At 45.1% G+C, this 57,671-nt stretch carries 50 protein-coding genes and 1 pseudogene (2 of these 51 only partly in view); 32 read left to right on the top strand and 19 right to left on the bottom strand.

Annotated features, from left to right (window positions below):
• The 7 genes from CVV30_03045 to CVV30_03015 all read left to right on the top strand — a co-directional run.
• Positions 1-535: the 3' portion of an N-acetyltransferase gene (locus tag CVV30_03045; protein PKL70350.1), read on the top strand. It extends 26 nt beyond the left edge of the window; the window shows 535 of its 561 coding nt (coding positions 27-561); its start codon lies beyond the left edge, outside the window; it ends in the stop codon at positions 533-535.
• 16 nt (positions 536-551) lie between these two features.
• Positions 552-1,733: an N-acetyl sugar amidotransferase gene (locus tag CVV30_03040; protein ID PKL70349.1), complete on the top strand. Its 1,182-nt coding sequence runs from the start codon at positions 552-554 to the stop codon at positions 1,731-1,733.
• A gap of 39 nt (positions 1,734-1,772) precedes the next feature.
• A complete protein-coding gene (locus CVV30_03035) occupies positions 1,773-3,137 on the top strand; it encodes an amidase (GenBank protein ID PKL70348.1) in 1,365 nt (454 codons plus the stop codon).
• A 175-nt stretch (positions 3,138-3,312) separates the two neighbouring features.
• A complete protein-coding gene (locus CVV30_03030; protein PKL70347.1) occupies positions 3,313-4,194 on the top strand; it encodes an NAD(P)-dependent oxidoreductase in 882 nt (293 codons plus the stop codon).
• Complete coding sequence (locus tag CVV30_03025) at positions 4,184-5,266, top strand: N-acetylneuraminate synthase (GenBank protein ID PKL70346.1); 1,083 nt, start codon at positions 4,184-4,186, stop codon at positions 5,264-5,266. Before CVV30_03030 ends, CVV30_03025 begins: the two co-directional genes overlap by 11 nt.
• The gene (locus CVV30_03020) at positions 5,266-5,814 is read left to right on the top strand and encodes an N-acetyltransferase (protein PKL70345.1); all 549 of its coding nucleotides are present in this window, start codon (positions 5,266-5,268) and stop codon (positions 5,812-5,814) included. The genes CVV30_03025 and CVV30_03020 overlap by 1 nt, the downstream gene beginning before the upstream one ends.
• A 40-nt stretch (positions 5,815-5,854) precedes the next feature.
• Positions 5,855-7,762: a hypothetical protein gene (locus tag CVV30_03015; GenBank protein ID PKL70344.1), complete on the top strand. Its 1,908-nt coding sequence runs from the start codon at positions 5,855-5,857 to the stop codon at positions 7,760-7,762.
• An 82-nt stretch (positions 7,763-7,844) separates the two neighbouring features.
• On the opposite strand, the gene CVV30_03010 is transcribed toward CVV30_03015, so the two are convergent.
• Genes CVV30_03010 through CVV30_03000 form a run of 3 tightly spaced genes read right to left on the bottom strand, consistent with a single transcriptional unit; the run spans position 7,845 to position 10,503 of the window.
• A complete protein-coding gene (locus tag CVV30_03010) occupies positions 7,845-9,002 on the bottom strand; it encodes a sulfate adenylyltransferase (GenBank protein PKL70343.1) in 1,158 nt (385 codons plus the stop codon).
• Positions 8,999-9,535 carry a hypothetical protein gene (locus CVV30_03005; protein PKL70342.1) on the bottom strand — a complete coding sequence of 179 codons (537 nt, stop codon included), beginning with the start codon at positions 9,533-9,535 and terminating at the stop codon, positions 8,999-9,001. The genes CVV30_03010 and CVV30_03005 overlap by 4 nt, the downstream gene beginning before the upstream one ends.
• Positions 9,535-10,503 (bottom strand): hypothetical protein, encoded by a 969-nt coding sequence (locus tag CVV30_03000; protein PKL70341.1) that lies wholly within the window; start codon positions 10,501-10,503, stop codon positions 9,535-9,537. Before CVV30_03000 ends, CVV30_03005 begins: the two co-directional genes overlap by 1 nt.
• A 441-nt stretch (positions 10,504-10,944) precedes the next feature.
• Here CVV30_03000 and CVV30_02995 point away from each other — a divergent pair, with 441 nt between their 5' ends.
• Together CVV30_02995 and CVV30_02990 are read left to right on the top strand one after the other, a co-directional pair.
• A complete protein-coding gene (locus tag CVV30_02995; GenBank protein ID PKL70948.1) occupies positions 10,945-11,868 on the top strand; it encodes a phosphatase in 924 nt (307 codons plus the stop codon).
• Between the two features lie 16 nt (positions 11,869-11,884).
• On the top strand, positions 11,885-13,102 hold the full coding sequence (locus CVV30_02990) for a hypothetical protein (GenBank protein ID PKL70340.1): 1,218 nt from the start codon (positions 11,885-11,887) through the stop codon (positions 13,100-13,102).
• A gap of 125 nt (positions 13,103-13,227) precedes the next feature.
• Here CVV30_02990 and CVV30_02985 read toward each other — a convergent pair whose 3' ends face one another.
• Together CVV30_02985 and CVV30_02980 are read right to left on the bottom strand one after the other, a co-directional pair.
• Positions 13,228-14,016 carry a hypothetical protein gene (locus tag CVV30_02985; protein ID PKL70339.1) on the bottom strand — a complete coding sequence of 263 codons (789 nt, stop codon included), beginning with the start codon at positions 14,014-14,016 and terminating at the stop codon, positions 13,228-13,230.
• Positions 14,017-14,542: 526 nt separating this feature from the next.
• Positions 14,543-15,450, bottom strand: a pseudogene (locus tag CVV30_02980) (IS5/IS1182 family transposase).
• A 562-nt stretch (positions 15,451-16,012) separates the two neighbouring features.
• Between CVV30_02980 and CVV30_02975 the strand changes: the two are divergent.
• From CVV30_02975 to CVV30_02905, 15 genes are all read left to right on the top strand, one after another.
• Positions 16,013-17,929, top strand: a complete 1,917-nt coding sequence (locus CVV30_02975) for a hypothetical protein (protein ID PKL70338.1) — start codon at positions 16,013-16,015, stop codon at positions 17,927-17,929.
• Positions 17,930-18,040: 111 nt separating this feature from the next.
• A complete protein-coding gene (locus CVV30_02970) occupies positions 18,041-18,988 on the top strand; it encodes a hypothetical protein (GenBank protein ID PKL70337.1) in 948 nt (315 codons plus the stop codon).
• A 53-nt stretch (positions 18,989-19,041) separates the two neighbouring features.
• Positions 19,042-20,238: a hypothetical protein gene (locus CVV30_02965; GenBank protein PKL70336.1), complete on the top strand. Its 1,197-nt coding sequence runs from the start codon at positions 19,042-19,044 to the stop codon at positions 20,236-20,238.
• A complete protein-coding gene (gene rfbF, locus CVV30_02960; protein ID PKL70335.1) occupies positions 20,235-21,017 on the top strand; it encodes a glucose-1-phosphate cytidylyltransferase in 783 nt (260 codons plus the stop codon). Before CVV30_02965 ends, rfbF begins: the two co-directional genes overlap by 4 nt.
• The gene (rfbG, locus tag CVV30_02955; protein PKL70334.1) at positions 21,014-22,075 is read left to right on the top strand and encodes a CDP-glucose 4,6-dehydratase; all 1,062 of its coding nucleotides are present in this window, start codon (positions 21,014-21,016) and stop codon (positions 22,073-22,075) included. The genes rfbF and rfbG overlap by 4 nt, the downstream gene beginning before the upstream one ends.
• A gap of 2 nt (positions 22,076-22,077) precedes the next feature.
• Positions 22,078-22,527: a dTDP-4-dehydrorhamnose 3,5-epimerase gene (locus CVV30_02950; GenBank protein PKL70333.1), complete on the top strand. Its 450-nt coding sequence runs from the start codon at positions 22,078-22,080 to the stop codon at positions 22,525-22,527.
• Positions 22,451-23,419, top strand: coding sequence for a hypothetical protein (locus tag CVV30_02945; protein ID PKL70332.1), 969 nt, complete (start codon positions 22,451-22,453; stop codon positions 23,417-23,419). Before CVV30_02950 ends, CVV30_02945 begins: the two co-directional genes overlap by 77 nt.
• A gap of 10 nt (positions 23,420-23,429) precedes the next feature.
• Complete coding sequence (locus CVV30_02940; protein ID PKL70331.1) at positions 23,430-24,443, top strand: hypothetical protein; 1,014 nt, start codon at positions 23,430-23,432, stop codon at positions 24,441-24,443.
• A gap of 131 nt (positions 24,444-24,574) precedes the next feature.
• A complete protein-coding gene (locus CVV30_02935) occupies positions 24,575-25,564 on the top strand; it encodes a hypothetical protein (protein PKL70330.1) in 990 nt (329 codons plus the stop codon).
• Between the two features lie 27 nt (positions 25,565-25,591).
• Entirely contained in the window at positions 25,592-27,574 is a 1,983-nt protein-coding gene (asnB, locus tag CVV30_02930; GenBank protein ID PKL70329.1) for an asparagine synthase (glutamine-hydrolyzing), read from the top strand.
• Positions 27,567-28,811 carry a hypothetical protein gene (locus tag CVV30_02925; GenBank protein ID PKL70328.1) on the top strand — a complete coding sequence of 415 codons (1,245 nt, stop codon included), beginning with the start codon at positions 27,567-27,569 and terminating at the stop codon, positions 28,809-28,811. The genes asnB and CVV30_02925 overlap by 8 nt, the downstream gene beginning before the upstream one ends.
• Positions 28,811-29,704: an NAD(P)-dependent oxidoreductase gene (locus tag CVV30_02920; protein PKL70327.1), complete on the top strand. Its 894-nt coding sequence runs from the start codon at positions 28,811-28,813 to the stop codon at positions 29,702-29,704. The genes CVV30_02925 and CVV30_02920 overlap by 1 nt, the downstream gene beginning before the upstream one ends.
• A complete protein-coding gene (locus CVV30_02915) occupies positions 29,691-30,749 on the top strand; it encodes a polysaccharide biosynthesis protein (GenBank protein PKL70326.1) in 1,059 nt (352 codons plus the stop codon). The genes CVV30_02920 and CVV30_02915 overlap by 14 nt, the downstream gene beginning before the upstream one ends.
• On the top strand, positions 30,746-31,837 hold the full coding sequence (locus CVV30_02910; GenBank protein PKL70325.1) for a UDP-N-acetylglucosamine 2-epimerase (non-hydrolyzing): 1,092 nt from the start codon (positions 30,746-30,748) through the stop codon (positions 31,835-31,837). The genes CVV30_02915 and CVV30_02910 overlap by 4 nt, the downstream gene beginning before the upstream one ends.
• A 32-nt stretch (positions 31,838-31,869) precedes the next feature.
• Positions 31,870-33,054 carry a hypothetical protein gene (locus CVV30_02905; protein ID PKL70324.1) on the top strand — a complete coding sequence of 395 codons (1,185 nt, stop codon included), beginning with the start codon at positions 31,870-31,872 and terminating at the stop codon, positions 33,052-33,054.
• Positions 33,055-33,095: 41 nt separating this feature from the next.
• On the opposite strand, the gene CVV30_02900 is transcribed toward CVV30_02905, so the two are convergent.
• The 5 genes from CVV30_02900 to CVV30_02880 form a co-directional block, all read right to left on the bottom strand.
• Positions 33,096-34,136 carry a hypothetical protein gene (locus CVV30_02900; protein PKL70323.1) on the bottom strand — a complete coding sequence of 347 codons (1,041 nt, stop codon included), beginning with the start codon at positions 34,134-34,136 and terminating at the stop codon, positions 33,096-33,098.
• Positions 34,137-34,230: 94 nt separating this feature from the next.
• Positions 34,231-35,319, bottom strand: a complete 1,089-nt coding sequence (locus tag CVV30_02895; GenBank protein ID PKL70322.1) for a DNA topoisomerase VI — start codon at positions 35,317-35,319, stop codon at positions 34,231-34,233.
• Entirely contained in the window at positions 35,312-37,114 is a 1,803-nt protein-coding gene (locus CVV30_02890) for a DNA topoisomerase VI subunit B (protein ID PKL70321.1), read from the bottom strand. Before CVV30_02890 ends, CVV30_02895 begins: the two co-directional genes overlap by 8 nt.
• Positions 37,101-38,333, bottom strand: a complete 1,233-nt coding sequence (locus CVV30_02885) for a histidine--tRNA ligase (protein ID PKL70320.1) — start codon at positions 38,331-38,333, stop codon at positions 37,101-37,103. Before CVV30_02885 ends, CVV30_02890 begins: the two co-directional genes overlap by 14 nt.
• 35 nt (positions 38,334-38,368) lie before the next feature.
• A complete protein-coding gene (locus CVV30_02880; protein PKL70319.1) occupies positions 38,369-38,689 on the bottom strand; it encodes an ABC transporter permease in 321 nt (106 codons plus the stop codon).
• Positions 38,690-38,740: 51 nt separating this feature from the next.
• Here CVV30_02880 and CVV30_02875 point away from each other — a divergent pair, with 51 nt between their 5' ends.
• Genes CVV30_02875 through CVV30_02865 form a run of 3 tightly spaced genes read left to right on the top strand, consistent with a single transcriptional unit; the run spans position 38,741 to position 41,378 of the window.
• Positions 38,741-39,532 carry a phosphoribosylaminoimidazole carboxylase gene (locus CVV30_02875; GenBank protein PKL70318.1) on the top strand — a complete coding sequence of 264 codons (792 nt, stop codon included), beginning with the start codon at positions 38,741-38,743 and terminating at the stop codon, positions 39,530-39,532.
• A complete protein-coding gene (locus tag CVV30_02870) occupies positions 39,529-40,035 on the top strand; it encodes a nicotinamide-nucleotide adenylyltransferase (GenBank protein PKL70317.1) in 507 nt (168 codons plus the stop codon). The genes CVV30_02875 and CVV30_02870 overlap by 4 nt, the downstream gene beginning before the upstream one ends.
• Before the next feature lie 47 nt (positions 40,036-40,082).
• Positions 40,083-41,378 (top strand): hypothetical protein, encoded by a 1,296-nt coding sequence (locus tag CVV30_02865; protein PKL70316.1) that lies wholly within the window; start codon positions 40,083-40,085, stop codon positions 41,376-41,378.
• Positions 41,379-41,568: 190 nt separating this feature from the next.
• Here CVV30_02865 and CVV30_02860 read toward each other — a convergent pair whose 3' ends face one another.
• Positions 41,569-41,763, bottom strand: coding sequence for a hypothetical protein (locus tag CVV30_02860; GenBank protein ID PKL70315.1), 195 nt, complete (start codon positions 41,761-41,763; stop codon positions 41,569-41,571).
• Between the two features lie 155 nt (positions 41,764-41,918).
• On the bottom strand, positions 41,919-42,671 hold the full coding sequence (locus CVV30_02855; protein PKL70314.1) for a metallophosphoesterase: 753 nt from the start codon (positions 42,669-42,671) through the stop codon (positions 41,919-41,921).
• A gap of 176 nt (positions 42,672-42,847) precedes the next feature.
• Between CVV30_02855 and CVV30_02850 the strand changes: the two genes are divergently transcribed.
• Both CVV30_02850 and recQ read left to right on the top strand, forming a co-directional pair.
• Positions 42,848-43,339 carry a hypothetical protein gene (locus CVV30_02850; GenBank protein ID PKL70313.1) on the top strand — a complete coding sequence of 164 codons (492 nt, stop codon included), beginning with the start codon at positions 42,848-42,850 and terminating at the stop codon, positions 43,337-43,339.
• Between the two features lie 93 nt (positions 43,340-43,432).
• Positions 43,433-45,220 (top strand): DNA helicase RecQ, encoded by a 1,788-nt coding sequence (recQ, locus tag CVV30_02845; GenBank protein ID PKL70312.1) that lies wholly within the window; start codon positions 43,433-43,435, stop codon positions 45,218-45,220.
• Between the two features lie 479 nt (positions 45,221-45,699).
• Here recQ and CVV30_02840 read toward each other — a convergent pair whose 3' ends face one another.
• The 6 genes from CVV30_02840 to ychF all read right to left on the bottom strand — a co-directional run bounded on the left by CVV30_02840 (position 45,700) and on the right by ychF (position 51,914).
• Positions 45,700-46,482 carry a hypothetical protein gene (locus CVV30_02840; GenBank protein ID PKL70311.1) on the bottom strand — a complete coding sequence of 261 codons (783 nt, stop codon included), beginning with the start codon at positions 46,480-46,482 and terminating at the stop codon, positions 45,700-45,702.
• 238 nt (positions 46,483-46,720) lie between these two features.
• Positions 46,721-48,022 (bottom strand): hypothetical protein, encoded by a 1,302-nt coding sequence (locus tag CVV30_02835; protein ID PKL70310.1) that lies wholly within the window; start codon positions 48,020-48,022, stop codon positions 46,721-46,723.
• A 985-nt stretch (positions 48,023-49,007) separates the two neighbouring features.
• Positions 49,008-49,403 carry a hypothetical protein gene (locus CVV30_02830; protein PKL70309.1) on the bottom strand — a complete coding sequence of 132 codons (396 nt, stop codon included), beginning with the start codon at positions 49,401-49,403 and terminating at the stop codon, positions 49,008-49,010.
• 187 nt (positions 49,404-49,590) lie between these two features.
• Positions 49,591-49,911, bottom strand: coding sequence for a hypothetical protein (locus tag CVV30_02825; protein ID PKL70947.1), 321 nt, complete (start codon positions 49,909-49,911; stop codon positions 49,591-49,593).
• Positions 49,912-50,197: 286 nt separating this feature from the next.
• Positions 50,198-50,554, bottom strand: coding sequence for a hypothetical protein (locus tag CVV30_02820; GenBank protein ID PKL70308.1), 357 nt, complete (start codon positions 50,552-50,554; stop codon positions 50,198-50,200).
• A gap of 190 nt (positions 50,555-50,744) precedes the next feature.
• The gene (ychF, locus tag CVV30_02815; protein PKL70307.1) at positions 50,745-51,914 is read right to left on the bottom strand and encodes a redox-regulated ATPase YchF; all 1,170 of its coding nucleotides are present in this window, start codon (positions 51,912-51,914) and stop codon (positions 50,745-50,747) included.
• 98 nt (positions 51,915-52,012) lie between these two features.
• On the opposite strand from ychF, the gene CVV30_02810 reads away from it, so the two are divergent.
• Positions 52,013-52,603 (top strand): hypothetical protein, encoded by a 591-nt coding sequence (locus CVV30_02810; GenBank protein ID PKL70306.1) that lies wholly within the window; start codon positions 52,013-52,015, stop codon positions 52,601-52,603.
• Between the two features lie 2 nt (positions 52,604-52,605).
• Positions 52,606-53,451: a hypothetical protein gene (locus CVV30_02805; protein PKL70305.1), complete on the top strand. Its 846-nt coding sequence runs from the start codon at positions 52,606-52,608 to the stop codon at positions 53,449-53,451.
• 396 nt (positions 53,452-53,847) lie between these two features.
• Here the strand turns inward: CVV30_02805 and CVV30_02800 are convergent, their stop codons facing one another.
• Positions 53,848-55,053 (bottom strand): TIGR00297 family protein, encoded by a 1,206-nt coding sequence (locus tag CVV30_02800; protein PKL70304.1) that lies wholly within the window; start codon positions 55,051-55,053, stop codon positions 53,848-53,850.
• A 158-nt stretch (positions 55,054-55,211) separates the two neighbouring features.
• On the opposite strand from CVV30_02800, the gene CVV30_02795 reads away from it, so the two are divergent.
• On the top strand, positions 55,212-57,671 hold the 5' portion of the coding sequence (locus CVV30_02795; protein PKL70303.1) for a valine--tRNA ligase. Its footprint extends 135 nt past the window's final position; 2,460 of the gene's 2,595 nt are visible here — the first part of the coding sequence; it begins with the start codon at positions 55,212-55,214; its stop codon lies off the right edge, out of view.

Genomic DNA, 57,671 nt, shown 5'->3' with positions numbered 1-57,671 from the left:
CACCAGCAAACGCCTCTATCTTCGCTCTCTTATCGATGAAGATGTGGAAGGAGAATACCTCAAATGGTTCAATGATGAAGAAGTGTGCCATGGCAATTCACATCATGTATACCCACATACAAAAAGTAAAATACAGGAATATATCCATCATTCTCATCAGACGGATGACGAATTTATTCTTGCGATTGTGTTAAAAACGAATGATAGACATATTGGCAACATCGCCCTTCAGGATATTAACCGTATTTACCGTTCTGCCGATCTTACGATAATAATCGGTGATAAATCGGCATGGGGAAAAGGGTACGGACGTGAAGCAGCTGAACTTGTACTTCATCATGGATTCAATACAATGAACCTCCATCGGATTTCCTGTGCAACATTTGATACAAACCAGGCAATGAAAAAACTCGCTCTTGTTCTGGGTATGAAAGAGGAGGGGCGGAGAATTGAGGCTGCCTATAAAAACGGGAAATATATCGATTTTGTCGAATTCGGAATTCTGAAATCGGATTACGAACGTAAAACCAGATAAATTATGGAGATCGATCATGCCTGCTGAACCTTCAAACGAACCACCATTCAGGAATATGAAATACTGTGTCCGGTGCTGCATGCCCGAGACACTCGAAGGCGTTGTCTTCGATGAACTCGGGATCTGCCAGGCATGTCAGTCCTCGGAACAGAAGATACACATCAACTGGACCGAACGGGAGAGAGAATTGCAGAAAATTCTCGCCGATGCCAAAGCAAAGGCCGGTGACAATTACGATTGTATCATCCCGATAAGCGGGGGAAAGGACAGCACCTTCCAGCTGCACGTACTCGTCAATGTCTATGGCATGAAACCCCTTGCCGTGACTTTCAACCACAACTGGTACAGTAAGACCGGCTGGTACAATCTGATCAACTCCCTGGAAAAGTTCAATGTCGATCATATCATGTTCACACCGAACCGTAGTCTCGTGAACCGGTGTGCGAAAAAATCCCTCGAAGCGATTGGAGATACCTGCTGGCACTGCCACTCGGGGGTTGGGGCGTTCCCCCAGCAAATCGCGATAAAATTCAAAATCCCCCTTCTTATCTGGGGAGAGTCCATTGCAGAAGATTCCGGGAGAACCTCGTATAAGGATCGCGTTCAGAAATTCGACCGGGAATATTTCGAGAGAGTGTCTGCCAAACGAAAACCCGACGAGATGGTCTGCGACTACCTGACGCCAAAAGACCTGATCCCTTTCAGGATCCCGACTGCAGAAGAATATGAGAAAGCAGGACTCGTGGGAATTCACCTCGGGGACTATATCTTCTGGGACGACGAGCGCCAAACCGAATTCGTCCGGGACACATATAGTTGGAAGGAGACCGAGCTTGAAGGCACGTATAAGGGATACAAGAGTGCCGAGTGCATTATGCCAGGCATGCATGATTTTACCTGTTACCTGAAAAGAGGATTTGGCCGGGCAACCTGGCATGCATGTTTGGATGTAAGAAATGGTTTATTGACGAGAGAGGAAGGATTCAGACTTATCAATCAATATGATCCAGTAAGGCCCGAGGCCCTCGATTATTATCTTAAAATTACCGGGATGACTGAAGACGAATTCTATGAAACAATGAAAAAACATCGGATGCCCCAGTTGGAAGATGTGGATATACCGATTAACAAAAAAGAACGTCCTAACCGGGAAAAAATCAAGCCGGTTGCCGAACAAATTGTGGACGGGGATATTTGAGAAATTCCACGGATTTACAGGTGAAGGAAGTGATACCTGATGGGATATAACGGTTTTTTTGAATTAAGTATTGAGAAAATCTTTGATGAATATCAGAATGGGGCACTCGTACCAACGGATATCGCAAGGATTTGCATTGATCGTGTCAACCGGATGGAGGCCAGTTCCCTTGCTTGGGTCACCTTTAATCCTGAATTACTTATGCTTCAGGCTGAATCCGGAGATAAGAGGATCGAACGTCATGAACCCCTTCGACAGATAGAGGGAATTCCCGTTGGAATAAAGGACATTTATAATACTACAGATTTTCCAACCGAAATGGGTAGTCCAATCTGGAAAGATTTCACTCCGGGAAATGATGCAAGAGTTGTTTTTTATTTAAAGAAAGAAGGGGGATTAATTCCGGGAAAAACGGTCACCGCTGAATTTGCAGTACATACACTTGGAAAAACTTTGAACCCCCATGATCCAACAAAGACACCGGGTACATCCTCAAGTGGTTCTGCAGTTGCAGTTGCAACGGGGATGATTCCGGTTGCTATAGGTACACAGACAGCAGGTTCAATTGTAAGACCCGCGAGTTTCTGTGGAATTTATGGATGCAAGCCCTCGTTTGGTCTGATTCCAAGAACAGGGATGTTAAAAACGACAGATAGTCTCGACACCATCGGTTATTTCTGCCTCCATTTTATAGATCTCGAAAGAGTTTTCAATGTACTCCGCGTTCATGGTCCGAATTATCCAATCAGTAATAATGCTCTTACAAATCCCTTGAGGCAGAGTAAACCCGAAAGCCGTCCATATCGAATTGCATTTGTGAAAACACATGTATGGGATGACGCACCCCCCTACGCACAAAAAGCAATACTGGAGTGGACGGGTAAGCTCATGTCTGAAACAAATTTTGATGTGAAGCATGCAGATCTACCGGAAGAAACAAAATCCGCACATGCAATCCATAAAACGATATATAACAAGACACTTTCGTATTATTTCAAGGAAGAATTCAAAGATAATACTTTAATTTCACCGATAATGATAGATCTCATAAAAGACGGTAATACCATAACCCCCGGGGAATATCTGACTGCATTAAAAAGACAGGAGATTATGGAACAGCGGATGGATGTATTTTTTGATAAATTTGACATCCTCATTTCTTTGAGTACAGCAGGAGAGGCTCCCCTGAGGGAAGAGATAGAAAAACCTGACCCTGCCCTTATGTGGACGATGTGTCACTTACCGGTAATAAGTGCTCCTGTTTTTACATCACCCAGTGGATTGCCCTTCGGGGTCCAGATTGTTGCCCGCAGATATAATGATCTTTTACTATTCAAATTTTGTAATTATCTTAGGAAATGCAATTTCATTCCGGAGAGATCAAACCCAAAAATCAGTCTATAATAGTAAAAAATTCTGATGATCAATAACTCTTGAATAATGCAACAGACAACCTCACTGATTTAATTATGAATTAATTTTCGATTGTTATTTGTTGTACGGTTTCAATTGTACAGAATACTCGTATAAGATCTTTAAATAAATCCAATTTCAACATACTAGTAAGAGGTTTCCACGTATGAATGTCCTTCTTCTTGGTGCAACAGGGATGCTGGGTAAAGCATTGTACCGCACTGCAGAAAACAGGAATCATTCTGTTACGGGTGCGGCTCGATCGGGAACGGATATAGCAGTTGATATCCGTAATGAGGGAGAATTAAGGGAACTGATCGTTAATCAAAATCCAGAGATGATAATCAATACTGTTGCCATCACGAACCTTGAATATTGTGAGCGAAATCCACAAGATGCATATTTAATAAATGCACGCCCGCTATCGTTTCTTGCAAATCTTGCTCGTGAATATAATATATATTTGATTCAAATCTCAACGGATAACTATTATACGGGTGACGGACCGAAATTGCATGATGAAAAATACCCTGTCACTCTTGTTAATGAATATGCAAGAACAAAATTTTTGGCTGAATGTCTCACCAATACATACGAAAACTCGCTTATTGTCAGAACCAATATCGTTGGTTTCAGAGGTCTTGATGAAAATCCAACATTTATTGAATGGTGTATTAATACATTAATAAATAAAAAACCGGCAATTCTCTTTGACGATTTTTATACATCGAGTATTGATGTCAGTAATTTTTCTGAAATTTTATTAGATATTGCAGATAAGAAAATAACAGGTTTACTTAATATATCCAGCAGAGATGTGACCAGCAAGAAATTATTTATTGAGTCACTTGCTGAAGGATTGAATCTGGATACATCCTATACTGCATCCGGTAGCGTCTGCGGGCAGAAAGGTGTCAGGCATGCTGAAAGTCTGGGACTGGATGTAACGAAAGCAGAGACCATACTTGGGTACCGGATGCCTGGTCTTCATGAAGTGATTAACAAACTTTCAGAGGAATATCTACAGGGGGTCCACATTGAAATATAACCAATTTATTAAAATTAATGATAGGAAAATCTCGATCAATGATTCTGTTTATTTCATTGCGGATATTGCATCGAACCATGATGGTAATCTTGATCGTGCTCATGATCTTATTCGGCTTGCCAAACAAAGTGGTGCAGATGCAGTTAAATTCCAGCATTTTCGGGCAACCAAAATTGTAAGTGATTACGGATTTTCTCACTTAAAAACGAAAATTGGACATCAGAATGAATGGAAAAAATCAGTATTTGATACATATAAGGAGTATGAATGTCCAAGAGAATGGACCTTGGATCTCATAGAGACTGCCCGAAAAGAAGGCATTGATCTTCTTACAACACCATATGATTTTGAAGCGGTTGATCTCTTCAAGAACGTTATCCCCGCATTTAAAATTGGATCCGGGGATATCACGTGGACTGAATTTCTGGAATACATAGCACTGCAAGGAAAGCCAGTACTTCTTGCAACAGGGGCATCCTCCATGGGAGACGTTGAAAGGGCCGTAGCAGCAGTCCTGAAACATAACCGCAATCTTGTCCTTCTCCAATGTAATACTAATTACACCGGATGTCGTGATAATTTCCGTTATGTAAATTTAAACGTATTAAAAACATATGCAAAACAATTTCCCAGAATGGTCCTTGGGTTTTCCGACCATACGCCAGGATATACCGCTGTGCTTGGAGCAGTTTCCCTTGGGGCAAGAGTCATCGAAAAACATTTTACCGATGATAATAACCGGGTAGGTCCGGATCATTCGTTCTCAATGAATCCTAGATCATGGAAAGATATGGTAGAAAATACCCGGGATCTAGAAGTTGCACTCGGCTCAGGTATCAAAACTATTGAAAAAAATGAGAATGAGACTGCAATAATCCAGCGGCGGTGTATCAGAGCGGCTCATGAACTTAAACCAGAATCTATAATAAACCGGGATGATCTGGAAATTTTACGGCCATCAATATTGGGTGCAGTCCAACCATACGATATTGATTTGTTGCTGGGAAAAAAGATTAAAACGTATAAGCAACACGGGGAAGATATTTCCCTAACAGACATGGAGTTATCCTGATGATTCACGGAAATATCATAGGATTAAGAGCAATTGAAAAAGAGGATATCCACCAGATGCTGGAATGGCGAAATTTACCTCAATTACGGAGGTATTTCCGGGAATACCGAGAGTTAAGTTATATAAATCAGGAAAACTGGTTCGAAAACATTATTCAAAATGACAGAAACACCATCATGTTTGCTATTGTTGACCTTAATAATGATATATTAATTGGGGCATGTGGACTATGTTACATCAACTGGATACAAAGGAATGCCGATTTTTCGCTCTATATTGGTGCAGGCAATATATATATTGATGAAAAATTTGCTTCTGACGCAGGATCCATTCTTATCAAGTACGGATTTGACGAATTGAATCTCCATCGTATATACGCTGAAGTTTTTGAGTTTGATACTCCCAAACAGAAACTCATGGCTATTCTCGGTTTTAAACTTGAGGGAACCCTTCGTGAAACACACTGGTCTGAGGGAAAATGGAATGATTCTCTGATGTATGGCACATTAAAATCTGATAAAAACCACAACAACATGAATATCATATAAAAATATAAAAACGATGATTTTCCAGGACTGACACACAATAATGGCAGATATATCAGGTTTAGATCATAAAGTCGTAATTTTTCTGGAACATCGTAATGATGTATTTGAGTATCTTGAAATCCGGGAAAACATTCATGGATCACATATTGTTATTGCCACTATTCCGGATGTATGCTGGGAACTTGAAAAAAAAGGTGTTTTATATAGAGGAATTGAAATTTATTATGATTCAGACCTAATTTATTCACAAGGAATAAAAAATTATGAAACCGTTGAGTCTATCTGTTCTAAAATCGATTCTGTTCTTCAGGAATCCAAGCCTGAATTAAAAAAATATTCTTTTAAACCGGCATTTGATAATTTTCGTTTTCTGAAGATACTTTTTGACAACCTGACATTACGAATATCTATAATTCATTCAATTATTGAGCGTGAAAAACCTGATGAAATTATCACTTTTTCTTCCGAAAAAAGGTCTCCCAGCGTTCAAAACATGCCGTTTTACACGCCTTTTGGTCTCAATGAGAGTATATTTAACATTCTTTTAGGTATTAACAGCTGGAATCCTGAAATAAAACTGCTTCAGAGAAAAAATAAAAGTCCTGTCAATAAACCGGCACATAATAGATGTTCATTATCCAGCTCGTTCGCAGGAATTTTTAGACAATATCGTTTTATTTATCGTAGGGTTATCGCGATAAAGGATTTTATATTAAATCCTAATTGGAACATGCTTGAATTCAGATATTTAAAACTCATAAATCCAATCTGCAACAAAAAGACCCTGTTTCTTTTTAGGGATGAACCCAGTTGGATTCCCATGAACGGTGCATTATACCGTCATGGGTACCATGTAGTAAATTTGTCTGAAATAACAGAGTCTTTTTCGCAGGAATCTGATTTTGATATTACAATAAATAAACAACTTGTTGAAATATTCAGAGATGTTTGTGTCTATCGTGGTATTGATTTTTCCCAAATTTTTGAAGAAAGATTTTTTCCTGTTCTTGAGAAGTATTTCAGTTACGCCCCGGAAATAGTGCAAAATCTTAAACTGAAAATTGATAAATATAAACCTGTAGCGTTTCTTAGTTCAGAAAAAGCGTTCTTTTATGAACACATGTATGCTCATATCGCTCAGTCCAGAAATATTCCGGTTATCGCATGGCAGCATGGCGATGGTCCGTTTTACCCCCCAATGCAGATTTTTATTGAAATCAGAGACTCGGATGTTCATATGAGCTATGGACCTGGACATCAGGTAATGTTACGTGAAGCGCCCCATAATCATTTTAACTCCCGCATTGAATCGGTTGGATCATTGATTCTCGAAAAAATCTATCAGAAAAATACAACGATTAAACATGAAAACAAGATTCTGTATGTAACAGCACAATTTTATTATAGCAATCTTAATGTAAACAATTATCCCATTCCTGATAATACACAGTGGCACTATCAAAAAACCATTCTTAATCTGTTAGGCAACTCTCAGGTCCCTACTATTTTCAAACTTATGCCCCAAGAATACGAGACTCCCCTATTTTCAGAATATATAAATGAAAATGGATTCACTAATATTTCCCTGATTCATTTTGAACGGTCATTTGTCGAACTTCTTAATGAAGCAGATATCGTTATTTGCGATTATCCCAGTACCCCGGTTATTGAAGCAATCGCAGCTCATAAAACTATTTTTGTGTTGCTCGCCTCTCCGCACCTGAGAACAGAAGCACTTACTCTCCTCAAAAAAAGGGTTTACTGGAGTGATGATGTGGAAGAATTTGTTAAGTTGATCTCCGATTATATGAAGGGAATTGATGTAAAACAGAGTCCTGATATGGAAAATATCGAATATCTTGAAATGTACGGTGTTCACAAACTAGATGGAAATGTATCAAAACGTGCTCTTGAAATTATAGAAAACGAGGTTAAGGCTCGATCCTGAAAATCCCTTCATCATATTTCTCAATCATTTTAGAAAGGTGCGGAATCGACATTCCGGTTTTGTGGTGAATTCCTTTGCCAGTTCAGATAAAAATCTCATCAAATTGTAGAATTCGGTTTGTTATGTCTTTTCGAATAAGTGTAGCTGGGGGTGAGTGCGAAGATTGCAGGAAATTTCTAATTTTTGTTCCACTGACATCTATATGATACCGTGTGTCATGACCGCAGGAATTTTCAGTGGTGATGCATTTGCATTTTTTACAATAATATGGTCCTTTGAGTTTTAATATTGAAATGTCTAAATATTTTTGAACGGAATCAAATATCAAATGGGCGTCATACTTCCCGTAATAATTATTCACTCCGGCATGATCTCTTCCAACAATAAAGTGACTGCAACCATAGTTCTGTCGTATAATTGCATGAAGTACTGCCTCTTTTGGCCCAGCATACCTCATTTGGGCTTCTAATCCACTTAAAATCACCCGGTTTTTTGGATAGTAGGTATTCACAAGATATTTGTATACTTCCATTACGACTTCTGGTCGATAGTCATTATTTTTTTTCCATCCAATAATTGGGTGAATTAAAAGACCATCAAAAAATTCTAATGCAATTCTCTGCAAATACTCATGAGATCTATGGGGAATGTTTCGAGTCTGGAAACCGACACAGGTTTTCCATTTACGTTTTATTATCTCTTTTCTGGAATTAGTAGGACTCATGCAGTAATGTGATAACGGGGAATCTGATGGGACGATTTGAATTTTTCCTCCAACAAATTTATTTCCCATTGATAATATTTTTTTTACACCGGGATGATGTTGATCATAATTTCCAAAAATATAATCACAAATTTTTTTAGTATCATATTTAAAAAATGATATATCGTCAAGAATGCCAACAATGTTACCACCCTCATCTTTCAATAACATCGTTTCGAGTTTGGCATCATTAGTAATTTTCGGAGTCTGTAATAAAATAGGAATAGGAAAATAATAGCCATTTTCAGTTTTATTTGTTTCTATAAGTGAATCAAGATCGTTTTCTCTGAAAAAACCATCAACGGGAGTCAAGCTGCCATCGGCAATACGATTACATTCAATAATTATATCATCATTGCAAGTAATCGAAGGTGTATTTTCAGCCTGTAACTCTTCAATGATTTTTTCCTGATTATCCTTGATAAAACCATTAACCAGTTTATTAGAGCCATATGGATCGATCATTTTTAACCTCATTGTTCTAATTCATAAAAAAAATTTGAGATTAATACCATACATTGATCAATGGTATTAGATTCAGTATTCAATATCAAATGAGGATTTTCTGGCACTTGAAATGGTATATCGAGACCTATAAAATTTTTAATTCCATTCCTGCATTGGTTTTTATAATGACCTTTTGGATCTCTGCTCATACATGCAGATATTGTGCACTGACAAAAAATTTCCGTATACCTAGGGATTTCCTTCCTGAACTTTTGTCTTATATCATGGAAAGGGGAAATGTTTGCAACAATTACCCCGATATTATTATTTTTTGACAGGTAATATGCAAGAAGACCCATAATAATAACAGATTTCCTACGGTCTTCAAAATTGTAACCAATTTCAGATTCGAGAAATCCTCTCACAATATCTCCATCAATTATTTCCCAGTGTGATACATCAGGGTAAATATTCGGGTGTTTCTCCAGAAATTCCCTGGTTTTTAATGCCAGAGTTGTTTTTCCCGACCCGGACAGACCAATAAACCAAATAACGGGTCCCATTATTTTTCACCGCTTTTTTTCATCTCATTGATCAACTTGAGAATTTCGAATGGATATTTACCAATAGCTATTTCTTCTGATAATTGGATTCCTGAAATGTTAGCGTGGTATAATCTGCTAAATTCCATCAATTCAGAAATATATGGTAAGTTATGATTTACCATTGAAGCAAAGATTTGTGTCGCTACAAATATACGTTTCTTATATGAGAGGCACGCCTCAAGCGTATGGTTAAATACCTCTGGGAATTGAATTATCCCAACTTCACTCATCAGGTCACCCCGATCTATTGAAAATGTATCATATAATGATAATATCTGCTTTAAGGTCTCATTTTTGGTTGCTTCTTTTGTCTCCAGTTTAATAATTGGTTTTACCGGAGAATTATGGAATATAGATAGAACCTCTTTAACCTGTTCAGGACTGCGAACAAAGGATATTCCTGCATAATCAATTTGACTTTCTTTCATATGCTCTATTAATATCTGATCTTTTTGTGTAAAAACCGGGAGATGTGCAAGTGATTTGCTTGTAAGATGTACCCCTTTGTTATTCTGAAGAAAACCTTCACAACGGGAAGATAATGATACTTTCTCCTTTGTGATCTTCTCAACCGTCAGTTCCAACTGCCCATCACTCGAAAGAATGACGTCCCCCTTATCGAGAATCGAAATAAAATCCGTTCGGTTAAAATTAGTTTGTTTTAATTCAATCAATTTCCCTTTTTTAATACATATTGGCTCATAGATATCTTTTGTACGTATCTTTGATCCCTCGAGGTCAACTTGAATTTTCACTTTATTTTTGAGCGATTTTTTTATTTTTTTTGAAATTTCCGTAATGTCACTCGGATCAATATGAGCACCATTAATTCGGAATATTGTAACACCTGATTGATGTAAATCGATTAGAAATTTATCATCAACTGTTTTAGGATTAATTGTAGCGGTAATATCGAATTGTCGCATGTTGAATCACATTTTCTCTACATAATATGTACCTAACTTTAACAATTTAAACAATGAGTTTTGTAAGGTGACTATTAAGCAAGGATCCCAAGAATAGTGTTTGAATAGAAATGGAATGGAGAGAAAATTTTCCAGCCCGATACCTATGAAGGGTTGTGGCAGTCTGATAACACGAAATAGTCAAGTCTGGTTCAGAAAGGACGGTGTTATCACTCCTCCCCATTCGACAATTACTAAATATCACAAAAGACACACTTATGTCAGAAATTTTATCGAAGAGTTATGAAGTGACGATACAAGATACCGGAAAAAGAGAGTTCCCTATATTTTTCTGGTAGGTCTGGACTTGGAAAACGACAAAACCTATCAACGTTCTAAGGATCTAAAGAAACCGAAGGACACCCGAAAAATACACACATGACTGATCACGAGACAATCAAGATGAGAACTGGAAATTTACTTGCCAGCCTCAACAACAATGACGACAATTTTATTGGAGGAGCGGATCTACATCTCCATACCACCGCTTCCGATGGCACACTCACGCCATACCAGATGGTGAAATTTGCAAAAGATGCAGGTTTATCTGCTATTGCAATTACTGACCATGATTCCACGAGCGGACTTGAAGAGGCGATTAGTGCAGGTAATGAACTGGAGATCGAAGTAATTCCAGGAATTGAATTATCTACCTTGGATGGTGAGAAAGAAGTACATATTTTGGGCTATTTTATTGATCCCTCCAATATAATGCTAATCGATTTCCTATCAAAAATGATTCGTGCTCGTGATAACCGAACTGTAGAGATGGTAGAAAAGCTTAATGATCTTGGTGTCGATATTTCTTTAGACCGAGTGCGTGATATTTCGGGAACGCCATTTATCGGCAGGCCGCATATTGCACGGGCAATGCTGGAGATGGGCTATATCAGGGAGCCAGCAGAAGCATTTACTCCCGAATATATTGGCAGCGGAGGAAGGGCGTATGTTGAGAGGTTTAAGATATCGCCAGAGGGTGCTATTGGGCTGATTCATAAGGCTGGTGGGGTGGCAGTCCTTGCTCATCCCGGGTATCTTGGGGACCGGAGTGCCCTCGGTGAAAAGGATATTGCGCGGTATGTTGGATATGGGCTTGATGGGGTAGAGGTGTTTTATAGTAAACATACTTCAAAACAAGTTGAATATTATAAATGTGCCGCGTTAAAGTATGGTGTGATCATGACCGGGGGATCGGACTGCCATGGTTGGGAGGACGTGCGTTTGGGGGAGGTTCGATTGGAAAAACAATATGTTGAAACGTTAAAATATTATAAATTTCATCGAAATAAAGAATTACGAGGACAATATGAATATTTTTTTAATTGATGGGTAAAGTCAATCTATGAAAGAACAAACCATTAATTATCAAGAGCTTTTTAACCATGTTTCCGAGCTCCCCATTCTAGCATTAACCGTAGATGCACGTGGGGGCAGTGACTTTTTTGATAGTCTGCTCGATGGTCATGAAGAGATTCTAACGTTTAGGGGAATTTGGAATTTCCATCAATTCTGGGAAAGATCTAAATTCAAGGATCGGGATCTCAAGTTTTTGATTAATGAATTTACGCTAGAATATTCCCATAAGTTTGAGGGAAAAATATTTGAAATGGAGCGATGGGATAAACTGGGAGAGAACCAGAACGAATCCTTCTCTTTTGATTCATTTGAGTTCCAACAACATCTCTATAATATATTTAAGGTGCATACTTTCAATAAGAAAAATTTTTTTATTGCAATTCACATTGCGTATGCCTTAGTGACCAGACAAAATATTTACAAAACGCGTTTATTATTTTATCATATCCACTGGAAAGATGCTCCTAAGCATTTTAGGGTGGATTTCCCAGATGTGAAAGTTCTGCTAATGACGCGCCATCCTCTGAATGGCTTAAGTAGTCGTATCGATTTTCATCCAAGTGATTTCAATGGTAAGATTGAATGCAAAGGTAATATATACGAATTTCAAAAACTCTTTAACTATGTTTTACGATACGTTTTATGTTGCCATCAGGGCAATTTAATGAAAGATGATCGGGTAATTACTTTAGAATCCCTTCATGCTAATCCAGAACATATATTGCGGTCGTTCTGTACTGAATACAACATTACTTACTCTCCATCACTTCTGAAATCAACTGTACATGGTAAACAATGGTGGGGGGATACACGCACCAAAAGTGGTAATGGCTTTTTGCAAGGTTTCCGTTCCAATGCAGATGAGCCTCGCTGGCATGGAAAATTTTTTTGGTGGGAAGTACTTATTCTCGAAACAATTTTACATGTTAAGATGAATGCGTATGGATATAAAACAACATTTAATATCACTCATAAGAATTCATTTGTGTTCAGAATACTTGCGAATGGCTTGATTCTGTTGCCCATGAAATACGAAATTATTCTCATGATTCGAGCGCTAATTTTCGCGGAAGGATATAATTCTAAGTTTCGGCATTTTTGTTATGGATTAATCCAATATATTAAAAGGGTGCTATTATTATATACCACACTGAAAAAATCTACAGATGAATGTAATACAGGAAAACTTTATCCACAATCCTAAAACACTATGCAGCATATCTTTCCAAAAAATAACCATAATTCGGCGGGCAATAAGAATTGATATCAATTAGAATACGAATGTGGATGTAATTCATGATCCTTACACTACCAAAGTTCACTAATTATTCAATTACTCCGCTTTAAAACTGCAAGATAATCACTATACCCTACCAATTTTGTATTCGTAAATAAAACTCTTTTATAGAGATAATAAAAAATACCAAATGTTTTACAAATTGTATATCTTAATAGAGGGAAAGTGGAGGAATTGTCAATCCATTTATCATTTAAAATATCATATTGATAATTTTCGTTTTCGCAAATCAAATTTTTTAGGCTCCAGGGATTTTTAATGAAATGCAATTCAGTAATTGCAAGGTTATATCGCTGTGACAATTGAGAAAGCGCTTGAGGATCTATCCAGCAAGTGTGTTCAGGATTTATAATATAATTTCTTTTAAAAGAAACATAGTGAAATTCATCTGTGAAAAAAGGATTTGGAGTCGAAATAATTAGAATTCCATCATCCTTTAAGTATTTTAAGCAATTTTCAAAAAAACCATCAAAATTGGACAAATGCTCAATTATATCTCCCGCAACAATAACGTCAAAACGTTCATTAAAAGTAAGGGGTTGTGTTACATCTCCAAATCGTATATCATATCCCATATCTTTCAATTTTTTAACTTCATTTTCAAGATAATCAATACCGATTACATTTTTTGCAACTTCTTTTATCTTCTGGTGCAGCCAATTTGGATCTTTTTTAGCAAATTCTGCATTATGCCTTATACAGCCTAAGTCAAGAATTGATTTACCCCTACAACGATTTTGGATAAAAGCAACCTTTTCAATAACTTCGGATGTTTTGATTAGTTTGGCAAGTTCAAATTTATCCATTGTATATTCACCCATACTTGTGTTGATGTATTCCTTTATCAAATATCATTTACTCACTCGAAAAGTATGGATCAGTCATTCCTGAAGAAATTATTTGTTCAGCAAAAGTGAATAAATGCCTGATAATAGGTAGATTTAGACCTAATTAGTGAAAATATTAAAAATCCGTAATTTAAAGGATTCACCATGTTCACTGCACACATCCGAATTCTCTCATTCTGCATACAATTGGTAATCAGGTCCCATTTCCAAAAATAAAATCAATATAGCCACAGAATACGCCCGAGAAATAAGTTAAGTATTTTTACATCAACTCTTCCAAATATCAATTATCCTCACAAAACAATGAAAAAAATGGTCATCATTCCTTATGGAAACTGGGTCGTCCGAAATGCATAACCCTCAGAGAATAGTTAATGAGGATAGCTAATTTCCCTCATTTTTCACCCAAACATATCGAGTACGATGACGCAGTAATAAGGATTGGATCCTATCTGGCTCTCTGCTTGAATTCCTCTAAATTTTTTCTTTTTTTTGAGAGTTATTGCTGAACCGGATGAATTTTTTGAATAGTTACGAGATTAAAAAGATCGTAAGAAAAACCGGCAAAGAGATTTTTTGCATGGACCCGTAGGTGTGTAGTAACCATTACATGACCGGAATGAAACACCCGTTTAATCACCGCAAATGGTCATTCAACAAGACTTCGAACATTGCTGATAGCCCAATTTCTCCTTTTGTTCTTCTCGGAGAGTGGTTTACCCCAAACAGATCTTCGCATGGTTTTATCTATCGACGCAAAAGGTGTTTTACTAAAATATTCTTTGTCCCGGTAAACTGTTTCACCTTTTTGCGACAGATCGATCTGACTATCATCCATTGCGCAGTTGTTGTGTCAAATCTCCAGATGAACTGATATTCTTTATCAATAATCGTGTGGACTTTGTACCCAAATTCGGATTTTTATTATTTCTTTGCCCAAGTCCCATCACGACTTCGTCGAGTCTTTGCAATACCCCCATGAGGCTTTTCGGAAGACGCATGTCCCGGATCTGAGGTAATGAATGACGCATCCTGAATGCTACCGCGCTTTATCGTATACCCATTCTATCCCAGCTGGCGCTGTAGATCTTCCCAGATGAGAGGTATCTTTCCGTTCTTCGACAGGTCTTCACAAAATTTCCAGATTGTCGATCAATCCGGGATTTTCTCCGGATACCTAAGGAAATGCCGAAATGATTCCTGGACCGTAGCGAGTAGTTCTAATTCATAATCCGACAATACATGCCATCCGGCAGGGATGTGCATTTTGATCATCAGAATTTCATCAGTGTGTGGTCGGCCTCCCGATTCTTTGTTATCATGATACATATCGCTGATTATAGGTCGAAATTGCTCCCAATCAATTGTATCCCGAATATTGCCTAATTTATTCCCCAACACAGCGATCTTTGAATATTCCTCTTTGAAGAAATAATCTCCAAAATCGCCCCTATATTTTTATTTAACTTCGCATATAAAAAGGTGAGATTGGGTTTATAGCTGTTCTCGGTAGATTAAACTGATGCTTGATACGACGGGCGCCCCATGCCGGATATTTCTCTTTGAGTCGGATAATTCGTTGTTCCAACGACCGGGAAATTGCCCGGAGAGACCATTTCGACCCGGTCTTTTTTGGCCGTAATCCATTCTCATTATAATGACTATGGGCTTTTGCCCATCGTCTCACCGTCATTTCGGAGATATTATATGTCTCTCCGATCTCCTTTACACTTCATATCCCTTCTTCATAGAATACGATTGTTTTGGTTCTGATCTCCATTGTCGCTTTCACCCTCAAGCACCTGATGGGTGTTCTTGAAAGCGGACATAAATTTTGTCACTATTTTTAGACAAAAATACTGGCACTCTACAACTATCTCAGAGATCTGGGGGCCTCATTGCGAGAAAATACGGTTTTAAAATGTACTGAAAAATATCTTTAACCAAATAAGTTCAAATTAACAAAGTGATGTCAAAATCAGTGGATATTGCCCTGATACAACCTCCTGGATGGGCAGTCCAGAATCCTTCACTCGGACTTGCTCTCTTAAAGAGCTATTTATCAGATCAAGGAATCTCAGTAAAAATTTTCGATTTAAATATTCAATTATTCAATTTAAAATATGGGATATACGAAAACTCCTGGGAGATTTCAAATGGATATTTCACATGGGAAAGAGAATCATATATTCACCAGTTTTTTTCAGATTATTCAGATGAAGTTTTAAACTTTATTTATTCGGTTCTTTCATCAAAACCACGGGTAATTGGGTTTTCGGTTCATTCTTCATCATTTATCGCAACAAAAGTTCTTGCACAAAAATTCAGGGAATGCGCTCCGGACATTCCTCTCATATGTGGGGGTCCCCAAGTGGCTCATTATACTGATGTCTGGCAACCACTCCTTACCTCAAAACTTATGGATGCGGTCATTTTTGGGGAGGGTGAAGTCTCACTTACGGAGTACCTTAACAGAAGAGGGATACTTGAAGATCAAAAAATTCCTGGGGTTGCATTTCGAAATGATAGCGGGAAGATTGTTGATGGAGGAACCAGAGATTTAATCCCTTCCCTCGATAATCTTCCATTCGCGGACTTTTCAGATTTTGATCTAAATCAATATGCGGGACGCAATGTGCTTCCAACATATTTTTCCAGAGGCTGTATCAACAATTGTATTTTTTGCACAGAAAGAAATTTTTTCCCGAAATTCAGAAATCGCTCAGGCCAGCGAGTGTTCGATGAAATATTATACCAATTGTCGCTGTATCCTCAAACAGAATATTTCCGTCTGCACGATTCAGTATCGAATGGTAATATGAAAGACCTGGAAAAATTTTGCGATCTTTTAATTGCTAATCAGGTAAAGATCGGGTGGAACCTTGAAAATGCAGTAATTAGAAAGGAAATGGATGCCCCTTTTTATAAGAAGTTGAAAAAATCAGGGTGTGCCTTAATTGGATATGGATTAGAAAATCCCTCCAAAAGATTATTAAAATCAATTGGAAAGCATGCATGTCAAACTGCTGATTTCGACAAGGTAATTTCTGAAGGTGTCAAGGCAAAAATAACTATTGGCATAAATATGATGTTCGGTCTTCCCGGAGAAACCGATGACGATTTCAATCATCAACTTGGCTTTATCAAGCGACATAGTAAAGATCGAAAATGGATTGTTGTCAATCCCGCTTTAAATTATTGTTATATTCCAAAAGGATGTGCTATCGATCTGCATCCGGATCAATTTAATATCGATCTGTCAAAAGGGGAATTATACTGGACATCAAAAGACCAAAAAAACACCTATCTGAAACGTATGGAAAAATTTGAAACATTCTGTAAATATGCAAATGAATTAGGATATTCAAATTTATTCAATATTAATCAATTAATTAACAAAAACGAACTGCTTGGAAATTATTATGTTAAAAATGAAGACTTTAAAACAGGAATTGGATATCTTAAAAAATCGTTTGAAGATGAATTAAAAACACCAGATCTAGCTAAGGAAATAATTTGCCTGTATGAAAAATTATCTCTCGTAAAAGATGATTACTATTACAAAATAATTGATTTCAAACAAAAATCAGATAATACAGAATTAGTGTGGTTAAACACTCCCAAGAATCGTGACGAACTTGATAATTATATAATTACTTCACCTGTATCAAAAAAGATTTCAAGACTCACTTCAATATACACAATATTGGAACCGGCATATTGTCAACCATCTTTCTCAATCAGTGGAATCAAAAATTATTTGAGATATCAACTTTTACGGGTGTTGAATAAACCCGATAAACGATATGAGATACTGATACATCTGCTAAAGGATATAGATAATAAGTTCTATGCGCTGGAACATCAATATAAGACTAAAAAATAACAAAATGTTCTTCAAAACAACCTTCAATGAATTATCAAGTGATACAAGTATACAAAATGAAATGCCGAAGAGATTTTCATTACGATTGCAGAATATTACAGGAGATGAAAAATGAACAATTCAAATAATTTTTTTCTAAATAAAAGGATTCTCATCACAGGTGGTTCCGGTTTTATAGGAAGTCACTTAATAAGACAATTGCATGCGGGCGGAGCAATAATTTCAATAATTACCAGAAAGGATAAAAAATGTGCTCTTACTGAAACAAACCAATATACCGGAGATATCAGGGATTTATCATTTGTCACCAATTGCGTAAATGATTTTAAACCGGAGTATATTTTTCACTTGGCGGCGTATAAAGAACGAAATGAAGATATTCAGGCATTCTATTCATCAATTGAAACAAACGTAATCGGATCGCTGAATTTGTTTTCTGCGGCGAAACAGTTGAATTCTTTACAATCAATAGTAATTCCCTGCACCGCGGAAGAATATGGAAATAGTATACCGCCTTTCGATGAAAAATTACGGGAATACCCCGTTACACCATACTCATTTTCAAAATCATGCGTTTCACATATGGGAGAATTATTTTTTCACCTTTACAATTTTCCGGTTATTATCATTCGTCCCACAATTGCATATGGTCCGGGACAGGGAACTGATATGTTTGTACCTGCCCTCATCACTTCACTTCTTGAGGATAAACCTTTTAATATGACCTTGGGGGAACAGACTCGTGATTTTGTATATGTTGATGACATAATCGATTCACTCCTTCTGGCAGCTAAAAATCCCCAAGCGAAAGGACAGATCATTAATATTGGAAGTGGAATTCCGATAAAACTTGCAGACATTGCAGAAAAGATTGAAAATATGATTGGCAAAAAAGGTCTTGTAAACCTCGGCGGGAAACCGTACAGGAAAAACGAAATAATGGATTATTATGTAGATCTGGAGAAATCAAAGGACACTCTGGGATGGAATGCAAAAACTTCACTTGAAAATGGTCTGAATAAAACAATTGCATATTATCAGGAAGTGAAGGGGATTTGAAACAATCTATCCTCTATTATTCAGATTGTCCATTTTTTGCGGGATGTGAAAATATGCTTGCGAATTTCTTTAACAGTCAGGAATTCCGTGATTCCTATGATATTCTGTTTATTTACCGCTGGTCTCCTCAATATGAAAAAGGGTTTAAGAACAGAGTCCCCCTTCAAATCGAGAACATTCCGGTTCGTCTTTACGAGATAAATGATGTGTATGTATCAATCGATTCAATATCTCTGATAATATTACGAAGACCTTTAAATTTTCTTATAAACCTCGGACTTGTCAAATATTTTTTTTTATTTATTAATACGATCATCTTATTTCGAATCATTCGGAAAAAAAAAGTCACAATCCTGCATGTAAATAACGGGGGATACCCCGGCGCACAAAGTACTATTTCAATGGTCATTGCTGCACGATTATGCGGCATCACATGTATCGTTTATGTGGTTAACAATATCGCCGTAGGATACAACTCTCTTGACCGACGTTTTGATTATGTATTTGACCAGATAGTTGTCTGTTGGGTAAAGATGTTCGTGACGGGTTCACTTTATGCAGGAAATGCATTGAAAAAGATACTCAAATTACCTTCTAATAAAATACAGTGCATTCCAAATGGCATTGCCTCCCGAAAAGTCACTGAGACACGTGAACAAGTCATTCAAAGATTACATCTTCCCAACAACCGGCTTATTCTTTCCGTAATCGCGAATCTTGAAGAACGAAAAGGTCACATTTTTCTTTTAAAGAGTTTGAAACAACTTAAAGATATGTACCCTGGTATCTCAATTCCGGTCTGTGTGATTGAAGGAACGGGATCAACTGACAAAATTCTAAAAACATTTGTCGATAAAAACGATTTAAAAACGGATGTTCTTTTTATCCCACATGAAGAACAGATTTTCAACTTAATCAGTGCGTCAGACTGTATCATTCTTCCTTCGATAAAAGATGAAGATTTTCCTAATGTTATACTCGAATCGATGTCTCTTGGGAAAGCAATAATTGCCAGTAATTTTTCTGGAATCCCGGAACAGATCGAACATATGAAATCCGGATACCTTGTTGAACCGGGAGATGTATCAGATCTAGCTATGGCAATAAAATTCATGCTCGATCACCCGGAAATGAAAAACCTGTTTGGAGAGAATGCTAAAGTTCGATTTGAAGAATTATTTAAAGATAAAATCGCAATTAATCATTATAGGAAAATTTATAACAAACTCACAGAGGAAATTTCGTCATGAAAGTCTGTATTTTATGTGGAGGGTATGGGACCCGTATTCGCGACGTTGCAGATAATATTCCAAAACCGATGATCCCAATCGGGGGATATCCGATTCTCTGGCACATTATGAAATATTATGCATCGTGGGATCTTGATCAATTTGTCCTGTGCCTGGGGTATAAGGGGGACAGTATACGGGATTTTTTTATGAATTACCGTTCGCATACAACAGATATGTCAATTGATCTCAGTGGAAGAAAACCGATAAAATACCATAATGCAGAAACCGTTGAGAACTGGAATGTCACCCTGGCCGAAACCGGAATGAATGCAATGACTGGTGCAAGAGTGAAACAGGTGAAAAAATATCTTTATGATGAAGATAATTTTATGTTAACCTATGGGGACGGGGTTGGCAATATTGATATTAAAAAATTGCTGGACTTTCATAACTCTCATGGTAAAATCCTTACAGTTACCGGAGTAAGACCACCGGGGCGATTTGGAGAACTCCAGTGCAGCGACTCAGGACTTGTCACAGAGTTCAATGAAAAGCCACAGACAACCGGAGGAAGAATATCGGGCGGTTTTTTTGTATGTCGTAATGATATTTTCGATTATATCAACGACAAGGAAGACACCATATTTGAGCAGGAAGCACTCCGGAATCTTGTAAAAGACGGCGAAATGATGGTCTTTAAACATGATGGGTTCTGGCAACCGATGGATACCTCAAGAGAATACCATCTTCTCAATCAACTCTATGAACAAAAGAAAGCCCCCTGGGTGATCTGGTGAAAACCGGCTACGGGCACTTCAAAAATAAAAAAGTATTAATAACCGGAGATACCGGTTTCAAGGGTTCATGGCTGGCCTACTGGCTCCATCATCTCGGGGCAAAAGTATATGGCTTCGCTCTACCTCCCGAAAGAGATTATGATCATTATACTGCGCTGGGTCTTGAACAACTAATTCATCACTTGGATGGGGATATCAGGGATTATACTCAGGTTCGGAATTTTTTTGAAAAAACCAATCCTGAATTTGTTTTTCATCTCGCAGCTCAACCCCTGGTAAGAAAATCCTATAAGGATCCAAAACTTACGTTCGATACCAATATTGGTGGATCGGTCAATGTTTTTGAAGCGGTAAAAGAAACCCCTTCAGTAAAAGTCCTCATAGCAATAACTTCCGACAAATGTTATAAAAACAAAGAATGGTGCTGGGGGTACCGTGAGAATGATGAACTGGGGGGTAAAGATCCCTACAGTGCTTCAAAAGCAGCTGCAGAACTGGTATTTTCCGCGTATAATGATTCCTTTTTTGAGCAGATACCTCACCTGGGTGCTGCCAGTGTGCGGGCAGGAAATGTCATCGGAGGAGGAGACTGGTCCCTTGACCGGATAGTACCTGATTGCATCAGAGCTCTTAAAAATAATGAACCCATCCAGTTGAGAAATCCCGATGCTACCAGACCCTGGCAGCATGTATTAGAGCCATTATCAGGATATCTTCTCCTCGCATCACACCTGTATGAAAATCCAAAATCTTTCGGAAGCTCCTATAACTTTGGCCCGGATAATGGAGAAATGCATACGGTAAAAGACCTTGCTGAAGAATTAATTGCCATCTGGGGGGCCGGTAATATTGAATTCACGAAAAAAGATGACGATCCAAAGGAAGCCGGTCTTCTTCACCTGAACTGTGATAGGGCACATCATGATCTGGGATGGTCTGCCAGATGGAACTTCAGAAAAACAGTTGAACAGACTGCAAAATGGTATAAATCAGTTAATGAGGGTGGAAACACGGGTTCCATTACCAAACAACAAATTATTGAATATATGGAGAGTTGACGATGATTGAAGGAGTACAGATTATTCCCTTAAAAACCATACTGGATGATCGCGGTATGGTCAGGCATATGTTGAAATGTACCGATCCCCACTTCAGCCAGTTTGGTGAGATCTATTTCTCAATAATTTTTCCAAATGCGGTAAAAGCCTGGCATGTACACAGGAAAATGGAACTTAATTATGCGGTAATTTCAGGTAATATCAAACTTGTTCTCTACGATGCCCGCACAGATTATTCAACGAACGGGGAGATCCAGGAAATTTGTATGGGTGAAGATAACTATGTCCTTGTAAAGGTCCCTCCCCACGTAGTCAACGGTTTCCAGTCAATTGGCAATGAAAAAGCGATTGTAGCAAACTGTGCATCAATCGCTCATGATCCAGGCGAGATTTCACGACTGGATCCTTTCGATCCTACTATCGGTTATGATTGGGGCATACGGCATGGGTAATCCAAAAAAACGAGTTCTTATCACGGGAACAACAGGACTGGTAGGTCACCGTTTATTTGAATACCTGAAATCTTTCACCGACTGGGAAATTATCGGAACGAGCAGGAGTTCAGGGGAATATGTTGATCACATCGTTGATTTGACCAATCTGGATTGTGTCAAAGCTCTTAGTAAATCGTCACCTGTGGATGTTATCATCCACACCGCAGCCCTTTCGAAAACGGACGAATGTGAAAATAACAAAGAAAAATGTTATGCAGCAAATGTAACCGCTACCATGAACCTTCGTTCTACCTATCGATCTACAAAATTCGTATATTTTTCGACCTACGCGGTGTACAATACACCGGAAGGAAAGTGTGAGGAAACCGCACCGACAAGCTCAACTAACTATTACATCGAGACAAAACTTCAAAGTGAAACACTCATGAAGGCAACGCCCGGTTCAGTGATTTTCAGGCCGTCTGTTATTTTTGGTTTTACCATGTTCGAAAGGGTAAGTAAAAATTATTTCATGCAGTTGCTTGAAAGTGTCAATAAGAAAAAAGTAATGCGTTCCCCTGCAGACCAGTATTTCAACCCGGTCCATGTGGATGTAGTTGCTGAGATTACGAGAAGAGCCATTGAACAGGATGCTACAGGAATTTACAATCTGGGATCCAATGAGATGATCAGTAAATATGAGTTTAATAAAAAAATTCTCCAGGCATTTCAGTTTGACAGTCATTTTCTTGAAAGTACTGACTCGAGCTCTCTTGTGGTTACCCGGCCAAATAATGGCACCATTTCATCCGATAAGGTACAGCATACACTGAATTACCGGATTCCCGATCTCGATCAGATGATCGGGATATTGTATCAATCAACGTCAGGTCACACATTAATTTCATGAGTACCCGTATATGACCGCACTTCCTCTCGTTTCAATCTGCATCCCTACATATAACCGGGCGGGTATGGTTGGAAAAGCCATAGACAGTGCTCTTTCCCAGTCCTACCCCAATATCGAAGTGCTGGTTGTGGATAATGCATCTGACGATGCGATTGAATCTGTTATCACGGGTTACAACGATTCAAGGCTGCATTTTTATAAGAATCCAAAAAATCTGGGTATTTTTGGAAATTTTAACCGGTGTGTTGAGTTATCGCATGGGGAATATATCCACATCCTCCACTCGGATGACTTCATCGATTCCAATTTCACCATGACATGTGTTGAATTCATGGAATCACATCCCGGTGTGATGATGACGTTCAGTTCTGCCCGGATGATAATAAATAATGAGCAGAAAAAGATTGCAGTTTCTGATAAGAATGTTATTTACCGAGCCCCTGAGGGATTCAGAAAAATTTTGGAAAACCATAACCCGATTATTTGTCCTTCTGTCATGATGAAACGGGAGGTATATGATTCCATGGGACTATACTCCAGTGAATATCCGTATGCGGGAGATTTCTATCAGTGGCTCAAAATTTCACGACGTTTTGATTTTGCATTTGTAGCAAATGCCATTCTTTTTTACCAGCAGGGTGACCATACGGAGTCCACTCAGTTCCTTCAAAAAACACCTTTGGGTTATATTGATGTCATCAAAATATTTTTACGAATAATTACGGACATCGGTGATGATGTGGCATCTTGTCGTCGCGAAATGAATATCGCGATCCGGGGATATATGTATGTGTGCATTAACGCAGGGATATGGCAATCAGATTCGATGAAATCCTTCTCGCCCCGGATTTTCATTGGGTTTGCCCTTACGTTGTGGACAATGATCGAACCTGATTCGATTGGGGTTCGCGTTAAAAAATTTTTGGATTTTCTGGTTATATTGACCGTTGGATTTTTTCTTTGTCTTCCTAAGGGAAACTACTGCATAAGGAAAATGTTAAGATTAAAAAACAACGTATGTTGACTTCTTCAAATTAGGTATATTACAAAAGAATGTATCCTATGCCCAAAAAGAGTCATACATGTAAATTAATTCGGAATACCACATGCGGTAATAGTATACATTAAAACATTAAAATCAATAAATGATTAGCAATGATATCCGGTGTAAAAAAAGATGTGCAACTCATCTGTCCCATTCATAAAAAGAAACTGGAGTATAATGAGAAAGAGAATCGTTTCATTTGTCAGAATAAGTGTTCGTTTTCGATAATCAATAATATCCCACGTTTCGTTCCTTACAAAAACTATGCCGATTCTTTTGGCCTTCAATGGAATACATATAAACAGACGCAATTGGATTCATTTACTAAAACAACAATTTCTCAAGACCGGTTAAAGCGCCTTTTAGGTGGAACGTTTGAAATATTACAGGGAAAAGATGTATTGGAGGCGGGATGTGGGGCAGGGCGGTTTACCGAGATTCTCCTGCAAAACGGGGCAAATGTCTTTTCAGTAGATTTGTCAGCAGCAGTTGAAGCTAATTATGATAATTGTAAAATGTATCAAAATTATTTCGTTTGTCAAGCGGATATCACCAATTTACCCGTATCTTCTGACACCTTCGATCTTGTTATCTGTATTGGAGTAATACAGCATACACCTGACCCTGAAAAAACAATAGATGCTCTTAGTTCATACGTAAAACCAGGAGGATTGTTGGTTATAGATCACTACACTTATGGGTATCCGGAAACACCAAGCCGAAAAATTTTACATGCTATTCTTACTAGGATGCCTCCTCAATTTTCAATGTCATTTGTCAAGTATTTGACAAATATTTTATGGCCGATCCACAAATATATGAGATCACAAAAACAAAACAATTGGATAAAAAAGGGTCGTACAATTTTTTTGAATATATCTCCGCTCGTTGATTATCACGATGCTTATCCACAGTTACAAGACGAACAACTCAAAACATGGGCAATGCTTGATACTCATGATACACTTACTGACCACTATAAACACCTTCGCACAAGTTCAGAAATTCAGAATCAATTATTAAAATGCGGAATGGAAAACATTCAGATAGCATTGGCAGGAAATGGGATTGAAGCCAAAGCGAATAAACCTTTAAAATAAATAATTTTTAATTATTGGTGTTTTCAGATGTGCGGCATTTGCGGGATTCTCGGTGAAAATAATCAGCAGGCAATACATGCAATGATTTCTGCGATGCGTCACCGGGGACCTGATGACAAGGGTGAATTTTATTCTGATAAGATATCTTTGGGAATGACAAGATTATCAATTATTGATACAACCCCTTGTGGACATCAACCCATGTCAAACCTGGAGAAAACAATCTGGATTGTTTATAATGGGGAAACCTACAATTTCAGAGAGATACGCCAGCATCTGGAAGAACAAGGCCATCATTTTCATTCTGAATCAGACACAGAAGTCATACTCCATCTCTACGAGCAATATGGAGATGATTGCGTGCTCCATATGCAGGGAATATTTGCCTTTGCAATTTATGATTTGAGAGATGAAAAAAATCCTCGTTTGATTCTCGCGCGTGACCCGCTTGGAATAAAGCCACTTCTCTATGTAAAAATAGGTACACAATTTATTTTTGCATCCGAGATGAAAAGCATACTTTCAAGCAGATTAGTCACTTCAAAAATTGATCCTGAAGCACTCAGACTCCTGCTCACTTATGGATCAATCCCCCAGCCACGAACATTTATATCCGGCGTTCAAATGCTTCTTCCCGGGCACCGCCTTATCATTGAAAACACTATTCTTCGTGATGAAGAATATTGGACAATAAAAACGGATACCAGATCACCGGAAATTAAGGAAAAAAATTATGAAGAACTCAAATCGCTTCTTCGTACTTCTCTTGAAGAATGCGTCCGACAACAGATGGTAAGCGATGTTCCTCTTGGTGCATTTCTCAGCGGAGGAATTGACTCTTCAATACTTACGGCGATAATGGCAAGAACCTGTAATCACCCGGTAAAAACCTTCTCTGTTGGCTTTGAACAAGGCACGTATCTTACTGATGAATCAGATGATGCAGAGCGAATTGCACGTATTATTGGGACAGATCACTCGCGAGTAATGGTAACCGGGTCCGAGGTCGCTGCGCGAATCTGTCATTTTGCTTCCGCACTTGATCAGCCATCAGTAGATGGATTAAATTCATATTTCGTATCCCTTGCTGCAAGCAGATTAGTGAAAGTGGCAATCTCCGGTACGGGTGGAGATGAGATATTTGCCGGATATCCCTGGTTTATCCAGATGGAAAAAGAGGAGGCATTCAGGAAGAATCATCCCTGGATGGCACACATTATCAGCGGGTGTGCCAGTCTTTTCCAGAGTACCGCATTTGACAAATGGGTTACTATGGGTTGCCTTGGTCGGATACTTGATCATATCCGAAAACAGGAAGGCTTTTTGTCAGGATATTCACGATTTTTCCTGATTTTTCCTGCACGGGATGTATCCCCCTTGTTATCTTCAAATATAAGAAAGGAAGTGCATATCGGGGGTGAATATTCAAAAGATAGCATTGTTCCAAAAAATTCATCAGGAATTTCCATCAACCAGAGAGTGTCGATGCAGAGTCTGCAAGGATATACACAGAACCAGCTCCTGCGGGACATCGATGCTGTTTCCATGGCACATTCACTCGAAGTCCGGGTTCCCTTTCTCGATCATCATATCGTGGAACTGGCATTATCCCTCCCTGACGATACAAAACTTGGGGATATTTCAAAGATCTTATCACCCTATGAATCATATAGAAAAACAGGCGCAAAAAAAATACTAATTGATTCGTTTAAGGATCTCCTTCCACCGGATATCGATCTTCAGGAAAAACGCGGATTTGGTATGCCATTTGAAATCTGGCTGAAGGGTCCGCTAAAAAACATTATGGAAGATGCACTCTCCCCGGAATCGGTACGAAAGAGAGGTCTTTTTGATGTTGATGCAGTACAGGCATTAAAAAAACAATTTTCTCGGGGCAACGTCAGTTGGGCGCAGATTTGGTTACTTATGATTATTGAATTATGGTGCCGTGAGGTACTGGATACACTTCTGACTTCTGAAGAATCCCCCCTGGTGCAAAGTCATGGATAAATCTGTACCGCTTTCACATCAGTCATCAGAAATGAAAAAAATCCTCTTTCTGGCTTGGGGTTATTCAATCCATGCGCAAAGAAGAATGCAGATTTTTGTCGATGATCCATTATTCGATGTAACGATAGTTTCAACGTATAATTACCAGTTCCCCGGGGCAACAATAATTTTGCTTAGTCAGGCACACAAAAAACAAAATTTTGAGCGCTCTTCCCATCATCCAGCAATACACAAAATTTTGTATCCGGTTTCACTGTTTTTGAAATTTATTCAGGAACTGATAAACATCGTGCGGGATTATTTCATCCTTAAAAAAACTATCGAACAAAAAAGGCCGGACGTAATCTTTCTCCAAACACTGATGTATCCATGTTATCTCATATTGTTGATACGAAAAATAGCGCCTGTTATCATTACCTTCTGGAATGGCGATGTAACCTGGTGGGCAAAATGGACAGGTATTGAACGACTGCTGAAAAAACAAATAATAATCAGCGGTATAAAAAAAGCCTCGGCAATTACGGTCAATTCTATCGAAGCGAAAAATGCCTGTATACATTACGGAAAAACTGCCAAGTGCATTCATCTGATCAGGTATCCCGGAGTTGACATTTCGCGGTTTCACCCGATAGATAAAGCGTCAGCCAAAATATATATCGGCCAGAATGCACAAAAAATAATTTTCTGGCCAAGGGGGATAGCCGATTACCTTAACTTTGATACACTGGTTGCAGCAAGTCAGATCGTCTTAAAAAAATATAGCAATGTTCATTTCATCGTCCTGTTTGCCAATAAAGAAGTTGATATTTCCGTGCATGAAAAACTCAAAGTAAAAGGTATTGAAAAAAATTATACACTCTTGAGCAAAATTCAATTTGAAGATATGCCCTACTACTATTCCGCAGCAAATATGATGATATCAATCTCATCTAATGATTCGCTGCCCAATACCATGCTTGAAGCGATGGCTTGCGGGTGTCCACTCATCATGGGAGATATACCTCAGATCCGTTCTTGGGTAATTGATGGTAAAAACGGGTATCTTTGTCATGTCAAAGATGCCGAAAAACTTGCTGAATGTATCATTAAAGTTATTGAAAACCCGCAAAATATAAATGAAAGATTTATTCTGGAAAACCTGACTCTTATTAAACAGGAAGTGGAGAGTAGTAAAATGAGCAAAGAAATAAAAAAACTCGTCACAAACGTTTCCTTGAAAACAACAGAGTTGATATAATGAAAATTCTCATCCTTGGCGCTACCGGAATGCTCGGCCATAAGCTGATGCAGGTGCTTTCGCACGAACATACCGTTGCCGGTACGGTACGAGGGAATGCATCCATTTTTGTAGATCATCCGGTCTTTCGCAGAATGGATATTATCGGGAACATCAAAGCTGATAATTTTGAGTCAGTCCGTACAGCAATAGATCGAACAAACCCGGAAGTCATCATCAACTGTATTGGGATAGTAAAACAACTCCCTGCTGCACACGATCCCCTACAGAGCATTGCCATCAACGCACTCTTCCCACACCAGTTAGCTCAGATTTGCCGACAAAAGAACATTCGCCTCATTCACATGAGTACGGATTGTGTATTCTCCGGCCAGAGAGGTTACTATTCAGAGGAGGATCCTTCCGAGGCTGAAGATCTATATGGTAAAACAAAATATCTTGGGGAGACAGATTACCCGGGTTGCCTCACCATCAGAACATCCATGATCGGCCGTGAACTTGATACAACACATGGCCTCATTGAATGGTTCATGAGCAACGAAGGAAAGACCGTCCCTGGCTATAAAAACGTAATTTTTTCCGGATTAACGACGATGGCATTATCAGAAATTATCAATACAATCATTTCTGATTATCCAGATCTGAATGGAGTACGACAAATAGCATCCAAATCCATCAGCAAATATGATCTCCTCTGTTTAGTGAAAGAAACCTATGCGATGACGATTTCCATTGAACCAGACGAGACCATTATCAACGATCGCAGTCTGAACCCGGAAAAATTCAGAAAAGAAACAAACATTAAGATTCCATCATGGGAATATATGATAGACCAGATGCATCGGGATCCCACACCCTATGCAGCAATCAGGGAACAACATGCTCAGCAATAAAACCATCCTTGTAACCGGGGGGACTGGCTCTCTTGGTAAAGTATTGATCCGCCGTTTGCTTTCCGGGGAAGTGGGTACACCCAAAAAAATTATTGTCCTGTCCCGCGACGAGGCAAAACAGCATGATATGCGGATCTCCTATCTGAACAGCAAAGCTCCTACCGATGAAATAATCTATAATAATTTCTGCAGACTTCTCGAATTCCGTATCGGGGATGTAAGAGATTTCCATAGCGTTAGTTCTGCACTTCAGGGAGTCGATGTTGTCTTCAACGCTGCTGCATTAAAACAGGTTCCATCCTGTGAATATTTCCCTTACGAAGCAGTCAGGACAAACATCTCCGGACCTGAAAACATAGTTCGCGCGATTCGCGAATTAAAAATCCCAGTCGAGACCGTTGTCGGAATATCCACAGATAAAGCATGCAAACCGGTAAATGTCATGGGAATGACAAAGGCAATCCAGGAACGCATTTTTATAACGGCGAATATTGATTGTCCACGCACCCGGTTTATCTGTGTGCGGTACGGTAACGTACTTGCGTCCCGTGGTTCAGTAATTCCCCTGTTTCATGAACAAATTCTTGCAGGAGGCCCGGTAACCATCACAACAGCGGATATGACCCGGTTTTTACTGAGTCTGGATCAAGCGGTAGATACCATCTTTGCAGCATTACGCAATGCAAAACGTGGTGAAACCTACATCCCACAAGTGCCATCGTCAAAAGTTACGGATATTGCAGCGGTCCTTATTGAAGATCGTAAGATAGAAACAGTCATAACCGGAATTCGTCCCGGAGAGAAGATCCATGAAATTCTCGTTTCCGAAGAAGAAGCACACAGGACAATAGAGCGGGGCAACTACTACGTTATTCAACCTATCCTTCCGGAACTCTGCACCATGGATGATAAAAAAACTGCATTGGGGCATGAATATTCATCAAATGATAATGTCATGACTTTTAGGGAGCTCAAAGAAACACTGGAGAGATTTGATCTGATGATCAACGAGCAACATATAACAAATGGAGAATTGCTCCGATGAAAGTGATGACGATTCTGGGTACACGCCCTGAAATTATTCGTCTGAGCCGCATTATCGAAAAACTGGATTCGCACTGTACCCATATTCTCGTTCATACAGGTCAGAATTTCGATAAGAACCTAAGCGACATCTTTTTTGAGGATCTGAAAATAAGGAAACCGGATTATTTTCTGAGCGTAACAAGTGCAACATTTGGCGAACAGATAGCTCATATCCTGATGGAAACAGAAAAGGTCATGGAAAAAGAGCGACCTGATAAAGTGCTGATACTGGGGGACACCAACAGCAGCCTGTCAGCGATTATTGCCAAACGTCTCAGGATCCCCGTGGTTCACATGGAAGCGGGAAACCGGTGTTATGATGACCGCGTTCCTGAGGAAGTCAACCGTCGCATCATCGATCATTCCAGCGACATTCTGCTCCCGTACACCGAACGCAGCCGGGCAAATCTTGTCAGGGAAGGGATCCCGAACGAACGCATCCTTGTTACAGGAAACCCGATCCTCGAAGTAATCAGCCATTACGAGAATCCAATTAACCGATCAGACATCCTGAAACGTCTGAAAATCAAGAAGCAGAAATATGTTCTAGTCACACTCCATCGCGCGGAGAACGTAGATCTCGAACACCGGCTGCGCGAGTTTATCCGGGCATTCACCACAATAAGCAAGAAATACGGAGTGCCGGTGATCTGCAGCCTTCACCCGCGTACCCGTGATAAGATCCGTCAATTCAACATCGATGTGGACCCGGATGCAATCCGGTTCAACGAACCCTTCGGGTTTTTCGATTTTGTAAGGCTTGAGCGCGATGCCCTGTGCGTGTTAAGCGACAGCGGAACAGTTCAGGAAGAATGCTGCATTTTCCATGTGCCGAATGTTACGATCCGCGATGTTACGGAGCGTCCAGAGACCCTTGAATGCGGTAGCAACATCCTGTCGGGTGCAGACCACGAAACCATCCTTAAATGTGTGCAGATTGTGATGTATCAGTCCCAGACATGGGCTGCACCCCCGGAATATCTCAAGCAGGATGTCAGCAGTACTATCGTGAAAATTGTTCTGGGATATTCACACGTATTCGGATAGAGAGAGGGTAATTCTATTTCTTTTTGAGCACCATGAAAAAATTTGCCCTGATCTCACTTGGCCTCCCACCCACCCAGTCAGGTCAGTCAATCGTACTTTATCATCTACTCAAGAAATTCGATCCGGAAAACTACTGCCTTATTACCTTAAAAAATTTCCATCTGTACAATTATCTTGGTACCAGTTCACTGCAACTTGCAGCAAAACACTATTTTTTGCATCCGGATTACCAAATTATCCGGTTGCTGATTAAAACAGCATCACTCATTCATTCGACCGCACTGCTTGAGATTCTCCTGAAATTACGGATATACCAGTTCAAAAAGATTCTGCAAAAAGAACAATGCAAAGTGATTATTGGATGTACTGGAGATCTTTTCGATCCTCCAGCGGCATTCTTTGCAGGAAAAGAACTTGGGATCCCATTTGTTCTCTATACGTTCGATTTTTACTCCCGCCAGTGGACTCATCCGGTCCTGATGGAATTTTCTGAAAAGAAAGAGCGGGAAATGCTGGCCGGTGCTTCCCAGGTAATTGTCCCCAACGAATATATGGAGACAGAATATTTTCAAAAATACGGCATTCAGGCCATGGTAATATATAACCCGTTTGATCTTGCAGAATATGAACGAAATGCAGATAGGAACAAACCGTCCATATCGGGCGACTTGAAAATTGTCTACACGGGCGCCATATATGACGCTCATTTCACCGCATTCCACAACCTGATATCTGCAATTAAAAAAACGGGAATTCCGAATCTGAAATTACATATCTACACGCCCCAGTCCATCAGTTACCTGAAAAATAATAATATTTCAGGCCCTGTGGAGATCCATAAAAACCTCCCCAACAACCAGATGCCGGGAGTCCAGTGCGACGCGGACATTTTATTTCTCCCCCTGGCATTCAATTCACCCTATCCTGAAATCATAAAAACATCCGCACCAGGAAAAATCGGGGAGTATCTTGCAGCAAAAAAGCCTGTTCTGGTGCATGCACCATCAGACTCATTCATTTCAGGCTATTTCAAAAAACACCACTGCGGTTGTGTTGTGGATGAAGATAATTCTGGAAAACTTGCACAGGCAATAATCCGGTTACTTCAGGACACTGATATGCAAAGGACATTTTCAAAAAATGCCTATTCTCGTGCAAGAGAGGATTTTGATCTCCTGGTTGCACAGAAAAAAATCTATGATCTTCTCAATCTTTGATACCCAATCCCCATAAGAATCCATGGCCAATGCATTGTAATTTATTCCCCCAAGTCAATCAGACGGTGATGCAGACAGATAAGCTTTTCAGTCAATATGTTATGGTCATACCTGTCCAGAACCGTTTTACGGGCATTTTCCCCCATTTTTATCCGTGCTTCAGGATTCTTATTCATCCATTCGACTGCTTCATACAATGATTGAGTATCCCTGGGTGGAATCAGAAGTCCATTATTACCGGGCGCCACAATTTCAGGACAGCCCCCTACATTACTGGTTATGGCAGGTGTCCCGCAGGCGAACGCCTCCATGACTGAAGTGGGAACAGACTCGGTATAAGTAGGCAGAAGAAAACAATCTGCTGCATTCATCCACATTCTCACCATTTCAGGAGGTTGAGTGCCCAAAAAGGTACAATTACCCGGGTGCGATGGAATCGTTCCTGGACCTACAAAATAAAACTGAAGATGGGGTGAACGCTTTGCGACAGTAAGGATTTCACTAATCCCTTTCCACGAATGCAGTCTGCCGACAAAAAGGAAAATTGTTGATTCCGGTAATACTCCCAGAGAGGGTCTGATTTTTTCTTTGGGTTGGGGAGTGAAAAATGATACATCGACGCCAGTATGAATTGTCGAGATATCTTCCGGTTGTACTCCAAGCCCGATAAGAATAATCCGCATCTCTTCGCTTCCGGTTATTACATGGGCAGATGCCTTGAGCATCGTGCAGGTAACCATCCGATTGAAACGGTTTTTAAAAGGATATATCCGGGCGTCATCTCCGTGAAATTTCAAGACAAGAGGACAATCCTCCCGTTTGAATAATGCAGGAACAAGACTACTGTGCGGAATATATTCCGCCTGTATCAGATCGAGATCCTTATCCCGTGCAAGAGACAGGGATTGCCAGAAAAACGGACCATACCCGGTGACTGATGAAGAGGTCTTTACCGCCTTTTTCACGGCAATATTCCTCAATTCCAGATCCCTGACCATCTGCCCGATGAATATTCCCCGGTAATCCCCATCAAAGGCCGGGTACATGTTGGCAAAGAGACCGAGTGTATAGCTGGAACTCATGGTATTTCACCAGAACCTGATAATAAATGCTCCCTCCATACCCCGAACGTCAACCGGGCATTGATCTCACCGGAACTCATGCTATCCTCAATTTTCAGATTATCCCCATCTCACTTAACCTATCCGGCAAATACTTCTTCGTAACAAAGTCCAGCCCCCGTGCCGCAAACGCCTGCTGTTCAGACTTCAGCCCCAGGCTGATCTGCAAATTGATCTGCTTCTTCCAGTACTCCGATGCAAACCGGGGGTCCGTCAGCTCCGCATGTAACGCCTCAACATCCTTGTCCGACAGTTTATCGGACGGCAAATTGTAATCCCGGATATCGCTCGGCTGCAGGCCCAGGAACTGCGCCTTAGGCGTTGCCAGCAGCTCCGACATGTGCGCGCTCTTAATAGAACCGTACGCAACCGAGGCAAAGATACGGTACGACCACGGGTCGCCATCAGTAAAAACCATCACGGGAAGATTCCACGTGGTACTGATCTTGTTGAGCATGCGCCGGGTCGAGCGCGCCGGCTGACCCTTCAGGTGCACAAGAATCGCGTTGTGCTCCTCATCAAACCCGTTCTCGATAAGACGGTCATACATACCACCCGTTTCAAGAGCAATCACAAACTTTGCATCGTGATCCACGAACTCGATATTCTCGACATTGTTGGGGATTGTATACCCCGCCTGCCCCACATCATCCTGGCAGTGAATCGCCCGCATGCCCCGGCGTGTCTCTTCCCGGATCCGCATCGGCCCATAGATAGAGGCACCATTCTCTTCAGGATGGAGATGGAACCCCTCGCGCGGAACTTCAGAGATAATCTCGAGATCCTCAATAAGGAAATTGCTCTCCTCCTGAGCACCAAACTTCGCACGCTTCCAGCCCTCCGAGATGTAATACATCTCCCTGAGTGTTGACGACCGGTTCTCCTTCAGCTGCTGCTTGATGAACCCGATCACGTACGCCATCTTGAGGAGGTGCGTCGCGCTCTTGGCCGAGGCCGCGGTGCGCATGCTCTCCTTGTCACCGTATTTCCAGACTTCGCTCACATCATCATATTCGATATTATATTTCGTCCGCGTGGGCAGCGAGATGGAGGGGATCTCACCGGCCTTCATCTGGTCGTACCAGGCGCTTGCGATCCTGAGCAGGGCCGCCATCGATTTCCTTTCCAGTTCCTCTTTAGACATCGAGATCCACCACCATCTTCTTGTTGTCGTCAACCCCGCGGATATCGAGCAGCCCCCCGCCCTTACCGGTATAAATCACGCGCGAGACCGTCTGGGAGGGTATCACCATCTTCCAGACTTTCGTAAACTGCCCGTCCATCTCGCTCACGAATGCTGCCTTGGGCTCGGCATCGGCTGCATCGTCCTGTGAGATATCGTAGATGGACACATCCACCTCATGCGCAGTATAATTGTTCAGCTCAATCGTAATCCGGCCATCAACGGTCCCCTTCTTCACGATCAGCTTGCGCATCAGTTTACCTTCAATGGGCGTGGTATCGACCAGTGGTTTTTCCACGATCTCGCTCACCTTTGCAGCAATCTCCGGAATGATCGCGCAGACGGCCCGAGCCCGGTCTTCGGCTACTTTATTCTTGTCCCGCCGCGAGACAAAGAGCTTGAGATCCCGTCCCAGGTCCTGTAGGGCAAGGACAATCTCCTTTTCTATCTCAGGAATACTCGCGATCGCATCCTTGCTTTCGCTGGTAAAGGGAATGTTGGTGGAGGCAACATGGACCAGGATCAGCACCGGTCCCATCGGGAGTCCCTGCTGGGAAAGGTTATAGGATTTCCAGTTCACGTTGGCAACACTCTGGGTGATTGCGCACGCGCCCTGCTGGTACATCAGCGGGACACGGTTGGCAAAGCGGAGAATAATTGCATTTCCCTCGGAAGGCAGCTTGCCCCCGTACCCTATCGCCGCCTCGACTACGAATGAGTGGCCCGAGAAGACCGATGCGGGCCGCGTGCGGGCCCCGACAAAGTCCATCTGGAACTCCTTATCGAGCCCGCGCCGGATCAGTTCCTCACCAATGGGTGAAAGACACTGGACCGTGAGCGGGGGAGGTACCGGGACATCCTGCATGGCAGCAAGGAGCGCCTTAAGTTGATCCGCAGAGAGTCCCGATACCTTTGCCGTCGCCTTCAGGCCGGACTTATCGCACATCTCCTGTGCAGTCTTCTTCCCGACCCGGCTGAAATTCTCCATCAGGAAATCAGCAAGTTTCTCATTGCTTGCCACGGCCATCCGTTTGAGTTGCCCGAACTCGATCCCGTGCGGGTGGGGTTTGACCGCTATCGGGCACGCGAGGATTTCCTGGCTTACCCGTTCGAACGTGAACGCATCATCATCCAGCTCCACCCGGAAGCGGGCATGGGGATTCACAATGGAAGTATACTTGAGATACTCGAGCAGCTTCTTTTTTGCCGACATCGTGCTCTTGAACTCGATCTGCACCCGGGTGCCGTGAATCCGGTCCCAATCGATCGGTTGCTGCGAAATGATATCCGGTTCATTGGTCTCGATCTTGATCTGGATCTCAAATTTGTAAGCCGGCTCCTTGTGGCCGGTGCGCGAGATCACAACCGTGGGGACACCGCTGGTCAGCTGCGCGTAGAGCACCGCAGCAGAGATCCCGATACCCTGCTGCCCGCGCGTCTGCCGGATCTGGTGGAACCGGGAACCGTAGAGAAGCTTGCCGAACACGAACGGCACCTGTGCAGGAACGATTCCCGGGCCATTGTCCTCAACGATAATCCGGAAGATATCACCGGAAACTTTCTTGATGCTGATGAAAATATCCGGGAGTACCTGCGCTTCTTCGCAGGCATCCAGCGCATTGTCCACCGCTTCTTTTATGGTGGTAATTACTCCCCGCGTGGGAGAATCAAAACCCAGCAGGTGTTTGTTCTTCTCGAAAAATTCTGCGACACTGATGCTGCGCTGCTGCTTGGCGAGATCGTCAGCGAGGACCAAACGCTCTCACCTCAGCAACGGCTGCTGCAAGATCCACGGTCTTCTGCTCGGCAGTTGTCAGGTTTTTCAACGTAACCTGACCGGACTCTGCCTCACGCTGCCCGATCACGATCGCAAAGTTCGCAGTCTTTGCAGCATGAGCGAGTTGCGCCCCCAGTCCGCGCTCCATGAGATCCATTTCTGTGCGGATGCCTGCATCGCGCAATGCCTTTGCAACTTCGAGCGCTCGGTTGCGCCCTTCGCTTGTGCAGACAAGTCCGACAATGGGAACAACAGCCGGCTGGACATCGCCAAGCGAGACCATCACGCGGTCAAACCCGATGGCAAAACCACAGGAGGCCACGTCATCGCCGCCAAAGAGATGGGCAAGCCGGTACGTCCCTCCTCCCATAATCTGGTTCTCGGCCCCGAGGTTCTGCGCAAATCCCTCAAAGACCATCCCGGTATAGTAATCCAGTCCACGCGCAATGCCAAAGTTGAGGCTATATTTTACCCCGGCTGCATCAAGCGATCCAACCGTCTTCTCGAACCGTTCTTTCTCCGGAATTACCCCCGCAATCTCGAACGCTTCCGCAAGGTCACGGGTGCCGACCAGTGCCGCGAGCGAGGCTGCAAGGTCCGTCCGGTTTAAAGATTCAAGCGTGACATTCAGCCCATCGAAATCCTTCTTGTCAAGATGTGCCCGCACCTTTCGCTGCATGGCCGGTTCGAGATCCTTGACGAGATTCTTCATGAACGAGAGATGACCGACTTTCAGCTCGTACGTGACACCGGTTGCGTTGAGCATATCGGACGCAAGCATGATCGTCTCCGCATCAGCCGCGGCCGTGTCCGCACCGATCAGCTCGACCCCGAACTGCCAGAACTGGCGGTACCGGCCCTTCTGGGGGCGCTCGTACCGGAAACAATCGGCAAAATAACACCAGCGCAGGGGCTTGGGGGCGACCTTTGCCTCGTTGATGTACATCCGGATCACCGCAGCGGTGATCTCCGGGCGAAGGGCAAGCTTCCTGCCACCCTTATCCTCAAAAACATACATCTCATCGATGATACCTTCCCCGGATCGCGCGGTGAACAGTTCGAGATCCTCAAACTCGGGAGTGCAGACTTCCCGGTACCCGTAGCAGCGCGCAACCTCGCGCAGCTTTCTTTCGACAGCGCGCCGCGCCTCCATCTCATCCGGTAAAAAATCCCGCGTTCCTCTCGGTTTCTGGAGCATGGTAAAAATCCTTAATCTGTTTTTGTTTGCAATCGTTATTTCTTATTCGCCCTGGGTCTCGGCACGCTGCCAATGAACCGGGTGAAGGTGTCTTCCTTTCCCCAGACCTTCTCCCGCTCGATTCTTCCCTGCAGGTACATGGCAGCAAGGATCATGCCAAGGCCAAGTAATTCAAAATTGGGCATCGTGAGAGTAAAGGCACAGCCAAGCGATGCCAGGGCCCCGTATCCCACGCCATGATACGCCGCCTTCCGGTAACCGGGGAGACCCGACCTGAAAAAGATCCGTGCGTCCCGCAGCCAGAGGAAGAGGACCGCAGCAGCGCCGAACATGGCAACATAGATCAGATAGGACATGGCTATGAACTAACTTATTATACGCCGTTCCATATCTGTATTGTCAAAACCATGCCACCAAACCAGTCCGTGCAGGATATTCTCTCGCGCTACAAGAACGGGGAGTGCTCCCTTGATGAGGCAGCTCAGGTGATTGAAGGGCTCCGCCTCGAACACGTGGGGGAGTTTGCCTGTATCGACCTGGGAAGGGGCGTGCGGTGCGGCATGCCGGAAGTGATCCTGGCTGAGGGCAAGGATACCGCGCATCTCGCAGAGATTGCCGTGCGGCATGCAGAAACAACCGGGCGCTGTGTGATCACCCGGGTAAGCTCCGAACAGGTTACCCACATCCAGTCCTTTGCCAAAAGCAGGAACATTGCCACAGAATACCGCGAGACCGGCCGCGTGCTTGTCCTGTCCAATGGCGTTCCGGTCAAATCAACGGGCGGCATTGTCGCTATCATCACCGCAGGCACATCCGATATCCGGGTAGCCGAAGAGGCAAAGATCATTGCCGAAGAGATGGGCTGCACGGTGCGGACTGCCTACGATGTTGGCGCGGCCGGCATCCACCGCCTCTTCCCGGCATTAAAACCGCTTCTCGATGCGCATGTGTTTGTGGTCTGTGCCGGGCGCGAAGGGACACTTCCCTCCATTGTTGCCGGAATTGTGGACAAACCGGTAATCGGCGTACCGGTCAGCGTTGGCTACGGGTACATGGGCGAAGGACGGGCCGCGCTTGCGAGCATGCTCCAATCCTGCTCGGTCATCACGGTCGTCAATATCGATGCCGGTTTTACCGCAGGCGCGTTTGCTGCGCGGGTTGCAAATATGGGTGCGGGTGCACAGGGAGGGCAGGCATGAAAAGGGGTTTTTACATCGGACGGTTCCAGCCCTATCACAACGGGCACCATGAGGTACTCGAACACATTGCAGAAGAAGTCGATGAGATCGTGATTGGGATCGGCAGCGCACAACTCTCCCACCAGGTAGACAACCCGTTTACCGCCGGGGAACGCGTGCTCATGATCACCCGGGCGCTTGAATCGCTGGGCTGTCCCTATTACGTGATCCCGATCGAGGATATCCAACGCAACGCACTCTGGGTGGCACATGTCCGATCGATGACACCGCCCTTCGATTGCTGTTACTCTTCAAACCCGCTGGTAGTCCGGCTCTTTACCGAAGCCGGGGTAAAAGTCCAGTCCCCGGCAATGTATGAGCGCGACACGCTCAGCGGGACAAAAATTCGCGAGCGCATGCTCACCGGCAAACCCTGGAAGCAACTCCTGCCACCGGCAGTTGTGCAGGTAATTAAGGAAATTGACGGTGCTGAACGACTTTGCCAGATAGCACGCGACGATTAAGTCATCACAGCAGGCTTCACCGATAAGAAACAGATACAGGAAAAACCATGTATAAGTTCATAAAAAATCTCCTGAACCCGAAAAAACCAGAACCTCTGGTTATTGCTTTCAATACAATTCCTGCGTGGACTGATGAGAAGGAAAAGACCGCCCGGACGGCTCTTGAAGATGCAGCCCGGGATCCGATGCAGGTAATCAGGAATTCCGCTGCACAGCTGCAGCACATTGTCAACAGTATCTCCGGTTCCGAACAGGATCCCGCTCTCCACCCGAAACTCAGGGCCGTTGCAAAAAATACCCTCCCGCTGTATGTAAAAGCAATGAATGCCTCCCTTGAAAAACCCCTTTCGGAGGATATTGAGGAATTCTATACCGATGCTGTTGAATGCCTGAAATCCTGCATCAACAGCAACCGTGGCCGGGGACGATACTTACAGGCAGTATTTCCTGATGAGATGAAAGCGGTAAAGATGGCGATCGATGGGATGGGAAAGGAGTTGAATATCCTGACCACCGCACTCGCAACGTACCGGAAGCAGGAAGGGGCGGTTGAAGCGGTACGAACCCTCTACCAGTCCGTGAAGGATATGCAGGAGGACCTGGAACGTTCCGGAGAGAAAGAGCGCCGTATCACGGCACGCATCGATGAGATCACGACACGCACCGGGGCAATCGAACGCGAAGAAGCTGCGCTTGCAGCGGATGCGGAAGGCAACCTTGCCGTAAACGAATGCAGGTCAGTGCTTGCTGAAAAAGAGAAGACCCGCAATGAAGTCACCCGGAACTATGCCGCACGGTCCATGACCGCTTCCCACGTTTTCAGGAAAGCAGAAAAGATTGCAGGAAAACAGCATCTTTCCGGAGGAGAGGTCGCAGCCATCCGGCAGGCAATCGAAATACTCTCGGATCATGACCTGCCGGACACTCTGGCGCTGAAAACCGCACTTGCCGCGGCGTGCCCGGTAGCGCAACGGATGATTGCAGCCGGGGATATTCCCTTAAAAAACCGTGAAGAACGTGAAATTTTTTCCGATTCCGATGAATTCTGCACCCTGATGTCGGCACTGTGTGCTGAACTGTCTGCCTGCGATGAAGCCTGCCGGCTTGCCGAGACCGCGGTATCTGCACACACCATGGTTGTCCGGGCAAATTCACTGGCGCGGGAAAAGACCCAGCTCAACAGTATGCTCGAAAAAGAACAACAGGTTCTTAGCGAACTTGTTGACTGGAAAGCTAAAACTATCGAAAAGATCCCGGTCGAAACTGAAGAAATCAGAAAAAAGATTGGGGAGATTATTGGGGTAGACGTGCAATTTCAGGCAGACGCGAATGCACCGGTATGAGGGTTTGCAACCGGTTCATTCCTGCCATCAGGTTTCATTTCCATTTTCATCAAGATCCGCTAAACATCTCATCGGTTGTCCCGATACGCTGGTTTTAGCTTATCGAGGGTGAGATTTTCGGTACTTCTTTCTTCCTGCCTCCGATAGAATTTTGCAGGGACTGATCCGTTGGGACAACCCCTTCAATGGGTTAGCGCGCATTGATCTCCACAAAGTCTGTCAGATCGCTCTGGTTTGCCGGGAAATTTTCCGACCATCCATAGCTTTCCTGGAGCATCTGGGCAATGACATCTGAGAACGTCATATTCCCTCGTTTCAATACGAGCAGCGCCTCATACACCTCAGGATCGATGCGGATCGAACGTCCCTCGCCTGCACGAGGCATAATACCACTCTGTGGTCACGTTATATAAATATAACCCATAAAAAATCCTAATACGTGTCTGACTTTATATACAATGGTCAAAGCGGTCGCAAATCAGCGAGTTCCGGTATCTTCACGCCGGATAACCGGCGGGTAAAAAAGAAAAAACATGTGGGTCAGACAATCCGGATATAGGAAAACGTGGAATAATCAGTGTAGGCAAATTCCGGTTCGCTTCCATGGCAGCCACCCAGCCGGTTGATAGTCGGCAGGTCAAGAGGAACCCTTGCCACTTCAAGCTTCAGGCTCCCTCCCTTTTTTTTCAGCGGGAGCGGCTGGAAGTCAAGAGGGTACTGCTCGATCCCCTGCGGGGTTTTCCGGCAGCAGATGTGCGTATGCTGGTGCCCGCAGCAGAGATGGGTCAATCCCCGTGCCTGCAGGGCATCGAATGCCATGTCCGCAGTATAATGATACCCGGTAAATGATTCTCCTGCCTGGTGAGAAAGCCGCTGCCAGCATTTGAGCTGGAGGGTCTGGGTCCCTAACTCCAGCGGCCCCCCGTGAACGAAAAGCATCCCGTTGTCCGACCATTCCATGGGCATCCGTTCAAATATCGAGAGGAGGGGTGAATCCCGCAGCTGTTCATGGCGGTACATGCTCGCTGCATCGCTCCCGCTGACCATAAGCCCGTGGAGATAGGCATGGTCGTGATTGCCCATCACCGATACGAGCTTATACTCGCGGGAAAGGGTATGGATCTTTTCAAGTGCTTCTGCCGGGTGATCCCCCCGATGGAGTATGTCCCCGAGATTGATGACCCGGTCTACAGGGCCAAAGGTTTCCAGGAATGACGGCATGCGGATACATGCAGATAGCGCGGCAATCGCTCCTGCATCGGCATGCACATCAGAAAATATTACTGCACCCATACCGGTTTCTCTATGTTGGCACTTCATGTCCTAATAATCCTCTGATGGTCCGGGTTATACACATCACAAACTTCAGCCGATCATTGGGATATGTTCATGTCAGAGTGATTCTAAAAATTAGGTAAGGAATTATCAATAATCATTTTAGTATAACCTGACAGGAGCGATCTGACCGCATGGAACAATTTCTCAATGACTATATCAAGCGACTCCGAACCGAACTCGACGATATTCCCGATACAACTGCCCATGAGATCGCATCTGCCTTTCTTGCATTCCGGTTCGGTCTCTATGCCAACGCGGCCCGGGAATGCTCGCATGCCATCGGATTACTGGGTGCGGGAGCGAATCCGGCTCATAGCGGGGCATATGCTGCACTGAAAAAAGCGCTTGCAATTGTTCTCGCGAATGCAGAGGACCTCGATAATTCGAAGGTAACTGCCGATATGGCACGACAGTTCGATGAACAGGAGCGCAGGTATATTGCGATCACCCTTGCTCCGGATACGGTTGAAGATCCCGGGACGCTTGAGCTGGACAATGCGCTTGTCCTGGTGTACGTAGCCGCACTCATTGCTTCTCCTGAGGATGAAGGGGCCATGGGGGAACACCGGAAATATATTGTACGACTGCTGGCAGGTTACAAAAAAGCGCTCGGGATCAAATAAAGCACTGCGTTTCTTTTTTGTGATAGGTTCTTGTAGCGATCCGGCGAACTATTTCCCACTCATTTTCCTCACCATTCTTTTTAGGTACCTGCGATGAAAACCGATGAACTCTTGAAAAAATACTGGGGCTACCGGGAGTTCCTGCCCCACCAGAAGGAGATCATCGAATCTGTCTTAAACGGCAACGACACGCTCGCGATCATGGCAACCGGCGGTGGAAAATCGCTCTGCTACCAGTTGCCGGCATTGTACCTTGGCGGGCTCACGGTCGTCATCTCCCCGCTTATCTCGCTCATGAAGGACCAGGTCGACGATCTAAATGCCCGGGGAATTCCTGCGGCTGCGTACAACAGTTCGCTGGATTACCGCGACCGGACCCGGATCGAGAGCGAGCTCAAAGAAGGAACGCTCCGGCTGCTGTTCATATCTCCCGAAAAATGCATGCAGCCCAATTTCCTGGAATCGCTCAAGGTGTCGCCGATACATCTCATCGCTATCGATGAAGCGCACTGCATCTCGGAATGGGGCCACAACTTCCGGCCGGAATACCGGCAGCTGGCCCAGCTGAAAAAAGTCTTTCCGGCCGTGCCGCTCGTGGCATTAACGGCAACGGCAATTCCCGAAGTGCGCCGGGATATCCGCGAGCAACTCGGGTTGTCGCACGCACAGGAATTTATCGGCAGTTTCAACCGGAAAAATCTCCAGTACCGGATCATCCCGAAGAAGAACGCGATGATCTTTCTTGCCAATTACGTAGGCCAGCACCGCAATGATGCCGGCATCATCTACTGCATGAGCAAGAAAGAGACCGAAGATATTGCAGCCGATCTCCAGAAACGCGGGTTCAAGGCGCAGGCCTATCACGCAGGGCTCTCGAAACCGGTCCGGGAAAAAGTCCAGGACGCATTCATCCGCGATGCGATACAGGTAGTCTGTGCCACCGTTGCGTTTGGCATGGGCATCGACAAGCCCGATGTACGGTATGTGATCCATTTCGATCTGCCCAAGACCGTGGAATCCTATTACCAGGAGACCGGGCGGGCGGGGCGCGACGGCCAGTACAGCGAGTGCGTCCTGCTCTACAGCCGGGGGGATTACTCGCGGGTCCGCTCCATGCTGGAGCATGACGATGCGGGCGAACGGAATCTCCGGCTGGCGCTCAAAAAACTGCAGGACGTGACGGAGTACTGCGAGACCACGACATGCCGGCGGAAATTCCTTCTCAACTATTTTGGCGAGGAATATACCGAAGAAAATTGCGCATCGTGCGACAACTGCGATCATCCGCCCGATATGATCGACTGCACCGAACCGGCAGCGATGATTGTCGGCTGCGTCAAGCAGCTGCCCTCCCGGTTCGGCATTGAACTGATCTCTGATGTGCTCCGCGGTTCAAAGAGCACAAAGATCCAGGATTATAAGCTCGACATCCTGCCGGCCTATGGTTCCGGGAAAAAGTACAGCAAGGCCCAGTACCGGACGTGGATCAACGAGTTGGTCCGGCAGGGATACCTTGACCGGACGGGCGACAAGTACCCGGTGATCGGCTGTACCGGAAGGAGCGAGGAACTGCTCAAGGGACGGGCGCGGGTCATGCTGCCGGTTCCTGAACGCGAGACTGCAAAGCGTGCACCGGCCGTATCCATGGCAAGCGCGAGCGCTGAAGATTCCGCATTGTTCCTGCGCCTGAAATCCCTGCGCAAGGCAATCGCGGACCGGAACGGTGTGCCGCCCTATGTCATCTTCCCGGACAAGAGCCTGCATGAGATGGCCTGCACCCGGCCCGGGGACCGGGAGAGTTTTTCCCTGATCTCCGGTGTCGGGGAATACAAGCTGGGGAAGTACGGGCCGGAATTTATGGAAGAGATAAGAAAAGGGTGAAATTTTTTTTCTGTGGGATTGTCGGGCGGTCAAAACGAAAAATACCTGCCTCACCTTTTTGTCGATTAATACAAAATTTCTCAACTCTCCGACGTGATCGCATTATTGGGCAATAGCGGGATTCTGGCAGGGATTGAAAGGCATATTCGGGTACAACAACATGGCAGAAAAAGCCCCGATAAAAATGCCCTTGACAGCCACCGTGTGAGGGCGTTTCCACCCCTATTTTAGCGAACAGGGCGCAAACCAGTCCCCGTTTTTACAGGATCAGAAAAGAACGATTTTGCGGGGTTTTCCGGCAGGGAGAATGTGATCGAAAAGGGAAAAGAAGCCCTATACAGGCTTGTTTTCATTGAAGTCAATGCAGGTATAGATTAGTACCAGATATGCCTCATCAGCACCTTTCCACGGGAACAAAACCGGGCCACCTCCATCTCCAGCAAGCGGACCTCCATCTCACACCCCGGACCCTAACATTTTCAATAATATACCCCATCCGCAGTGGAGAGTTTCCCCTCCCCCATTACCCATCCCTGCGTACCGTTTGTGGTCTCAAGAACAACGCTATCGGAGTAGGAATTACTCTCCCAGCCGCCTCTCCAGATCATATTACTTCCATGGATACCGATACGGAGCGAGATAGCCGCAGGCCGCTCCGATGTATACCGGATATAGACCGGGACCTTATGGTCATACACGGGACCATTGTATGCCGTGGCGATGCCGGTTCCCGGAGTGAATACTCCCCGGGGGAAAAAGACCGGCTCATGATCAACCGGGGAACGGGTATCGATTGCCGAAGTGATCAGTTCCGATGCAACGATTGAGACGGGCTGGAGAATTGGCGTATTACTGGAGTACTCATGACCGGGAACAAGGGTTGTCGGGAGAACTGTCGCTCCCGGTTCGATCCGGATCGGGTAACCGTGATATTCCGGGACCATCCGGGCGGCCTGTATCGCGAGCATGGGGGTTCCGTTCTCGTGAACGATCGAAAGGTTCCAGTCCGGTGATACTCCATAGGCAGTCCCGTTCAACAGGGATTCGGTGAAAAGCGGGGTAGAGTTTCGTTCAGGGACGGGGAGATACAAGGTCACGTTGTCGATCGTGGTGTCATAGGAGAGATCGATTGAATAGCGATACATATGGCGCTCACTCTGGGTTGCCATTTTATCGAACTGGTAAGACATCAAAGCAAAAAAAACTAAGGCTATCAATATGAGAGCGATGAGGATTTTCCAGGGATTGACCTGTGAAGTCATGATTATGCCGGAATTGGTGGGGATGGATGAAATTTCTAGCGATTTGAGCGGGCATTGATACCAGGATAGAGAATAAGCGTGCAGGGTACAATGGGCAATGGAGTGGTGCAAATCATTTTTAAGTGAATACTGACGTGTAAAAAAAATCAGAATACTGTTTTTTTATCAAAGTTTATGTAAAAAAATTTCAATCGAAATCTGCTCAAAAATTTCCGGTAAGATATGCTCCCGCCCGGTTTCATTGACGGGGGACCCGCGTGACCAGCACCTTGTCAATCCGGTTACCATCCATATCCACGATTTCATAGCGCAACCCGTCAACTTCGATGTGATCGCCGGTTTTTGGGATCCGCTCAAGGATGAACAGGATCAGCCCGGCAAGGGTCCGGTAATGTCCCGATCCCTCTCCGGGAAAGGATGCCACCGATAAGATATTCCGGATATCTTCAACCGGTGTATGCCCGTTGATCAGCCATGAGCCATCCTCCCGCACCACAACCGGAGTATCCTCCGGTTCTCCGGGTGAACGGACCTCGCCTATGATCTCTTCAAGGATATCATGCAGGGAGATGACGCCCTGGATGCTACCGTATTCATCCGTAACCAGTGCGATATGCTCGCCGGATTGCCTGAATGATTCGAGGAGTTTTAAGACTTTTATCGCTTCCGGGACAAAGTGCGGTTTTGTTATCGAGGCCCTGATATCGGGAATGCCACTATCCACCATCCGGGCCAGAACATCCTTTACCGACACCATGCCGATAATATTGTCCAGTTCCCTTTCATATACCGGAAAATGTGATCGGCCGCTTTTCGTCATTTTCCGCAGGTTCTCAGAAACGGGATCATTTAAGTCGAGCGCAATGAGATCGGAACGATGGGTCATTACGGATTCAACACGACGGTCCCCAAGGTCAAATACCCCCTCAACCATGCTCAGTTCGGCCTTCTCGAATACACCGGCTTTGGTGCTTTCCGCAAGCATAATCTTGATCTCTTCTTCGGTTAACGAGGGCTCAGCAACTTTATGGAACCGCAGGACCCGGAGAACGGCATCGGTCGAATGGCTGAGAATGATCACCAGTGGCGCTGCGATAAAAGAAAGGAGCAGCATGGGTTTTGCGATAAGGGATGCGATATTTTCAGCATTATTCAGCGCAAGGCGTTTTGGGACGAGTTCGCCGAAGATTAAGGTCAGGTAGGTAATTACCAGTACCACAAGAACGATACTCAGGAGATAACTATAGGGTGCAAATACCGGGAATTCTTTAAGGTATGCCGAGAGTCCTTCAGCAACCGTGGCACCACCGAATGCACCGGCTAAGATACCCACAAGGGTAATTCCGATCTGCACGGTCGAGAGGAACTGTGTGGGTTCATTCACGAGTTCAAGTGCAGCTGCTGCCTGGGTATCCCCATCATCTGCCCGCTGCTGAAGGCGGGATTTTTTGGCCGAAATGAGGGCAAATTCAGACATGGCAAAGATGCCGTTGAGTATGATTAGGACAAGAATGATAAAAATCTCAAAGAAATACATCATTTTTCTGAGAGTATATCACGGACTGCAATTAAAACTATTTTTTAGAAACGAAGAGGATTTAGCCGTCTCGGTTGTCATGCACGCGGAATCTGTTTTTCCGGGACGATTCCCGGTGCTGGACTGACAGGGTGTCCCTGTCCTGGTTCAAGCAAGGTTGACCGATCGCATAACAAGGGGGGTACCCTGTCTTGCGCAAGAGTGGGGGTGGGGGGACCCCCTCTCTTACTTTGGAGGGGGGGTAGGTAAGGCGGGTATCCCCCCCTCATTTTTTGGAGGGGGGGAGGGGGTGGTACCCTGTCTTGGCAATGAGAGGGGGTATCCTCCGTTCCGGACACCCGGCCGTGCGATACCATCTCCGTCGTGACTCCACGCGAACCACTGCTCCGGTTCATGCGGCAAAGGGAGAATTATTTCGTACGACAGGGGGGGAGGGGGACCCCCCCTCTTACTTTGGAGGGGGGGTAGGCAGGGCAGGTATCCCCCCCTCGTTTTTTGGAGAGGGGGTGGGTATACCCCCACTCTCTTTTTGGACAGGGGGGTAGGGTACCCCCTCTCGTACTTTTGAGTGGGGGGGTCCCCCCTTTTTATTTTGTGTGAGGAAAGGGAAGTTCAGTCATGACTCCAGCGGAAACCGTAGCCGGGTGCGTGCAACCGGAGGGGGGTGGTACCCTGTCTTTCGTAAGAGTGGGGGTAGGCAGGGCCGGTATCCCCCTCTCGGGTTTTGGAGTGGGGGTGGGTGGGGTAGGTATCCCCCTCTCGAAGTTTGGACAGGGTACCTCCCCCCCCTTTTGGTTTGTTTGTTGGTAGGCATTTGAAAAAATGAGGGAGCCCCCCCTGCGGGGGGTCGCTGGGCGGGGCGGTTTAATGGGGATGCCGGTTCCTGAACCGGCGCGGGGGCGCCCCTTCGGGCGCGGCGGGGGCATCGTATTTGAGGATGGCATCTGACACTTGTAGACAATCATTCCACAGAGTTGAGATTAAAATCTTATTTTATTCCACCAAATGATGCCATTGAAAGATCAGGAAGTGCTCGTGGCTGTTTTAATTCTTCAATTCTTTGTTCATCAGCAATTCTATCAGCTTCAGATCGAGTTTTTTTGGACTCTGCCTTTGCCTTTAATGCAGCTTCGACAGTAAGACCAGTTTCTGTAAGTATTCGTATTGGTATAGAGATTTTTTGTGTTTGATTTTCAGATACATCTGCACCAAAATTTACAACATTAATATCAAATTTTCCACCTTTTCCCTTTTGAACAACAGTAGACAATTCAATATTTATGACACCATCTATTCTTGCATCATTAGGGAGTGCCTCCTTAATTTGCAACAGTGCTGATTTGATAAAATCTTTTATTGGTGTGGAAGTCGTGCCAGTTGACATATGAATGTAAAATAGTCTACGATATAATCAAGCTAGCGTTTTAACTCAATAATATTAAAAAAAAAAGATGATTCATTACAAAGGTTGAAAAAACCGATCGCAATCCACACCTCGTACATAAAACCTATTAAAAGAAAAAACGACAGGCTTAACGAAAATCTTACCTCAAAACCAGCCAAAAAAAAGATTATAAACTGTCCATACTAATACCGCCGAAGTCCTGAGCAACTTCACGGATATCCTTGACACCGAACGCGGTCTGGACCATACTGAGTTCGATCTGGTTCGCTGCATCGCACATGTAATCGAGGATGTCAACGGACAACTCCTTCTGCATCTTGCTCTTCCTGAGCTGGTCGACAAGGGCCGACATTCTCTCGGGAGACTCCATACGGAGTTTTGCAAGACTCATTACGCACATGTAGATGCGGGTTAAGTTCCGGTCGGTTCCTGTGATGCACTCAAAGAAATTCCGAATCACCTGTGCCTGGTATATTTCTCCACTCATGACTTCACCTCCTACCATTTTTTTCTAGGTATTTCTCCTGTTCGAATTTTCATTATATAAGGCTTGCGGGGAAAATGCTGTTTTCAGCCAGAAAAAGGGATTTTTTGCCGCTGTTTTTGCAAAGAGCGGCTGGATTGTCTGACAATTGTATGACACCCGTCATACTCTGACGGGCGGATCGGGATACTGCGCCGCAGGACCCCGGCATTTGAATCGTGAGATCCCTGCCAGTGCTGTATATCCCGAAATGGGGAGGATGTTCCGGAAGGAGGGGGAACGAATGCAGTTATTCCCTTCCTTCCAGGTGGAACCGGTGGAGCAGGCGGTGGAATATGGGCGTCATGAAAATTGCAACGGAAAATATCAGGATAAACCCGCAGTACATCGCGTAAAGTCCTGCAAAGATCTTTCCTCCACTGGTATTCAGTACATTGACCGGCCCCATGCCCCCCATGAGCATCGCGGCATTGAGGAAGGCATCGATCAGGTCCTGGCCCTCAAATGACATATATCCCAGGATTCCCACGCCCAGAGACAGGAGGATGATACCCAGCGACAGGAGACCAAACCACATGAGGCGCTTATAAAATTCCTTTTGTGGCAGAAGTTTTTCTGCACGATGTTCGAGATTGTGCAACACCATAGCAGTACCTATAATCCCGACTGGTTATTCTGTATATTCCATCAAATCACTTTTGCCGGGAATCTTCCGCAGAGTAAACGGTTATCCGGAGCATGCATCGTTCAGGAATTTGCATGAAAAAAACCGGCACTTTCGGCTAATCAACAAAATAAAAAAAAATTTCCTTCTCTATCAGAGAAAAATGATTTCCCTACTTGGCCGCACTCACGATCTTGATGATGTCGCCGTTCTTGAGAATGTGATTTTCCTTGATGCGCATCTTGGTCCGGGCATCCACTGCATACAGGAATCCCTTACCGATATCCGTGTGCACCTGGAACGCGAGATCGTGGGGGGTCGAGCCATTCTTCATCAGGAACGCATCGGGCAGCACATCGCCCTGCTTGTTGCAGAAGTGGTTCTCATCTTCTACCGGGTAGACAACGATCATATCGAGTAACTCGTAGACTGCCCGGTTGATGGCCTGCTGCACGCCCGTGCCATGGTTCTGCTTCATCAGTTCCGCAATCTTCGCGAGCCCGGCCTTCTGGGGCGCAGTCAGCGTGCCTTCATTGGCGATCTTAAACTCCTCATCGCCCGGCAGGTACTGGATCATGTGCGCACCCGCTGCATTACGAAGCGCAAGTTCAGAGGCCGCGCTCACAAATGCTACCTTGGCGGCTGCGAGTTTCGTGCGCAGCGCCTCGGGCGTCTCATCGATCTTGTTGCCGATGACCAGCATCGGTTTTGAGATCTTCACGATCTCTGCGCAGAGGGGGATGAGATCCTCAATCGATGCATGGACTAAGTCGATCTTGAGTTCCAGTTCGATATCGCGCACATCTTCCGTGGTGATGCCAAGGCCAACAAACGTCTCTGCAATGCCCAGCTCGATAGCCGATCCCTTGCCCTGCGACTGCCGGCTGATCCGGGTCCAGTGCTTGTCCAGGATCCCGTGGACCCACATCGTCATCTCGTAGATGAGGAACTTGATATCTTCTGCCGGGTCATGGTTGCCCACGCCCACCGGGTTACCCTCGCTGTCAGTGCCGCCGCTCGCGTCGATCACGTGGAGGATCGCATCCGCCTGCCGGAGGTTGTCGAGGAACTGGTTGCCCAGGCCCTTGCCCTTGTGGGCATCGGGCACGAGACCGGCTACATCGATTAAGTTCACCGCAACGAACCGGTTGCCATCCACGCAGTGCGTGCAGGTGAGCTTGAGGTCATGGCACGGGCACTTTGCCCGCACGTACCCGACACCGAAGTTCGGGTTGATGGTCGTAAAAGGATAGTTGGCAATCTCGACGTTTGCCATGGTAGCGGCCTTAAAAAACGTGGATTTTCCGCAGTTTGGTTTGCCTGCAAGCGCTAGGGTAATCATATCTGGCTCCTTGTGTGAATAATAGATCGTAAAACTATCAATAAGATCTGGTAAGAATCTGACAAAGTTTTTCCATCCCGGCTTAATAAAAGGTACTTATGACGTTTACACAAAAGAAAATCTGGTATTTCGAAAAGCCGGGTGAGGCAAATACTGCCGATGCTGCCCGGTTTGCCATTGAGCGCGCCAAAGAACTCAGCCTCAAAACCATCGTGGTTGCGAGCACCTCCGGCGCAACGGCGGAAGTCTTCTTCACTGCCATGAAAGGATCGGGCCTGAACCTCATCGTTGTCTCGCATGTCATGGGCTTTGCAAAACCCGGTGAGTGGGAGTTCTCGCAGGAGATCGCAGACCGGCTGCGCGGACAGGGTGTGAAGATTGTGACCGGCACGCACGCGCTCTCGGGACTGGAACGGGCAATCTCCCGCTCACCCAAGATCGGCGGCGGGTCGCGCTCCGATGCAATCGCTGAATCCCTCCGGCGCACGGTTGCTGTCGGGCTCAAGGTCGCAGTCGAATGCATTCTCATTGCTGCTGACCAGGGTGCCATCGGCATTAGTGAAGAGGTCATCGCGGTCGGCGGTACCGCGAGTGGTGCAGATACGGTCTGTGTGATTAAGCCTGCGCACACCGGAAACTTCTTCGATCTCCAGGTGCGCGAGATCGTGGCCATGCCAAGGAACCGTTGATCATGGTTCTGGAAGAACTCAAAGAAGCCCTCGGGCTGCTCCGGAGCATCCCGGCACTCTGGATCCCGGGGCTGGTTACCGGAATTTTTGCTGCGGGTATCTGGATGATCTACAATAATGAGGGCAGCTTCTTTGCCAGCCGCTTCATCCTGATCTGTTCACTTATTTCCTTCTTTTTGATTACCGGAAGTTATGTCCTGATCATGAACGGGAGCGGAAATATCCGCGAACTCATCAACAGTAGCATCCAGTATTTCTTCCGGGTGCTGCTGCCCCTGCTGGTGATCATCTTCTGCACGCTGATTCTCGTTTCCCTTGTCGCGATAACGTTCTCGTTTGCCGGGATCCCGGTGGACCAGGAGTTTGTGGGGATTTTTGCCTTCTGCATTCTTGTGCCGGTAATATTCTTCACCATTTTCTTTGACACGGCAGCAGTATTTGAAAACCTGCGGGTTTTTGACGCCATCCGGCGCAGTATCGGACTGGTGAGCGTCCAGTCGGGCCGGGTTCTCGGGTTCTTTGTCATCTCCGCTGCGGTATGCTTCACGATTATGTTCTCGCTCATGATGGTCTGGGAAGCGGCGCTGTACGATAAACTCGAACCCCTTACGCACTTCAACGAGACGCAGATCGCGACATTCACACCGGAACAGCTGGTCGGCATTATCGGGGCTGACGGGACGGTAATAACCGCAGTCTGCCTCTTCCTTGGCTTTCTGGTACTCCTGCCCATCCTCACGACCTACAAGGCATGCTTCTTCCGCTCGCTCACCAAGGCGTCAGTCCCGGTCAGCCCGGAAGCCACTTCCGGGGAATTTGACAGCAAGGGACGCTGGTACAAATATTAAAGCCGTCTTGGGGATTTTTTAAAAATCCTTCAGGCTCCGGCAAATCAACCAGATTTTTTTTGATTTTTTGCACCACCATTGTATGCAGCTTACAAGCGCTCTTTTTAGGGAATGCACAGAGATCTGCGGATAAGCCCGGGGATCTGCCCGGTGACCTGCTCTCGACCATCTGCTCTGGCAAAATTTCTAAAAACAGTCATCGCTCCGCCGCGGGAGCAACCAGTCATGAACAGCGGGGTCGATCGTAAAGGCGGGTATAAGGGCATAGGGCATCAGCCCCGGTCTATAAAATTTACTTTCTCAGTCTGGCCGGTTTCAAAATCCAAAGGGCAGCGAAGAAAAATCGGCGACAATAATAAAATCCCAAAACAACATCGGCAAAAAAGGCAGGCCCCGTTAATTCAGGTGGAACGCAAAGAACAGCCCCATCGCTACCAGTCCGCCACCAATAGTTGCGATCAGGTTCGTACCGGCATTGCCCCAGATGCCCCGGTTCTCGAAGGTTGCACCGGCCAGGCTGTCGATATTCGTGCCGACAAACCCGGCGAACGTACAGATAATTGCCATGGGAAGGGTGATGACTCCCAGCAGGAGAGCAACCAGCGAAACAACCAGACCACCGGCAAGCGCAACCGATTGACCGACAAGGGTTACCCCCCCGTTCGTACCGATGGGCACTTTTTTCAGCGTGGTAATCATGTAGGGAATACCGCCGGTGACCCCAATCTCGCTTGCCAGCGTATCGGCCGCGGCCGTGGCCACGCAGCCGACATACATCACAATAAAGATCGGCTGCTGGAAAACGCCATAGAGCACTGCCGCAGCTGCGGCAACGATCCCGTTGGCAAAGACATTCCGGTATCCCCGTGCCCCGCCACGCCCCTGCTCAACGCCGATCCGCTTTTTGTATTCAAACTTGTACTTGGTGGCAAGGGAACCAAGGATGAAGAACGCGAGCATGATCATGAACCACCGGACATCGGCAAAGACTAAGAGGATAATTCCCACGAGCGCAGCGGAGAAGAGCCCGGAGAGGTCTGCGGTTTTTGCACGGAAAGCAAAGTAGCCGAACGTAAACCCGACGATCACCGCCGCAACCACCAGCTGGAGATTCACCTGGTAATTGAGCTCCTGGATCAGCCACATCGTCATGGCAACACCAATGGCTTCGAGAATCAGCGAGTCCTCGTACTTGAGCAGGATCACTTTTAGGAGAACGGCCGCGATGATACCGAAGATGATGGTAAGAAACGCCCGCTCGTTCAGGTACGCCATGACCAGGACTCCTGCCCATGCAGTCGAGATAACGTAATACAGGTACGTATTGAGATCATCGGCGCCCGTCTGGAAGACGAGTTCTCCCAGCACGATCATTGCAAGCGATGTGGCAAAGACAAAGAACGGCAGGAGCGTGACGCCATACAGGGCGCCGAGTGCGCACATGGCATAACTGAGATATTTGGTATCGAAAAATCGCCAGAGGATAAGAGCGAACAGGATCACGACAATTCCCATGAGCCAGGCCGGCTTGAGATAGGGGCCTACAAGGATAGCTGCACCAGTAATAGCGGCTGCATAGCCAAGTCCTCTTTGTCGCACCATTAGTACATCATGTGTTGTTGTAACAAAAAAAAGAGCTTTATCCTTATGACTTTATCCCAATGAGACCGGGTTGATGTCCCCACAGACGGAGATTACCCCTGACCATCGCTGGGGAATCCGATTACTATATTTTATTACAACGACAAACATCTGCGACAATGGCGTCATCACAGGATCTACCCAAAAATTATGATTTTGCAGAGGTGGAGGAGCGCTGGCGCAGTATCTGGCGCGATGAAGATCACTATTTTGACAAAAACTCAAAAAAACCGCAGTTCGTGATCGACACCCCCCCGCCGTACCCTACCGGCAATTTCCATATCGGCAATGCCCTGAACTGGTGCTACATCGACTTCTTCGCCCGCTACAAACGGATGAAGGGATTCAACGTGATGTTCCCGCAGGGCTGGGACTGCCACGGGCTTCCGACCGAAGTGAAAGTCGAAGAGCTCAACCATATCACAAAAAACGATGTCTCCCGCGAAGAGTTCCGGCGGATGTGCCGCGAGCTCACAGAAAAGAACATCGGCCTGATGCGCATCACGCTGCGGAAGATGGCATTCTCCACGGACTGGTCAAACGAGTACGTCACGATGCAGCCGAAGTATTACGGCAAGACGCAGCTCTCGTTCCTGCGCATGCTTGCGTCGGGCTACATCTACCAGAGCGAGCACCCGGTGAACTACTGCACCCGGTGCGAGACGGCAATCGCGTTTGCCGAAGTTGCCTATGAAGACCGGGAGACCCAGCTCAATTATTTCGATTTCGATGGCGTGGAGATCGCCACCACCCGGCCGGAGCTGCTGGCAGCCTGTGTTGCGATTGCGGTTCACCCGGAAGACGAACGCTATCGCGAACTGAAGGGCAGGACCATGAAAGTCCCGCTCTTTGGTCACGATGTGCCGGTGGTACTGGATGAGGCAGTCGATCCCGCATTTGGTTCCGGCGCAGTGATGATCTGTACCTTTGGGGACAAGCAGGATGTCCACTGGTGGAAACAGCACAACCTTGCTCTCAGGAAAGCGATCGACCGCCAGGGACGGATGACCGAAATCGCAGGCAAATACAAGGGCCTGAATACCACCGAATGCCGTACCGCAATCATCGCCGAGATGAAAGCGCAGGATATCTTAAAGCGGCAGGAGAAACTCGCCCAGCGCGTTGGCACCTGCTGGCGCTGCAAGACGCCGATCGAGATCCTCTCCGAACGCCAGTGGTTTGTGAAGATCAAACCCAAGGAGATTGCCGATGCAGCCCACCAGATCAAATGGTTCCCCGAGCACATGCTTCTCCGGATGGAGAACTGGGTGGAACAGATGGAGTGGGACTGGTGTATCTCCCGGCAGCGTATCTTTGCCACCCCGATTCCGGTCTGGTTCTGTAAAAAGTGCGGCGAGATGACCGTACCGGAAGACAAGGATCTCCCGATCGATCCCACGCAGGTCAGCCCGAAGCACCCCTGCAAAAAATGTGGCAGCACGGAATTTACCGGAGAAGTCGATGTGCTCGACACCTGGATGGACTCGTCCATCTCGGTGCTGAACGTAACCGGCTGGGATGGCAATGGCACACCGCCGTTCTTCCCGGCACAGATCCGACCGCAGGGCCACGATATCATCCGCACCTGGGCGTTCTATACCATCCTGCGCTCAGTAGCACTCACCGGCCAGAAACCCTGGAACGAGATCCTGGTCAACGGCATGGTGCTCGGAGAAGATGGCTTCAAGATGAGCAAGAGCCGGGGCAACATCATTGTGCCCGAAGAGATCCTTGTGAAGTATGGCGCCGATGCACTCCGCCAGTGGGGAGCAATGGGTGCGGCAACCGGCTCGGATATCATGTTCAACTGGAACGATGTGGTTGCGGCCTCGCGGTTCCAGACCAAGATGTGGAACATCACTAAGTTCGCCTTAATCCAGCTGGAGAAAGAGGGTTTTGATCCCGAAACGCAGATCACCGCACTTGCCGACCGCTGGCTGCTCGTCCGGCTTTCGGATACGGTTGAACAGGTCAGCAATGCACTGGAAGCCTACCAGTTCGACATCGCCCTCAAGGCTATCCGCGAGTTCGCATGGGATGTGCTGGCCGACAACTACATCGAGCTGGTCAAGGGCCGTCTGTACAAGGACGACGCATCCCGGAAGGGAGCATGCCTCGCACTCCACACCGCATTCGATGCGCTCTGCCGGCTGCTTGCCCCGTTCACCCCCTACTTTGCCGAGGAGTGCTACTCGCACCTCAGCCCGGGTAAGAGCGTGCACAAGCAGCCGTGGGTTGCATTCACGTACGATGATGATGCAGCCCGTATGGAAGGCAACCTGCTCGTGCAGGTGGTAGCCGAAGTGCGCAAGTACAAGCACGACGCCGGTCTTGCGCTCAATGCACCGCTCGGTAAAGTCACCATCTATGCACCCCACACGGTGAATGACGAAGGCGATACCGGTCGCACGCTCAATGCGGATGTTCACTGGCGCACGGATGCAGCGAAACTCGACCGGGTGATCACCGATATCGATTTCAACCGCTCGGTTATCGGGCCGACCTTCCGCAAACAGGCAGGGGCGTTCATGGCCGCGATCAAGGCCCTCACACCGGAACAACTCGCAAACCCGCCGGCA

The organism is Methanomicrobiales archaeon HGW-Methanomicrobiales-1, assembly GCA_002839675.1.
Classification (GTDB): domain Archaea; phylum Halobacteriota; class Methanomicrobia; order Methanomicrobiales; family Methanospirillaceae; genus Methanoregula.
This window is presented reverse-complemented; position numbering and strand designations above follow the sequence as displayed.

Bases quoted from the DNA above. Each gene is read 5' to 3' on its own strand.
- CVV30_02885 (PKL70320.1), bottom strand. From the start codon at position 38,333: ATGCTCCAGAAACCGAGAGGAACGCGGGATTTTTTACCGGATGAGATG.
- CVV30_02925 (PKL70328.1), top strand. From the start codon at position 27,567: ATGGATAAATCTGTACCGCTTTCACATCAGTCATCAGAAATGAAAAAA.
- CVV30_02840 (PKL70311.1), bottom strand. From the start codon at position 46,482: ATGACTTCACAGGTCAATCCCTGGAAAATCCTCATCGCTCTCATATTG.
- CVV30_03030 (PKL70347.1), top strand. From the start codon at position 3,313: ATGAATGTCCTTCTTCTTGGTGCAACAGGGATGCTGGGTAAAGCATTG.
- CVV30_02810 (PKL70306.1), top strand. From the start codon at position 52,013: ATGACGTTTACACAAAAGAAAATCTGGTATTTCGAAAAGCCGGGTGAG.
- CVV30_02825 (PKL70947.1), bottom strand. From the start codon at position 49,911: ATGAGTGGAGAAATATACCAGGCACAGGTGATTCGGAATTTCTTTGAG.
- CVV30_02935 (PKL70330.1), top strand. From the start codon at position 24,575: ATGATATCCGGTGTAAAAAAAGATGTGCAACTCATCTGTCCCATTCAT.
- CVV30_03020 (PKL70345.1), top strand. From the start codon at position 5,266: ATGATTCACGGAAATATCATAGGATTAAGAGCAATTGAAAAAGAGGAT.
- CVV30_02965 (PKL70336.1), top strand. From the start codon at position 19,042: ATGCTTGCGAATTTCTTTAACAGTCAGGAATTCCGTGATTCCTATGAT.
- CVV30_02820 (PKL70308.1), bottom strand. From the start codon at position 50,554: ATGGTGTTGCACAATCTCGAACATCGTGCAGAAAAACTTCTGCCACAA.
- CVV30_02830 (PKL70309.1), bottom strand. From the start codon at position 49,403: ATGTCAACTGGCACGACTTCCACACCAATAAAAGATTTTATCAAATCA.
- asnB (PKL70329.1), top strand. From the start codon at position 25,592: ATGTGCGGCATTTGCGGGATTCTCGGTGAAAATAATCAGCAGGCAATA.
- rfbF (PKL70335.1), top strand. From the start codon at position 20,235: ATGAAAGTCTGTATTTTATGTGGAGGGTATGGGACCCGTATTCGCGAC.
- CVV30_02915 (PKL70326.1), top strand. From the start codon at position 29,691: ATGCTCAGCAATAAAACCATCCTTGTAACCGGGGGGACTGGCTCTCTT.
- CVV30_02835 (PKL70310.1), bottom strand. From the start codon at position 48,022: ATGATGTATTTCTTTGAGATTTTTATCATTCTTGTCCTAATCATACTC.
- CVV30_02860 (PKL70315.1), bottom strand. From the start codon at position 41,763: ATGCCTCGTGCAGGCGAGGGACGTTCGATCCGCATCGATCCTGAGGTG.
- CVV30_02880 (PKL70319.1), bottom strand. From the start codon at position 38,689: ATGTCCTATCTGATCTATGTTGCCATGTTCGGCGCTGCTGCGGTCCTC.
- CVV30_03010 (PKL70343.1), bottom strand. From the start codon at position 9,002: ATGAGGTTAAAAATGATCGATCCATATGGCTCTAATAAACTGGTTAAT.
- CVV30_02990 (PKL70340.1), top strand. From the start codon at position 11,885: ATGAAAGAACAAACCATTAATTATCAAGAGCTTTTTAACCATGTTTCC.
- CVV30_02985 (PKL70339.1), bottom strand. From the start codon at position 14,016: ATGGGTGAATATACAATGGATAAATTTGAACTTGCCAAACTAATCAAA.
- CVV30_02875 (PKL70318.1), top strand. From the start codon at position 38,741: ATGCCACCAAACCAGTCCGTGCAGGATATTCTCTCGCGCTACAAGAAC.
- CVV30_02895 (PKL70322.1), bottom strand. From the start codon at position 35,319: ATGTCTAAAGAGGAACTGGAAAGGAAATCGATGGCGGCCCTGCTCAGG.
- ychF (PKL70307.1), bottom strand. From the start codon at position 51,914: ATGATTACCCTAGCGCTTGCAGGCAAACCAAACTGCGGAAAATCCACG.
- CVV30_02950 (PKL70333.1), top strand. From the start codon at position 22,078: ATGATTGAAGGAGTACAGATTATTCCCTTAAAAACCATACTGGATGAT.
- CVV30_02850 (PKL70313.1), top strand. From the start codon at position 42,848: ATGGAACAATTTCTCAATGACTATATCAAGCGACTCCGAACCGAACTC.
- CVV30_02900 (PKL70323.1), bottom strand. From the start codon at position 34,136: ATGAGTTCCAGCTATACACTCGGTCTCTTTGCCAACATGTACCCGGCC.
- CVV30_02910 (PKL70325.1), top strand. From the start codon at position 30,746: ATGAAAGTGATGACGATTCTGGGTACACGCCCTGAAATTATTCGTCTG.
- CVV30_02865 (PKL70316.1), top strand. From the start codon at position 40,083: ATGTATAAGTTCATAAAAAATCTCCTGAACCCGAAAAAACCAGAACCT.
- CVV30_03035 (PKL70348.1), top strand. From the start codon at position 1,773: ATGGGATATAACGGTTTTTTTGAATTAAGTATTGAGAAAATCTTTGAT.
- CVV30_03015 (PKL70344.1), top strand. From the start codon at position 5,855: ATGGCAGATATATCAGGTTTAGATCATAAAGTCGTAATTTTTCTGGAA.
- CVV30_03005 (PKL70342.1), bottom strand. From the start codon at position 9,535: ATGGGACCCGTTATTTGGTTTATTGGTCTGTCCGGGTCGGGAAAAACA.
- CVV30_02905 (PKL70324.1), top strand. From the start codon at position 31,870: ATGAAAAAATTTGCCCTGATCTCACTTGGCCTCCCACCCACCCAGTCA.
- CVV30_02920 (PKL70327.1), top strand. From the start codon at position 28,811: ATGAAAATTCTCATCCTTGGCGCTACCGGAATGCTCGGCCATAAGCTG.
- CVV30_02805 (PKL70305.1), top strand. From the start codon at position 52,606: ATGGTTCTGGAAGAACTCAAAGAAGCCCTCGGGCTGCTCCGGAGCATC.
- CVV30_02870 (PKL70317.1), top strand. From the start codon at position 39,529: ATGAAAAGGGGTTTTTACATCGGACGGTTCCAGCCCTATCACAACGGG.
- CVV30_02970 (PKL70337.1), top strand. From the start codon at position 18,041: ATGAACAATTCAAATAATTTTTTTCTAAATAAAAGGATTCTCATCACA.
- CVV30_02975 (PKL70338.1), top strand. From the start codon at position 16,013: ATGTCAAAATCAGTGGATATTGCCCTGATACAACCTCCTGGATGGGCA.
- CVV30_02940 (PKL70331.1), top strand. From the start codon at position 23,430: ATGACCGCACTTCCTCTCGTTTCAATCTGCATCCCTACATATAACCGG.
- recQ (PKL70312.1), top strand. From the start codon at position 43,433: ATGAAAACCGATGAACTCTTGAAAAAATACTGGGGCTACCGGGAGTTC.
- CVV30_02995 (PKL70948.1), top strand. From the start codon at position 10,945: ATGAGAACTGGAAATTTACTTGCCAGCCTCAACAACAATGACGACAAT.
- CVV30_02855 (PKL70314.1), bottom strand. From the start codon at position 42,671: ATGGGTGCAGTAATATTTTCTGATGTGCATGCCGATGCAGGAGCGATT.
- CVV30_03040 (PKL70349.1), top strand. From the start codon at position 552: ATGCCTGCTGAACCTTCAAACGAACCACCATTCAGGAATATGAAATAC.
- CVV30_02945 (PKL70332.1), top strand. From the start codon at position 22,451: ATGATCCAGGCGAGATTTCACGACTGGATCCTTTCGATCCTACTATCG.
- CVV30_02800 (PKL70304.1), bottom strand. From the start codon at position 55,053: ATGGTGCGACAAAGAGGACTTGGCTATGCAGCCGCTATTACTGGTGCA.
- CVV30_03000 (PKL70341.1), bottom strand. From the start codon at position 10,503: ATGCGACAATTCGATATTACCGCTACAATTAATCCTAAAACAGTTGAT.